At 48.8% G+C, this 57671-nt stretch carries 49 protein-coding genes and 1 tRNA gene (2 of these 50 only partly in view); 35 read left to right on the top strand and 15 right to left on the bottom strand.

The window, feature by feature from the left end; all coding sequences use genetic code 11:
• Positions 1-1895, bottom strand: partial view of a Tex family protein gene (locus J2X05_RS12540; RefSeq protein WP_310072930.1) — the 5' portion only. 436 nt of this gene lie to the left of the window's left edge; only the first 1895 of its 2331 coding nucleotides appear in the window; the start codon lies at positions 1893-1895; its stop codon lies beyond the left edge, outside the window.
• Positions 1896-2144: 249 nt separating this feature from the next.
• Here J2X05_RS12540 and J2X05_RS12535 point away from each other — a divergent pair, with 249 nt between their 5' ends.
• From J2X05_RS12535 to J2X05_RS12525, 3 genes are all read left to right on the top strand, one after another.
• A complete protein-coding gene (locus J2X05_RS12535; RefSeq protein ID WP_310072929.1) occupies positions 2145-2939 on the top strand; it encodes a DUF2884 family protein in 795 nt (264 codons plus the stop codon).
• 65 nt (positions 2940-3004) lie between these two features.
• Complete coding sequence (locus tag J2X05_RS12530) at positions 3005-3784, top strand: GIN domain-containing protein (protein WP_310072927.1); 780 nt, start codon at positions 3005-3007, stop codon at positions 3782-3784.
• A gap of 44 nt (positions 3785-3828) precedes the next feature.
• Complete coding sequence (locus tag J2X05_RS12525; RefSeq protein WP_310072925.1) at positions 3829-4230, top strand: nuclear transport factor 2 family protein; 402 nt, start codon at positions 3829-3831, stop codon at positions 4228-4230.
• A gap of 31 nt (positions 4231-4261) precedes the next feature.
• Here the strand turns inward: J2X05_RS12525 and J2X05_RS12520 are convergent, their stop codons facing one another.
• Positions 4262-5572: a diguanylate cyclase domain-containing protein gene (locus J2X05_RS12520; RefSeq protein WP_310072923.1), complete on the bottom strand. Its 1311-nt coding sequence runs from the start codon at positions 5570-5572 to the stop codon at positions 4262-4264.
• A gap of 200 nt (positions 5573-5772) precedes the next feature.
• On the opposite strand from J2X05_RS12520, the gene J2X05_RS12515 reads away from it, so the two are divergent.
• The 12 genes from J2X05_RS12515 to J2X05_RS12460 all read left to right on the top strand — a co-directional run bounded on the left by J2X05_RS12515 (position 5773) and on the right by J2X05_RS12460 (position 21826).
• Positions 5773-6135 (top strand): GntR family transcriptional regulator, encoded by a 363-nt coding sequence (locus J2X05_RS12515; RefSeq protein ID WP_331351182.1) that lies wholly within the window; start codon positions 5773-5775, stop codon positions 6133-6135.
• 1 nt (position 6136) lies between these two features.
• The gene (locus tag J2X05_RS12510) at positions 6137-7015 is read left to right on the top strand and encodes an ABC transporter ATP-binding protein (RefSeq protein ID WP_310072921.1); all 879 of its coding nucleotides are present in this window, start codon (positions 6137-6139) and stop codon (positions 7013-7015) included.
• Positions 7015-7950 (top strand): hypothetical protein, encoded by a 936-nt coding sequence (locus J2X05_RS12505; protein WP_310072919.1) that lies wholly within the window; start codon positions 7015-7017, stop codon positions 7948-7950. Before J2X05_RS12510 ends, J2X05_RS12505 begins: the two co-directional genes overlap by 1 nt.
• A gap of 5 nt (positions 7951-7955) precedes the next feature.
• Entirely contained in the window at positions 7956-8630 is a 675-nt protein-coding gene (locus tag J2X05_RS12500) for an ABC transporter ATP-binding protein (RefSeq protein ID WP_310072917.1), read from the top strand.
• Positions 8630-11113: an ABC transporter permease gene (locus J2X05_RS12495; RefSeq protein ID WP_310072915.1), complete on the top strand. Its 2484-nt coding sequence runs from the start codon at positions 8630-8632 to the stop codon at positions 11111-11113. The genes J2X05_RS12500 and J2X05_RS12495 overlap by 1 nt, the downstream gene beginning before the upstream one ends.
• 36 nt (positions 11114-11149) lie before the next feature.
• Complete coding sequence (locus J2X05_RS12490) at positions 11150-11929, top strand: hypothetical protein (protein ID WP_310072913.1); 780 nt, start codon at positions 11150-11152, stop codon at positions 11927-11929.
• Positions 11930-12136: 207 nt separating this feature from the next.
• Positions 12137-14980, top strand: coding sequence for an insulinase family protein (locus J2X05_RS12485; RefSeq protein ID WP_310072911.1), 2844 nt, complete (start codon positions 12137-12139; stop codon positions 14978-14980).
• Positions 14981-15099: 119 nt separating this feature from the next.
• Entirely contained in the window at positions 15100-15405 is a 306-nt protein-coding gene (locus J2X05_RS12480) for a DUF3144 domain-containing protein (protein ID WP_310072909.1), read from the top strand.
• A gap of 168 nt (positions 15406-15573) precedes the next feature.
• Positions 15574-17541, top strand: a complete 1968-nt coding sequence (locus J2X05_RS12475; RefSeq protein ID WP_310072908.1) for a sialate O-acetylesterase — start codon at positions 15574-15576, stop codon at positions 17539-17541.
• A gap of 201 nt (positions 17542-17742) precedes the next feature.
• Entirely contained in the window at positions 17743-19014 is a 1272-nt protein-coding gene (locus J2X05_RS12470; protein WP_310072906.1) for a TIGR03862 family flavoprotein, read from the top strand.
• Positions 19014-20309, top strand: a complete 1296-nt coding sequence (locus tag J2X05_RS12465) for a glycosyltransferase (protein WP_310073264.1) — start codon at positions 19014-19016, stop codon at positions 20307-20309. The genes J2X05_RS12470 and J2X05_RS12465 overlap by 1 nt, the downstream gene beginning before the upstream one ends.
• Positions 20310-20503: 194 nt before the next feature.
• Positions 20504-21826 (top strand): glycoside hydrolase family 19 protein, encoded by a 1323-nt coding sequence (locus J2X05_RS12460; protein ID WP_310072905.1) that lies wholly within the window; start codon positions 20504-20506, stop codon positions 21824-21826.
• Between the two features lie 104 nt (positions 21827-21930).
• Here the strand turns inward: J2X05_RS12460 and J2X05_RS12455 are convergent, their stop codons facing one another.
• Complete coding sequence (locus tag J2X05_RS12455) at positions 21931-23526, bottom strand: carboxylesterase family protein (protein ID WP_310072903.1); 1596 nt, start codon at positions 23524-23526, stop codon at positions 21931-21933.
• Between the two features lie 363 nt (positions 23527-23889).
• On the opposite strand from J2X05_RS12455, the gene J2X05_RS12450 reads away from it, so the two are divergent.
• Together J2X05_RS12450 and secD are read left to right on the top strand one after the other, a co-directional pair.
• A complete protein-coding gene (locus J2X05_RS12450; RefSeq protein ID WP_310072902.1) occupies positions 23890-24291 on the top strand; it encodes a hypothetical protein in 402 nt (133 codons plus the stop codon).
• Positions 24292-24400: 109 nt separating this feature from the next.
• Complete coding sequence (gene secD / locus J2X05_RS12445) at positions 24401-26707, top strand: protein translocase subunit SecD (protein ID WP_310072901.1); 2307 nt, start codon at positions 24401-24403, stop codon at positions 26705-26707.
• A 434-nt stretch (positions 26708-27141) separates the two neighbouring features.
• Here the strand turns inward: secD and ychF are convergent, their stop codons facing one another.
• The 9 genes from ychF to J2X05_RS12400 all read right to left on the bottom strand — a co-directional run bounded on the left by ychF (position 27142) and on the right by J2X05_RS12400 (position 34938).
• Complete coding sequence (ychF, locus tag J2X05_RS12440) at positions 27142-28233, bottom strand: redox-regulated ATPase YchF (RefSeq protein WP_310072899.1); 1092 nt, start codon at positions 28231-28233, stop codon at positions 27142-27144.
• A gap of 111 nt (positions 28234-28344) precedes the next feature.
• Positions 28345-28938 carry an aminoacyl-tRNA hydrolase gene (gene pth, locus J2X05_RS12435; RefSeq protein ID WP_310072897.1) on the bottom strand — a complete coding sequence of 198 codons (594 nt, stop codon included), beginning with the start codon at positions 28936-28938 and terminating at the stop codon, positions 28345-28347.
• A gap of 146 nt (positions 28939-29084) precedes the next feature.
• Positions 29085-29693, bottom strand: a complete 609-nt coding sequence (locus J2X05_RS12430; protein WP_310072895.1) for a 50S ribosomal protein L25/general stress protein Ctc — start codon at positions 29691-29693, stop codon at positions 29085-29087.
• Positions 29694-29823: 130 nt separating this feature from the next.
• Entirely contained in the window at positions 29824-30753 is a 930-nt protein-coding gene (locus tag J2X05_RS12425; RefSeq protein ID WP_331351345.1) for a ribose-phosphate pyrophosphokinase, read from the bottom strand.
• Positions 30754-31005: 252 nt separating this feature from the next.
• Positions 31006-31080, bottom strand: a tRNA-Gln gene (locus J2X05_RS12420).
• Between the two features lie 25 nt (positions 31081-31105).
• The gene (gene ispE, locus J2X05_RS12415) at positions 31106-31951 is read right to left on the bottom strand and encodes a 4-(cytidine 5'-diphospho)-2-C-methyl-D-erythritol kinase (protein WP_310072891.1); all 846 of its coding nucleotides are present in this window, start codon (positions 31949-31951) and stop codon (positions 31106-31108) included.
• Positions 31948-32559: a lipoprotein insertase outer membrane protein LolB gene (gene lolB / locus J2X05_RS12410; protein ID WP_310072889.1), complete on the bottom strand. Its 612-nt coding sequence runs from the start codon at positions 32557-32559 to the stop codon at positions 31948-31950. Before lolB ends, ispE begins: the two co-directional genes overlap by 4 nt.
• Complete coding sequence (locus J2X05_RS12405; RefSeq protein ID WP_310072887.1) at positions 32556-34274, bottom strand: tetratricopeptide repeat protein; 1719 nt, start codon at positions 34272-34274, stop codon at positions 32556-32558. The genes lolB and J2X05_RS12405 overlap by 4 nt, the downstream gene beginning before the upstream one ends.
• Before the next feature lie 130 nt (positions 34275-34404).
• Positions 34405-34938 (bottom strand): 3'-5' exonuclease, encoded by a 534-nt coding sequence (locus J2X05_RS12400; RefSeq protein ID WP_310072885.1) that lies wholly within the window; start codon positions 34936-34938, stop codon positions 34405-34407.
• 163 nt (positions 34939-35101) lie between these two features.
• Here J2X05_RS12400 and hemA point away from each other — a divergent pair, with 163 nt between their 5' ends.
• From hemA to J2X05_RS12375, 5 genes are all read left to right on the top strand, one after another.
• Entirely contained in the window at positions 35102-36391 is a 1290-nt protein-coding gene (gene hemA / locus J2X05_RS12395; RefSeq protein ID WP_310072883.1) for a glutamyl-tRNA reductase, read from the top strand.
• A complete protein-coding gene (prfA, locus tag J2X05_RS12390; RefSeq protein ID WP_310072880.1) occupies positions 36391-37473 on the top strand; it encodes a peptide chain release factor 1 in 1083 nt (360 codons plus the stop codon). The genes hemA and prfA overlap by 1 nt, the downstream gene beginning before the upstream one ends.
• Before the next feature lie 118 nt (positions 37474-37591).
• A complete protein-coding gene (prmC, locus tag J2X05_RS12385) occupies positions 37592-38452 on the top strand; it encodes a peptide chain release factor N(5)-glutamine methyltransferase (RefSeq protein WP_310072879.1) in 861 nt (286 codons plus the stop codon).
• Positions 38449-39198, top strand: coding sequence for a HesA/MoeB/ThiF family protein (locus tag J2X05_RS12380; RefSeq protein WP_310072877.1), 750 nt, complete (start codon positions 38449-38451; stop codon positions 39196-39198). The genes prmC and J2X05_RS12380 overlap by 4 nt, the downstream gene beginning before the upstream one ends.
• A gap of 88 nt (positions 39199-39286) precedes the next feature.
• Positions 39287-39847 (top strand): TIGR00645 family protein, encoded by a 561-nt coding sequence (locus J2X05_RS12375; RefSeq protein ID WP_310072875.1) that lies wholly within the window; start codon positions 39287-39289, stop codon positions 39845-39847.
• A gap of 49 nt (positions 39848-39896) precedes the next feature.
• On the opposite strand, the gene J2X05_RS12370 is transcribed toward J2X05_RS12375, so the two are convergent.
• Complete coding sequence (locus J2X05_RS12370) at positions 39897-42071, bottom strand: TonB-dependent siderophore receptor (RefSeq protein ID WP_310072873.1); 2175 nt, start codon at positions 42069-42071, stop codon at positions 39897-39899.
• Between the two features lie 286 nt (positions 42072-42357).
• On the opposite strand from J2X05_RS12370, the gene J2X05_RS12365 reads away from it, so the two are divergent.
• Positions 42358-42534 carry a PLDc N-terminal domain-containing protein gene (locus J2X05_RS12365; protein ID WP_310072872.1) on the top strand — a complete coding sequence of 59 codons (177 nt, stop codon included), beginning with the start codon at positions 42358-42360 and terminating at the stop codon, positions 42532-42534.
• A 68-nt stretch (positions 42535-42602) separates the two neighbouring features.
• On the opposite strand, the gene J2X05_RS12360 is transcribed toward J2X05_RS12365, so the two are convergent.
• Entirely contained in the window at positions 42603-43604 is a 1002-nt protein-coding gene (locus J2X05_RS12360) for an adenosine kinase (RefSeq protein WP_310072869.1), read from the bottom strand.
• Between the two features lie 227 nt (positions 43605-43831).
• Here J2X05_RS12360 and mrcB point away from each other — a divergent pair, with 227 nt between their 5' ends.
• From mrcB to J2X05_RS12300, 12 genes are all read left to right on the top strand, one after another.
• On the top strand, positions 43832-46177 hold the full coding sequence (gene mrcB / locus J2X05_RS12355; RefSeq protein ID WP_310072867.1) for a penicillin-binding protein 1B: 2346 nt from the start codon (positions 43832-43834) through the stop codon (positions 46175-46177).
• 152 nt (positions 46178-46329) lie between these two features.
• A complete protein-coding gene (locus J2X05_RS12350; RefSeq protein WP_310072866.1) occupies positions 46330-47109 on the top strand; it encodes a DUF6249 domain-containing protein in 780 nt (259 codons plus the stop codon).
• A gap of 6 nt (positions 47110-47115) precedes the next feature.
• Complete coding sequence (locus J2X05_RS12345) at positions 47116-47664, top strand: RNA polymerase sigma factor (RefSeq protein WP_310072865.1); 549 nt, start codon at positions 47116-47118, stop codon at positions 47662-47664.
• Positions 47665-47721: 57 nt separating this feature from the next.
• The gene (locus tag J2X05_RS12340; RefSeq protein ID WP_310072863.1) at positions 47722-48057 is read left to right on the top strand and encodes a hypothetical protein; all 336 of its coding nucleotides are present in this window, start codon (positions 47722-47724) and stop codon (positions 48055-48057) included.
• A 223-nt stretch (positions 48058-48280) separates the two neighbouring features.
• Positions 48281-49891: a methyl-accepting chemotaxis protein gene (locus tag J2X05_RS12335; protein WP_310072861.1), complete on the top strand. Its 1611-nt coding sequence runs from the start codon at positions 48281-48283 to the stop codon at positions 49889-49891.
• A gap of 132 nt (positions 49892-50023) precedes the next feature.
• A complete protein-coding gene (locus J2X05_RS12330; RefSeq protein WP_310072859.1) occupies positions 50024-51220 on the top strand; it encodes a DNA topoisomerase IV in 1197 nt (398 codons plus the stop codon).
• Between the two features lie 12 nt (positions 51221-51232).
• Positions 51233-51658 (top strand): type 2 periplasmic-binding domain-containing protein, encoded by a 426-nt coding sequence (locus J2X05_RS12325; RefSeq protein WP_310072857.1) that lies wholly within the window; start codon positions 51233-51235, stop codon positions 51656-51658.
• 383 nt (positions 51659-52041) lie between these two features.
• On the top strand, positions 52042-52989 hold the full coding sequence (locus J2X05_RS12320) for a tetratricopeptide repeat protein (RefSeq protein WP_310072855.1): 948 nt from the start codon (positions 52042-52044) through the stop codon (positions 52987-52989).
• Positions 52990-53130: 141 nt separating this feature from the next.
• A complete protein-coding gene (locus tag J2X05_RS12315) occupies positions 53131-54294 on the top strand; it encodes a DNA topoisomerase IV (RefSeq protein WP_310072854.1) in 1164 nt (387 codons plus the stop codon).
• Positions 54295-54308: 14 nt separating this feature from the next.
• The gene (locus tag J2X05_RS12310; RefSeq protein WP_310072853.1) at positions 54309-54734 is read left to right on the top strand and encodes a type 2 periplasmic-binding domain-containing protein; all 426 of its coding nucleotides are present in this window, start codon (positions 54309-54311) and stop codon (positions 54732-54734) included.
• A gap of 176 nt (positions 54735-54910) precedes the next feature.
• Entirely contained in the window at positions 54911-56500 is a 1590-nt protein-coding gene (locus tag J2X05_RS12305) for an ABC-F family ATPase (protein WP_310072852.1), read from the top strand.
• Positions 56501-56630: 130 nt separating this feature from the next.
• A complete protein-coding gene (locus J2X05_RS12300; RefSeq protein WP_310072850.1) occupies positions 56631-57224 on the top strand; it encodes a porin family protein in 594 nt (197 codons plus the stop codon).
• 117 nt (positions 57225-57341) lie between these two features.
• Here the strand turns inward: J2X05_RS12300 and J2X05_RS12295 are convergent, their stop codons facing one another.
• On the bottom strand, positions 57342-57671 hold the 3' portion of the coding sequence (locus tag J2X05_RS12295; protein WP_310072849.1) for a TMEM43 family protein. It continues 855 nt past the right edge of the window; 330 of the gene's 1185 nt are visible here — the last part of the coding sequence; its start codon lies beyond the right edge, outside the window; it ends in the stop codon at positions 57342-57344.

Genomic DNA, 57671 nt, shown 5'->3' with positions numbered 1-57671 from the left:
CGGCCGGGTTTATCCAATTCTTTGATGATGTCGGTGACGGTGGGAACACCGAATTTTTCATCGGTATAGTCTGCCGCTTTTAAACCGCGCAAGAAGGATGAATCACCAATCAGACCTTTAATTTCACGCGCATTTTTTTGCGCTATTTTTTCAACAATGGAATAGGATTCCGGATGCACAGCAGAGGCGTCGAGTGGATTTTCGCCACCGGCAACACGCAAAAATCCTGCGGCTTGTTCAAAGGTTTTTTCACCAAAGCGCGGTACTTTTTTCAATGCGGCACGCGAATTAAACGCGCCGTTCTGGTTGCGGAATTCAACGATGTTATTTGCCAATGTCGTGTTCAGACCGGATACACGCGCAAGCAGCGCCGCCGATGCGGTATTCACTTCCACACCCACCGCGTTCACACAGTCCTCAACTACCGCATCGAGCGAGCGCGCCAGTTGTGATTGCGAAACGTCGTGTTGGTACTGACCAACCCCGATGGATTTTGGATCGATTTTTACCAATTCAGCGAGTGGATCTTGCAAACGGCGTGCGATAGAAATTGCACCGCGAATCGTTACATCCAAATCCGGAAATTCTTTCGCTGCAAATTCAGAGGCAGAGTAAACCGATGCCCCGGCTTCACTCACAATCACCGTGCTGGCTTTAATGTCGGTGTGCTTTTTCAATACATCTTTAGCAAATTTTTCTGTCTCGCGCGACGCGGTGCCGTTACCAATCGCAATCAAACCGACATTGTGTTTGTTGCACAGGTGAACCAGAATCGCTTCTGATTCGGCAATTTTATTCAGCGGCGGAGTTGGGTACATCACGCAATGGTCGAGCACTTTACCGGTCGCATCAACTACAGCAACTTTTACACCGGTGCGCATGCCTGGGTCGAGGCCGATAGTGGCTTTTTGCCCGGCGGGTGCGGCGAGCAACAAATCTTTTAAATTGGATGCGAATACTTTAATCGCTTCTTCTTCCGCTTTTTCGCGCAGCTCGCCGAGCAAATCGGTTTCCAAATGCGTTAACAGTTTTACTCGCCAGGTCCAGCGCACCACTTCAGCGAGCCAGCCATCTGCAGCGCGACCTTTATCTTGCACCTGCCAGTGTTCGGCGATCATGGTTTCGCAGGGGTGGCCAACGCGTGCTTCTTCATCGCCCACTTTGACGCTTATGGTCAGCACGCCTTCGTTGCGGCCGCGGAACATGGCGAGTGCGCGATGCGATGGCACCGATTTAAGCGGTTCGTCGTGTTCAAAATAATCGCGGAATTTTTGCACTTCTTGCGATGTATCCGTTTCTTTGCCAGTGGCAACACGCGCAGAAAAGGTTGCTTCCTGGGTTAAGAAATGGCGCAGGCGGCCAAGCAATTCGGCATCTTCACTGAATTTTTCCATCAGTATGTATTTGGCACCGTCGAGCGCGGATTTCACATCATTAATGCTGTGCTCGGCATTGAAGTATTTTGCCGCTTCCACTTCCGGTGCGAGCGCCGGGTCGGCCAGCAGTGCTTCGGCCAGTGGTTCAAGGCCTGCCTCTTTGGCGATTTGGCCCTTGGTGCGGCGCTTGGGTTTGTAGGGCAGGTACAAGTCTTCCAGGCGGTTTTTGGTATCGGCGATCTGGATCTCGCGCTCCAATTCCGGCGTGAGCTTCTCTTGTTCGGCGATGGATTTGAGGATCGCCGCACGGCGCTCTTCCAATTCGCGCAGGTAGCGCAGGCGCTCTTCCAAGGTACGCATTTGCGTATCGTCCAGCCCGCCAGTCACTTCTTTACGGTAGCGGGAGATGAAGGGCACGGTCGCGCCTTCATCAAGCAACCCGACGGCGGCGCTAACTTGTTGTTCCTGAACGTTTAATTCATCGGCAATGCGTTTGGCAATACTGGGTAAGCTGGTCATAGAAGAAATGCTCGTGTTGCGGCTTGGATCGGAAAGGGCACCATTATCCCCATATTCAGGGCGCCTGCCAGACTTGTTTTTAGCCGGTGTTTATGAGCGGAAAAGAATATTTTGCAACGGGTGAATCCGATTCGGCACTGCCTGCGTCTCAATCAATAACCGCGCCGTGAGTTAACCGAAAGAAGCCTTGCTTTTTAACATCCACTGAACATCCATTGATCGATGTATGACAACCGAAAGGAGCTGGACATGAAAACACTTATTGCCTCGGTTTTACTGCTTGCCGCAGGCTCTGCTGCTGCGCACAACTCGTGCAATCTGGAATTGGATGCGGGTGTGCGCATCACTGATAACAGCATTGAGTTCTATAACGAGGATCAGCAGGCCTACAAAATTGTTGAGGACCAATATCTGGTGGTGAAAGGGCGTGTGCTCAAACTCAATCAGATGCAACAAGAGATGGTCGCAAGCTACGCCGCCAGTATCCGCGCCGCCGTGCCGGAAGTACGCAGCATGGCGCTGGATGGAATTGATCTGGCGATTGACGCTATCACTATTACTTTCGATGGTTTGCTCGGCGAAAAGAATCAGGTCTCAGCGCAATTACTTACAGAGTTAAACAATGTAAAAAGTGATGTGAACCGTTATTTTAGCGCGGGTAATCCCATCACCTTTAATCGCGGTAATGAAGACACCCCCGAATTTTTAGGTAAATATTTTGAAACCCGGATCGAGCGTATTGTGGAGACTTCAGTACAAAACTCTATTGGCAGCATCATGATTGCAATGGGTAAAGAGGTGTTGGCATCGGGTGGTGATATGGACGCCTTTGAAGCGCGTATGAATAAATTCGGCGAGCAAATGGAGGTGCAGATGAATGCTAAAGCAGTGCGTATGGAGGCGCGCGGCGAGCAGCTTTGCAAGACTATACGTGCTGTTGATGCAAGGGAAGAGCAGTTAAAGCACGCTGTGCCGGCGATTGAGTCGTTTAATATTCTTCGCATCAGTTTGCCGGAAACCGACATTGCCCAGCACAAAATATAATGGGTGATAATTGTTTGCTGATTAATAGTATTCAATATTATTTTGTATAAAGACAGGAGCTGATTATGTTTATTCGTGCCTTAATAATGACTGCGATGGTTGCATTGGTCGCGCCGATGGCATTTGCCGAAACCATTGCCAAAACTTACCCTGTAAAAGACTTTACTGAATTTGTCTCCGGCGGAAATACGGCGGTAGAAATTAGCCAGGATGGTACTGAGTACTTGCGCGTTGAAGCTGATGCTGAAGTGATGAAGCGAGTAAAGGTGGATCAAAGCGGTAAGCGTGTGAGTGTGTGGGTAAAAAGCGACGGAAATTTTTTTAATTGGTTCGGTCACAGCAATGACCCTGTGCGCATAGTCTTGCGTGTAAAAGAATTGGACTATTTGGAAATATCTGGCGGCGCGCGCGCCACAGTTGGCGATTTGCAAGGTGAAAAATTCCAGCTCAATGTCAGTGGTGCGGGCAATGTTAATTTTGCGGAATTAAATGCAAAACTGTTGCGCATGGAATTATCCGGTGCCGCCAATGTGCGTATTAACAGTGTCAATAGCCAGGAACAGGATTATGATTTATCGGGAGCATCAAACGCCGAAATTCAATCCGCAAGCAATACCCAGGAGTTGGATGTAGGCGCGAGCGGTGCGAGTAACTTTCGCGCAAAAAATCTCATCGCTAAAAGAGCTCATTTGGAAGCAAGCGGCGCATCACACATAGAAGCATCCGTGACGGAAATGCTGGATGCCAATGCCAGTGGTGCGTCAAGTGTTGATTACTACGGCAGCCCCAAAGCGAAGACCGATGCAAGTGGCGCAAGCCATGTCAATTCGCATGCAGTTGAATAAACATCTGTAGATATAAGTGCTTTAATAAAATAAGGAGAGTAATTGTGAAACCAATATTGTATGGAGTTCTGTTGATGGTTGCTTTTGCTCAGTCAATCAGTGCAAGTGAGGCAGATTTGTCGCCACTGGCAGTAGTCAACAAACGCATGGATGCTTACAACCAACACAATCTGAACGCTTTTTTGGCCACCTATGCTGAGACTGTTCAAGTGTATACATACCCCGACAAACAGCTCGCCGGCGGCAAGGCGCATTTACAATCGATTTTTGAACCCATGTTTAAAGAGGGGAATGTTGCCGTAAAAATACATCAGCAAATCGAAAAGGACAGCTATGTGATTAATCATGAGACAGTGATCCACGCGGATAAAAAAACGGATTATGTCTCGATTTATAAAGTTGTTGATGGTTTGATAACTGAGGTGCGTTTTGTGCGGGATATGTAAAAACTCACGCCTCGGTTGGTAATCAAGAACATCATGTAAACGATGACTGGTTTTTCTTGCGGTACATTTCCGCGTCTGCATGGCGCAACAGGTCTTTCTCGTTGTCGCCGTGCTGCGGAAAATGCGCCAAGCCAATACTCGGTAAAATGGTGATGGTGTGTTCGGCAAGTGCAAAGGGTAGGCTAAGCGCCGCATAAATTTTTTCGGCAACCGCTGTACTCTGTTCGGGTCGCTCAATGTTTTCCAATAGGATCACAAATTCATCACCACCAAAACGTGCGATGGTATCGCACTCGCGCACGCAGTGTTCAAGGCGGCGCGATGCCTGCTCTAATAATAAATCACCGATATTGTGGCCGTAGTTATCGTTCACGGCTTTGAATTTATCCATATCCAGGTACAAGAGTGAAAAAATGCCGTGGTTGCGTTTTGCGCGTGCCATCGCAGAGTGAATGCGATCATAAAATAAGGTGCGATTAGGCAGGCGAGTTAATTGATCATAAAGTGCGAGGTGCTCAAGGCGCGCCATCATCTGTTTGCGTTCTACCGCCGCTGCAATTTGCGTAGAAACAAATTGCAATAACTCCATATTTTTTTCACTGTAATGGTGCTCGGGTGAAAAACTTTTTAATACCAATGCGCCCAATACCCCCGAATGGGATTTCAGTGGAACGCCCAGCCAACTTTGCAGCGCCTGCCGTTCATAGGAAGCGTTGTAGAGCTGCGCTTTATTGGTATCCAGCACCTGCGCCAATAATTGATTGGCGATCTCGGTCCCGTCATTGCTAAACGAAAGCACTACCTGCTCATGTGAGTAAGGAAAGCTGGTTAATGCGGAATTACTATCGCGCAGTGCCACCGAAAAATTTTCAGCGGCTAACAACTCGCTAATAATTCGATGGATTTGCGCGAAGAGGGCATGTAGATCCTGTGTATTGTGTGAGGCTTCAGCAATCGCAAAAACGGCCTGCTGAATGCTCTCAGCCTGTTTGCGCCGGGTGATATCGCGTGCAACCGCCACGCGGCATTGGTCCACTTCCGACCAGCGCGCCGACCACATAATGTGGACCGTCTCGCCATTTTTGCGGATATAGCGATTCTCGAAATGTGGCTGGGGTTCACCGGCAACAATCCTATCCACAGTTTGCAATGTGAGCTGGCGGTCATCCGGATGCACCAGCTCCAGCATTTGTCTACCCATCATCTCGGCTTGGGTGTAGCCAAAAATCTGCTCTGCACTGGGGCTGACATAAAGAAAGTGCCCGTTTTTATCCACTACGCACACGGCATCGACTAACAGGTCAATATATTTGCCCAGCGCAGGGAAGGTGAGGGAGTTCATAGCGTATATCCGTCTCTAATCGCCATCACTCAAGGCGTTGGCGTTGTTGTCTTCATAGCATAGTCAGATCGGAGGGGGCTTGTAAAACCTTTGCTAGCGATTTGTGCGTAGGGGGCTTGTCTAAAATTGTTATGCTGTTATAGTTATGTATAACACTGTGTTGGTGTGTGAAATGAAATCGCTAAGCCGGAATAGAAGATATGAATTGGAATGATGATCAGCCCATATATCGACAGCTGCGCGAAAAAATTGTGGCGTTGGTTTTATCGGGTGTATTCAAAGAGGGTGACGCATTGCCGTCGGTGCGGCAGGTCGCCAGTGACTATCAAATTAATCACATTACCGTGAGTAAGGCCTATCAGGAGCTAGTGGATATGGGGCTGGTGGAAGCGCGGCGCGGCATGGGTATGTATGTGGTGCAGGGGGCACAACAAAAACTGCATGACATCGAAAAAGAAAAATTTATCTCTACCGAGGTGCCTGCACTTTTGCTGCGTATGCGGCAATTGGGTGTAAGTAAAAAAGAATTGATCGCCGCGCTGCAAGCCGCGCAAGGGGAATAGTATGAGTCCGGTAATTAGTGCCCGGGGGGTACACAAACATTACGGTAAAAAAATGGCGTTGGATAATATTAATGTGCAAATCGACGCGGGAAAAGTTGTGGGCTTAATTGGCCCTAATGGTGCGGGTAAGACCAGCTTGTTAAAAGGGATTTTAGGTCTGGCCCCGGTAGCAGGCGAATTGACAGTGTTGGGAATGAATCCGCAGCGCGAGCGAGTGAAATTATTGGAGCAGGTTTCCTTTATTGCGGATACCGCCACTTTACCGCGCTGGATCAAGGTGCGTGAATTAATCGCTTACACCGAAGTCGTGCATCCGCGTTTTAGCCGCGCGCAGTGCATGGTTTTTTTAGCGAATACGGATATCCAATTAAACGATAAGGTGCAGCAACTTTCCAAAGGGATGGTGACGCAATTGCATCTGGCACTGATTATGGCGATTGATAGCAAGTTGTTGGTGCTGGATGAGCCGACCTTGGGGCTGGATATTCTTTATCGCAAACAATTTTATGAGCGGTTGTTGAATGATTATTACGATGCGCAAAAAACCATTGTGATCACTACCCATCAAGTCGAAGAAATTGAAGCTATCTTGACCGATTTGATTTTTATCAATCAAGGCAAGCTAGTACTGAATAGCAGCATGGACGAGATTGCCAACACTTATGTGGAGTTGCACGTGGATGCGCACTACAAGGAGCATGCGCTGGCACACAATCCGATTCATGTGCGCAATCTGCTCGGTGGTTTCGGTATGTTATATGAGGGCGCACATCACCAGCGCGATTCGCTGGCAGCCTTGGGGCGTTTGGCCACACCCAGCCTGAGTGATTTATTTGTCGCCAAGGTAAAACCACAAATGTTTGTCCAGGGAGGTGTGTGATGATCGCAACTATTGCGGCGCAAATGAAGCGTGAATTTTGGGAGCAGCGAGTCAGTTTTTTATGGGCGCCGCTGATTTTTATTTTTCTGGTTGAAGCGCTCTCTATTGGGGTAATGGTCAGTCCACAGAATCTTCACTTTCCCGAGAATGTGCCTATAACGCTGGATACGCTGACTGTTAAATCCTATTCATCACTTGATCGTGCTACCGGCAAAATACATTTGGATTTCAATACGCCTGACGCACTGGCATTAATTGCCTGCTTGCATCAAATCGTTGCCTGGGGGATTTTTGCGTTGATGTTTGCGGCGGCTATTGCGAACTACGTCCATAGCACCTTAATCGCCGACAGAAAAAGCCGGGAGATTTTATTTTGGCGCTCCATGCCGGTAAGCGAGACCACCAATGTAATGGCGAAATTATTAATGGTGTGTTTGGTTGTACCACTGTTGATCCTGCTCTGCAATTTATTGAGTTTTGCTTTGTTTATGATAACTGCACTATTCATGGGGCAAGATTTTTCACAGTGGTGGCCAGCGCTAAAAATGGGAGTGCTCAGCTTCAAAATATTAGGCAGTAGTTTTGTAGTTGTGCTGCTGATACTGCCTTTTATCTGCTGGGGATTATTTGCCTCTGCATTTGCAAAGCGTTCACCGGTCACTATCAGCATCGCAATTCCGGCAGGCTTATGGTTGGCCGATGTATTGCTGCAAAAATATGCTGAGATTAGTCTAGGAGTTAAGGCGTTGTTAGGCGGCTATTGGCAATTTGCATCCACCTCTTTTCGTAAGTTGTGGGGCTCTGAGGGCTATAGAATATTGGATATTAATCTGGCGTCTGCGGTAGATCCAAAAATCTCCTCAATCGCGATAATTATTTCTGTGCTTTTGGTTGCAGCCACTATTTGGCTGCGCAATAACCGTTACGAGATTTAATCGATATGATTAAGGTTCAAGGAATTACCAAAAAAGTTGCAACCCAGGAAGGCGATTTGATTATCTTGCGGGATATTTCATTGGCTGTCGCGCAGGGAGAATCACTTGCGATAACCGGAGCATCGGGTTCAGGCAAATCAACCCTCTTGGGCATTTTGGCAGGATTGGATGTGCCAACCACAGGTAGCGTCAGCTTAAATAATCATTCGCTTACCTGTCTTGATGAAGAGGGGCGTGCGCAAGTCAGGGCAGACAATGTGGGTTTTATTTTTCAATCTTTCCAGCTATTGCCTGGGCTCTCGGCGCTGGAAAATGTCATGCTACCGCTGGAATTGCGCGGCAATAAAAAAGCAAAATCCCTCGCGCTGGATTTTTTAGCGCAGGTGGGATTGGATAAGCGTATGAGCCATTACCCGCAACAGCTCTCTGGTGGTGAGCAGCAACGGGTTGCGGTCGCACGCGCCTTTGCCAGTCAACCTAAAATTCTTTTCGCCGATGAGCCGACCGGCAATTTAGATTCTGCGACAGGCGCACGCATTATTGATTTGCTCTTTGAGTTAAATGCTGAACAGGGCGCAACACTGGTTCTGATCACCCATGAAGATCGGCTTGCAGCGCGTTGCCAAACACGTATTGAATTATCGGCAGGCGAAATGATGCCATCGCAGGGTAAACAATAATGTTGGCATTAAAATTATTGCTGCGTAATTGGCGCAGTGGCGAGTTAAAGCTGTTGGCTGTTTCCCTTATTCTTGCGGTGGCTGTCTTAAGTGGCATCTCTATTTTTTCGGCAAGACTTGAATCAATCCTGTTGTTACAAAGTAATAGCATCTTGGGTGCAGATGCTGTTGTAAGTGGTTCTGTGCCGATAAGTCAGGAATGGATTGACCGCGCCACAGAAGACAAATTCCAGCAATCATTTTCCACTATGTTTATGTCAGTTGTTTATGCCGGCGATGAGATGCAAATGGCATCGATTAAGGCCGTAGATTCGTATTACCCATTGCGCGGGCAATTGGACATTAGCCATGTGGCTTATGCGGAAAATGCAGTTGATATTAGAACGGCCAGTGTAGCTCCTGCCGCCGGTGAGGTGTGGGTAGACTCACGATTGTTCTCCGCATTAAAAGTAGCCATGGGTGACAGGGTTTCCGTAGGCGATGTGGATTTGACGCTAACTAACATACTTATTGATGAGCCGGTCGGCGTGAATCCGTTTTTTAACTTTGGCGCGCGCTTGATAATGAATATTGCTGATCTGCCAAAAACCAATATTCCGCAAGAGAATTATCAATGGCTGCTTGCTGCGAGCAATAGCAAAAATTTGACTGGCTTTCTTGAAAAAATAAAACCTAAGCTTAATCAACATCAAAGTATTGCAACCATTGAGTCATCGCAGGAACAGTTAACGGCCAATTTAAAAACCGCCAAAAACTTCCTGATAATTGCATCGGTGATGGCGGTGCTCCTGGCTGGTGTCGCAATTGCTATTGCGGCACGCCAGTTCTCAATGCGCCACACTAATCAGGTTGCGCTTATGAAAAGCTTGGGCGCTAGTGCTGTGCGTGTCCGGTTATTATATTTCGGACAGTTATTGATGTTGGGTGTGGCGGCGGCTTTGTTTGGTTTGGTGATAGGTTACGGGATTCAGGAAATTGTCGCAGTCAACATCAAGCAGTGGTACCACATTACGCTTGCGTCATCGGGTGCTTATCCCTATGTGCTGAGTTTTATCGGAGGTTTGGTTTGTGTGTTGTGTTTTGCATTGCCTGCGCTTTGGTTTTTGCCTGGTGTTCCCCCACTAAAAATTTTACGCAGGGAATTAGCGGTGAATATGCCGCAGGTGTGGTTGCAAATAGGCTTGGCAGTGTTTGCGATGGTGACGTTGGTGGGGCTATTTAGTCGCAATATAAAAATCACCTTAAGTTCAACTCTGGGATTACTGGTTGTTTTAGTGGTGGCCTGTGTTGTGTCCTGGTTGTTGTTGAAAATCAGTAAGCTATTTATTAGCAATTTAGGTGGGGTCTGGCGGCTTGCATTTGCGGGAATGCAAAAACGTAGGGGGCAAAGTGTTGTACAGGTGGCCATTTTTGCCGTGGCTTTGATGCTATTGCTAACCATGACGATTATTCGTACCTCATTTATTGCGGAATGGCAGAGGCAAATTCCCGCTGATTCACCGAATCATTTTATTGGCAATATGAATGCTGCTGACGTGGCAGATTTCAAGCAGTTTTTGCTCGATAGACGTATTAATGTGAACCCCATTTATCCTGTCGTAAGAGTCCGAATCGCAAAAATCAATACGGTCGAACCGAGTGCGGAATTGAGTAACCGCCATCCTGCATTTAAACAGGAGTTAAATGTCACTGATTTCGATTCATTGGCAAGTGATCATGAGATTGTGGAGGGGCAATGGTGGGATTTATGGCAAAAAACTGCACCCAATAGCGTGGGGGTTTCAGTCGATGCTGAATTCGCAAAACTTATTGGACTACATATCGGCGATCAACTGGCTTTCTCTGTTGGGGGCTTAGCCTTGAATGCAGAAGTGGCCAGCTTTAGGCGTATTGACTGGGAGTCGTTAAATCAAAATTTCTTATTTATATTTGAGCCAACTGCACTTGACCGTTTTTCACCGATTTATGGCACCAGTGCGTTTATTCCAACAGGCGATACGCAATACTTTAACCATTTTGCTCGCGAACATCCCAATTTATTGGTATTGAATTTCGGGAGCATGATTGAAAATATCCAAAAAATTATCAGTCAGGTTAGTAACGGTATTGGCTTGGTGCTTTGGTTGACCCTGAGCGCCGGGTGTCTGGTGTTGTTTGCGGCGGTAATGGGCAGTATTGAAAGCCGCAAACAAGAAGCAGGCCTGCTGCGTGCGTTGGGAAGTTCGCGCCGCTTAATGTTGGGCAGCGTGCTGGTCGAGTTTGCCATTCTGGGCTTTTTATCGGGTTTAATTGCTATCGCTGGTGCCGAATCATTTTTGTTCGCTTTGCAACATCTTGTGTTTAAGAATGAAATGCAACCTCACTACGCGTATTGGTTGGCATCGCCACTTATTGGAATGGTATTTATTGCAACCTTGGGTGTTGTTTGTTGTCGCACTGTCGTTGTTACACCTCCTGCAGTGGTGCTGCGCGAGGCCACTTAATCATTGGTGTAGTTTTATAATAGAAAGGAAATTTTAATGATCAAACGTTTTTTTTGGTATGGCTACTCGCCTATATTCGTCATGTTTTGTGCGATGAGCCTTTCTGCTACGGTAATGGCCGATGGCCTTACTGATTTTCGCAGCGCCTTAACACAGCTAAAGTCTACTGACCCCATTGCCGTCAATGCGCAGTTCAAGTTATTTGGCCGCAGCGGCGAGCACGACGAATTAATTGAACGTGAAGGCGTAATTAATATGCGTTTGGAGGATGGCGCGAATGGGTTGCAAGCGGTTTATTCCCCAGCACTGATTGGGCAATTACACGCAGAAGAGCTGGCAAAAATTGAGGATGAAAATGTAAAGAATTCAGCACTCAATGCGGTTGGGCAGTTTCAATATTGGGAATGGCGCGAACTTTTGTATCCTGCAGCACAAATGGAGCTGATGCTCGGACGCTGCCGCTTTGTTAGCGAAAAAATGGATGTATTCAACGGCAGTCCAACCAGATTGCTCACCTTTAGTATGCCTAAAGAAAAAATCGATAAAAGCTTTCGGCAATATGTAAAGAAATACAAAAACCATTTGCAGATATGGATTGACGATAAAGGCGTCCCGCTCGCTAGCCAGTTAACTGAAAAGGGTTCTGGGCGCATATTTATCGTGATTGGTTTTACCTTCAAGAATGAAATCTACACCGAATATCGTCAGCAGAACGGGCGGTTAATCGCCGTAAAACGCGAAGTAAAAGATGAAAGCTCGGGTGCAACTATGCAAAGCCAACGGCATTTTATCGCCACTGTGAATCTAGTTAACTAAGCGGCAAGAGGAACCTAAGGCCAGCCAATATGGTCATATTGGCTGGGCATAGCAGTCTGCTGCAAAAACTCTTCATCGCCCGTACTCCACCTTGTGCAATGGCTCTGTGCTAGCGCCCCTGTGCGAGCACCACTGTGCGTGCCACCCCAAACTCTGCTAGGCTTTGCCCGCCAATTGAACCAACTCTAACCCTAAAGGAACTACGCTATGTTAAAGCGCTACTCGGCCTATGCCTTCAGTTTGCTGTTGCTGGGCGGAATCAGTTTGGTGGGCTGCCAATCCACCAGCAGCTCCAAGCCTGCAGTACAAAACCTTGAACAAGTCACCATCATTAAGAGCCCTAATGATGATCGCCAGTATTCGGCGCTTTTGTTGCCTAATGGTTTGCAGGTGGTTTTGGTCTCTGACCCGACATTGGAAAATTCTGCGGCGTCGATTGCCGTGGGCGTGGGCAGTGCACATGACCCTAAAACGCAATTGGGTTTGGCGCACTATCTTGAGCATATGTTGTTTTTGGGAACGGAGAAATTTCCTGAGCCCGACGGCTTTATGAAGTACACCCAGGCTAATGGTGGTATGACCAACGCCTTTACTGCGTATGATAAAACCAATTATTTATTCCAGATTAATGCCGGAAAGTTTGATGAGGCTTTGGATCGTTTTAGCGACTATTTTAAGAAGCCGACCTTTGATCCGCATTTCAGTGATAAAGAGCGCAATGCGGTTAACAACGAGTGGTCGCTGCAAAAAGCGCAAGACGGCTGGAATTTATTTGCGCTGCAAGGTTTTACCGCCAATCCAGAAAGTCCTGCCGCTAAATTTAACATTGGCAATTTGGATACATTGAAAGATAAACCGGGTTCAACTTTGCAAGATGAAATGAAAAAATTTTATAACAGCTATTACTCCGCCAATATCATGAAGTTGACTTTGGTGGGTAAACAATCCCTGCCTGAATTAAAAGCCCTCGCTGAAAAACATTTTTCGTCAATTCCCAATAAAAATGTGACCTTGCCTGAAGTTACTGTGCCGGGTTTAACCAAAACCGAAATGGGCAAGAGCATTCACTATAAGCCGATTAAAGAATTGAAAGCACTCTATGTGGATTTTCCAGTGAAATCTAACAAACACCAGTGGCGTTTGAAGCCCAATGAGTATGTGCGCAATTTAATTACTTCGGAAGAGCAGGGCACCTTGGGTGAGCAGTTGCGCAGTAAAGGTTTGGTAAAAATGATTACCGCCTATATCGACGCAGAGGGTTATGGCCCCGATGGCTTCTTGCGCGTGCAAGCAGAGTTAACCGATGCGGGGCTGCAACAGCAGGATGAAATCATCGCGGCGATTTTTTCCTATATCGATCTGATCAAGCGCGATGGTTTGAATCCCAATTACTACCGCGAATTGCAAGCCATGCGCAGCAAAGATTTTGCCAATGCCTCCAAGTCCGAGCCGCTCGACCAAGCGGTGGAATTGACTATGTTGCAGTTTGATTTGCCGGTAGAAAATTTATTAAATGCCGATTACATCTACGACCGTTACGACGCCAAATCAATTAAAAATCTGCTAGCGCAATTGGACGAGCGCAACGCCCGGGTGTGGTACATCAATCCCACTGAAAAAGCTGAAACCCCTGTACCCTTCTTTGATGGAAAATATGCAATCCGCTCTATTAGTGCCGAAGAATTTGCGCGTTGGGATTCATTGGCTGCTAAACATAAATTTAATTTGCCACCGCTGAATGATTTATTTACCGATAAACCTGCGCCGATTGTTGATAACCTTCACCTCAAGCCTCATCAGGTTGTTAGCCAAGCGGGCGTAGAAGCTTATCTGACTCACGCTGAGCATTATCGTGAAGACAAGGGCCAGGTATCAGTGCAAATCAATGTCGATTTTTCACTAAAGTCGCCCAAAGAGATTGTTCTCTCTTCGTTGATTAATGATATTTACAACAAACAAACCATGACCCTGGCTGATCGCGCCGGGCGCGCATCCTTGGGGGTTTCGGCGACCGTGATGGATGCCAATAGTCAGGGTATTTTCATTTCCGGTTACACCACTAAACATCCATTGCTGTTAACGCAAATGCTGAAAGAATTTTCCACGTTGGATATTAGCGATAAAGCGTTTAATGAAGCGCTGGATAGCTTTCAGCAAAATGTTGCCAACAAAGAAAAGAACCATGTGTTCCGCCAGTTGTTTGGCCACGGCCAGCGTTTGACCAGTAAAGTGCAATGGACCGATGAGCAGCTGCTTACCGCCGCAAAAACAATTAGCAAAGCCGATGTAGTTGCTTATCATGCCGCCATTAAACGCGATCCACTGTTGCGCATTTTTGCGGTGGGCAATTACACCGACGCGCAAATAAAAGAAATGGCTTTGGCAGCGGCTGCGATTCTTCCCGGCACTCGTACACCGGCGCAGCGTGTAGTCAATCAATATGTGACTCCTGCACCCGGCAAGGCTATTAACTTCAGCGATGATGTTGAGCTGGCTGATAGCGCGGTTTTGCAAGCCTGGTTTGGCAGTGAAAAATCCGATGATGAACAGGCGCAATTGGCGGTATTAAATTCGCTGTTCAGCAATGACTTTTTTATGCAGTTGCGTACTCATGAACAATTGGGTTATGTGGTCACCAGCTTTAATTATCCGGTCGATGACATTCCCGGCTTTGTGATGTTGGTACAAAGTTCCAATACGGATTTGCCTGGCATTAAAGCGCGTATGGATAAATTCCGCACCGAATATCTGGCCAAATTAAAAGCCACTGATGCAGCGGAAATCGAACAGGCCAAACAGGCAATGATTGCTAATGTGCTGCAAAAGCCAACGGATTTTTATGCTGAAGCCGGTCTCTACACAGGCGAATTCTGGCATGGTAAATATCAATTTGACGCTCGCGATCGTTATTTGGCCTCGCTGCGAAAAGTCACTAAAGACGATTTGGTTAAAATCTACGAACAATTATTGCTCAGCGATAAAGTGGGCAAAGCGCTCCTGCAATTGCGCGGTACCAACTTCAAAGCAAAACCTTTTGCACTGGCAAAATAATCCTGCCAGAGCATTTGTTATAACTCTGACATAGTCCCTGCAATGTATTTGCAGGGACTATTGGATTCGGGGATTATTGGATTAAAATAGAAATCTTATTTAATTTTAGCGAGTGAACCATGAGCGACAAAAACGACGACGATCTCTTCTGGGAGTTGGTTGAAAAATTTATCGAGCAGGCCAATGACGCCTGCGAAGATGCTGACCCCGGTATTGTCAGCGCCGCGCTTATGAATGCGGCAGCGCGCTTTAATGCCTTCGTCGTCGCCCAAAGCTCGCTCGATAAAAATGAGTTTGCTGAAGACGTGGAAGGCACAACGAATTATTTGTCTGGCCGTTACCGCGATTTCCTTAAAGAACATATGGAAGATTACCGGGAGAATTACACCGCCTTAATTGGCAACAGGGAGTTGCCGGAAGAATAGATCGGTTTGGTATTGAAAAAGCAGCTTCGGCTGCTTTTTTGTTATTTGTCCAAATAAATATGTGTAAAACTGGTGCATGCGGAAATAATGTGTGTTTATCTTTTTCTTGTATACAAGTATATTGACTGTTTTCTGATTATCCTCCAATAACCATAAAAGCCACTACTTATGAGAAACCCACGAGCCGTTTATTTGCAGCTGATTTGCCTTTCTTTACTCTCTATTTCCAATGCTTTTGCCGATGTCACTTTGCCGCGCCTGTTAAATGACGGTGCGATTCTCCAGCGCGATAAACCTTTAACGATTTGGGGTTGGGCGGCCGAAGGCGAGAAGGTGACCGTGAGTTTTGCAGGTAAGCAAAAATCAACCCAGGCCGTTGATGGTAAATGGCAAGTGACGTTTCCCTCGCGCAAAGCGGGTGGGCCTTATGAGTTAGTGGTTACGGGTGAGAAGAGTCAGCTTAAGCGCAGCAATATTTTATTGGGGGATCTCTGGGTTGCATCGGGGCAGTCCAATATGGAATTACCCTTGCGCCGTGTGAGATACCAATATCCGGGGCTGATTGAAACTACACGGCAGCCCAACATCCGCGAATTTAATGTGCCTGTTACTTATGCCTTTAAAGGTCCCTTGAGCGATTTCACCCAAGGCGATTGGAAAACGGCGACGCCGGAAAATTTGGAAAATTTTTCTGCGGTAGGATTTTTCTTCGCACAAAAATTATTGGCGGAAAATCAAGTACCGGTGGGTATCATCACGCTTCCTGTTGGCGGTTCACCGGCAGAGGCTTGGGTGAGCGAATCCGTGTTACAAAAATATCCGCAATATTTGCAGAAGCTGCAACCGTTTAAAGATGATGCCCATGTGCAGGCGACTATCGCTAAAGACAAAGCCAATAGCGACAAATGGTATGGTGATTTGGGAGCTGCTGATATTGGATTGAAAAATAATTGGTCGCAAGAAAAGCTCGATACCAGCGCGTGGAAAACATTGCAAGTGCCGGGATTTTTAAAAGAGCAGGGCATCGATTTTACTAATGGTGCATTCTGGGTGCGTAAAACCGTCGAGCTGACGCAAGCTCAAGTCGCGAAAAAAGCGGTGCTCTGGTTGGGTTGTATTGTCGATGGCGACCAGGTCTTCGTGAATGGGCAAGCGGTTGGGCAAACGGGGTATCAATATCCTCCACGTATTTATGCGGTGCCTGCGGGACTGTTAAAAGCCGGTAAAAATAGCATCGCTATTCGTGTAACCAGTTATTCCGCTAATGCCGGTTTTGTAAAAGATAAACGCTACGCGCTGATGTTCGGCGAAAGTAAATTTGGTGCGGCTTATTCAGGTGATGAAGAAGTTTCATTGCGCGGTGAGTGGCAGTATCAGATCGCCGCTACTGCGGGCGCTATGCAACCGGGTACGACTTTGCATTATCTTCCAACGTCATTGTTTAACGCAAAACTGGCGCCTGCATTGCCGCTAAAAATAAAAGGCGTAATTTGGTATCAGGGCGAATCCAACGTAGATCGCGCAGCGGAATATCACCAATTAATGACGGATTTAATTGGCGATTGGCGCAAACAATTCCAACAATCCGATTTGCCTTTTATCTATGCCCAATTGGCCAATTTCCTTCCCGCTGCGAGTCAACCGGGCGAGAGTGGATGGGCTGAATTGCGTGAGGCGCAGCGTAAAACACTCGCGGTAAAAAATACGGCGATGGCGGTGGCGATTGATGCGGGTGAATGGAACGATATACATCCGCTGGATAAACAAAAAGTGGGTGAACGTTTGGCGTTGGGCGCGTTGAAAGTGGCTTATGGTAAAAAATCGCTGCTTGCATCCGGGCCATCGCTGAAAAAAGTGAAGGCGAAGGGCAATAAAGTAGAGTTAACGTTTGCGGATGTGGATAAGGGGCTGCACGCGGTTGGTGGCGAGTTAAAGCATATTGCGCTTGCGGGCGCGGATAAAAAGTTTGTGTGGGCCAAGGCGGAGGTGAAGGGTAACAAGCTGATGGTGTGGGCGGATGTTGTTGCTGAGCCTAAATGGGTGCGTTATGCATGGGCCGATAACCCAGAGGGGGCAAATCTGTATAATAGCGCCGGTCTGCCTGCATCGCCGTTTGAGGCTCGTGTTTTGGATTAGTTTTTGCTGTGCCCCCGCCGCATGGATTCCGGAGTCTTTTCAGAGACTCGCCGTGAACCCATCCATGGGGGCTCATTGCCCGCATCCCTGCGGGCAACGGCCTCTGAAAAGACTCCGGAATCCATGCTGCTACCTATGCATTTCAAATAGGAAAAAACAGCAAACGCCGATGCAGAAATCATTTTCTCATCGGCGTTTTTTATGGTGAAACAATTCGATATTTTTGATACATCCCCAACCAAAACGGTTGCGATTATTGGCGGTGGCCCTGCAGGTTTAATGGCGGCTGAAGAAATTGCGTCTGCAGGTCATCGTGTATCGGTTTACGATGCAATGCCTTCGGTTGGACGAAAATTTTTATTGGCCGGTGTGGGCGGGATGAATATCACCCATGCGGAGCCAGCTGAGGATTTTCGTGCACGCTATTCAGCGAATTCACAGTTTATCAATACGCTCAAGCAATTCGATTCCGTTGCGTTGCGCCATTGGGTGCATGGCTTGGGTATTGAAACCTTTGTGGGTACATCTGGCCGCGTGTTTCCTGGGGATATGAAAGCGGCGCCGCTGTTACGCGCCTGGTTGCATCGTCTGCGTGGCTTGGGTGTAACATTTTATCCGCGCCATCGTTGGTTGGGTTTTGAAAATAATAAAGAGTTAATTTTTTCTACATCGGAAGACGGAAATGTCATCTCCAAAACGATAACTGCAGATGCGGTGGTCTTGGCCTTGGGCGGTGCCAGTTGGCAGCGTTTGGGTTCCGACGGTGCTTGGGTGCCTTTGCTGCGCGAGCGCAATATCAACGTGAATGAATTGGTGCCGAGCAATTGCGGGTTTGATGTTTCTTGGAGCGAAATGTTGCGCGAGCAGCATGCAGGTGCGCCTTTGCATGGTGTTGGATTAAGCTGTATTGATGCGCAGAACATGCCGCGCAGTATTTTATCCGAGGCAATTATCAGTGCTTATGGTATAGAGGGTACTGGTATTTATGCTTTATCAAAATATTTGCGCGAGCAGTTGGAGCAAAATGGTACTGCCTTGTTGAATATTGATCTGCTGCCGGATTTATCGTTGGATAAAGTTGTGCAGCGGTTAAATAAACCGCGCGAGAAAAATTCACTCAGTAATTTTTTACGCAAGCAATTAAATTTGTCGCCTGCCAAGCTTGCCCTGCTGCGTGAACTCACCACAAAGCAGACGTTTGAAAATACTGATCTGCTTGCTATGGCAATTAAAAAGCTCTCGCTAACTTTAACCGCAACTCGCCCCATCGATGAGGCGATTAGCAGTGCCGGTGGTATTGCTGCAAAAGAATTGGATGTCGCCTTTATGCTCAAGAAAATTCCCGGTGTGTTTTGTGCGGGCGAAATGCTGGATTGGGATGCGCCTACCGGCGGGTATCTGCTTACCGGCTGTTTTGCCAGCGGGCGAGCCGCTGGTTTAGGTGTGGTGAAATATTTGCGGGACATTACGTGATGCGCGCATTGGTAGTAGGTTATGTCTGGCCGGAACCTGCTTCATCTGCTGCGGGCACGCGCATGTTGGAGTTAGTACAGCTGCTTGTGCGAATGGATTATCAGGTGACATTTGCATCGGCTGCGGCTTTATCCGAACATCGGTTTGATTTAAACAGTTTGGGTGTTACCGAAAAAGCGATTGCATTGAACTGCAGTAGCTTTGATGAGTTTGTACGTGAGTTAAATCCCAATCTGGTATTGTTTGATCGCTTTTTTACTGAAGAGCAATTTGGCTGGCGGGTCGAACAAGCTTGTCCAGATGCTGTACGTGTGCTCGATACCGAAGATCTTCACAGTCTGCGCCACGCGCGCCAACAATTATTAAAATCTGCGCAGAAACTCTGTGGCAATGAAAAAGAAAAACAATCGGTTGCCCCCATCACCGCCGACAGCGAACTGCTCTATCGGCAGATGTGTAAGGGCGATATGGCAGTGCGCGAAGTTGCAGCGATTTTTCGTTGTGATTTATCGCTGATGATTTCTGAGTTTGAAATCGATTTGCTGCAACGTTATTTTTCTGTTCCATCCCAGCTGCTTTTTTACTGCCCATTTCTATCGCAGCAGAAAGTTGATGTTGCATCGCTACCCGATTTTTCGGCGCGGCAACATTTTATTGCTATCGGCAATTTTCGTCATGAACCCAATTGGGATTCGGTACTTTGGTTAAAACATCAATTGTGGCCGATAATCCGCGCGCAACTTTCTGCGGTGGGAATGGCGCAGGCAGAGTTACATATCTATGGCGCTTATCCACCGCCCAAGGCAACCCAATTACATAACACCAAAGAAGGCTTTCATATCAAAGGTTGGGCGGCAGATGCACAGGCAGTAATGCAGTCCGCGCGTGTTTGCCTTGCGCCGCTGAGGTTTGGTGCGGGCATTAAAGGTAAGTTGATGGATGCTATGCGCTGTGGCACACCGAGCATCACCACCAGCATTGGCGTTGAATCCATGAGTGGCGGATTGCTATGGGGCGGGGCTGTTGCAGATGACGCTGAAACATTTGTTGCAGCGGCAGTTGCGCATTATCAAGATGAAACCTTGTGGCAACAAAAACAGCAACAGGGCTTTGCAATTCTGCGCGATTATTTTCATCGCACAGATCACTCCCTCTCGTTACAAACGCGTTTGACGGAACTGCTTCACAATCTTCAACGCGAGCGTGGCGATAACTTTATCGGCCAAATGCTCCGCCATCACTCCCACAAAAGCACCCAATATATGGGGCAGTGGATTGAAGCGAAAAATAAGTAATTCTTTTTCTTTTTCGCTGAATAAATCCGCACTTCTCCTTCCCACTTTGATCTTTTAAAAGTGCCACGTTCGAGTTTCCTCCAATCCTTTGACAACGTTGTCCATTGCGCATAGCCTGCTTTTCGGTAGATGAACCCTTTTTAATAATCAAATATTTCCTCTTGGGAAATAACAACCGGACGGGTGATTGCAAAATGAACCTCAGAAAAATAGTCGGAGTTGCTTCCGCATTTCTATTATCGACACAGGCTTATGCCTACAACTGCAATGGCGTAGCCCAATATGTTGATGGCCGCTCATACAGTAACAATGCGATTGTGCAAAACGTGGGTAGTGCTTTTAGCTGTAAAGTGGGCGGCTGGTGTACGGTTGGTGGCCCTTACGCGCCCGGCACAGGTTGGGCAGCGGGCGATGCCTGGACTAACCTTGGCTCTTGCGGCACTACAACAACCAGTTCAACGCCTCGCTCAAGCACTCCTTCTAACACAACATCCAGTACTCCGAGCACCGGCGGCAACTGCCCTAACTGGGCTGCTGGTACCAACTACACCGTTGGTGTGGTGGTGAGATATAACAACGCTTTCTATCGTGCGAAGAATGAAAACCCTGGCTATGATCCGGTGATCAGTACCTGGTTCTGGGAACCAGTTGCTTCTTGCCCGGGGGGCACTAATTCATCAAGCAGTTCGGGTAATAACGGCACTTGCGCCGCCTGGGTTGCTGGAAGAATGTATTACGCAGGCAATACCGTTAGTTACAACGGTGGCGCCTTCCGCGCGAAGTATGACAACCCGGGTTACGATCCGTTGGTCAGCACTTGGTATTGGGAGCCAACCAGTGGTTGTAATGGCACCGGCGCCAGTTCAAGTGTGTCATCGACCACCAATCCCGGAACCGGTTTTGCGGCAGTAGTGAGCGAGGCACAATTTAATCAAATGTTCCCGGGCCGCAATCTTTTCTACTCCTATGCTGGGTTAGTGGCTGCTACCAAAACCTATCCAACCTTTGCAGGTACTGGCGATCTCCAATTGAAAAAACGCGAAGCAGCTGCGGCACTCGCTAACTTCTCGCATGAGACTGGCAGCTTTGTGCACGTCACTGAAATTGCGCGCGGCTTGTACTGCAGTGATTGGGGTAATTTGGCAACCTGCCCCTGTGAACCGGGCAAACAATATTACGGTCGCGGTCCTATTCAGTTGAGTCACAACGGTAACTACTGTGCTGCTGGTGCTGCGCTAGGTTTGGATTTGCGTCGCAATCCTGAGATTGTTGAGCAGAACGCGACAGTGGCTTGGCAAACAGCACTTTGGTTCTGGATGACCCAGAGCGGATCAGGTTATCGCCCGGCGCATGACAATATTGTTAACAATTACGGCTTTGGTGAAACCATCCGCACTATCAACGGTGCAATCGAGTGTAACGGTGGAAACCCTGCACAAGTACAAAGCCGGATCAATGAGTTCAACCGTATCCTGCAAATTATTGGCGGAACGGCGGGTAATAATTTAGGTTGTTAATTTTAATGGTGTAACAAAAAACGCCGCATTTTTGCGGCGTTTTTTTATTGGCGATATAAAAATAAAATAGAGTAAAGATAACTTATCCGTTAGTAAGCTATTCCTTAATAACCCATCAGTTTTACCTCGTTCATATTCGCTGCATTGAATTTTTTAACACGCAAGTAGCGGGTGGTTATATTGACTGGATAGCTGGTAAATTTTAAGTAGCGCGTCAGTGAGTCAGATACTATCACCGTTTGTGAGTGTGATAAGTCGCCATCAGAAAATTCCACTAAACCTGTGCCATTTGCATCGTAAATTGTTATTTCAGTCAGCGTGTATTCGCGGCCTAGATCAATAATTGCTTCAACAGGATAAATCGCTGTTGACCAACCTGCGAACCAGAATGTTGTGGGTGCAGTTGAATTCTGTTCGTCCACCAATGCGGAAGCATTAGCTATTGCACCGGGTAGAATCATTGCGGGTGATAATAAAATAGGTGCGGGTGTACCGCCGTGTGCCGCGCTAGAATTTGCCGATGACATAATTGAACTCGACGCGGTTGAGCTGGTACTTGATGCAACCGAGCTGGCAATCGATGATGCTGTACTTGCTATCGATGAACTCGAACTTGAAGTGGGAACAGATGATGGCGTTGATGACAGGGCAGTGGACGATGCCGCGCTGCTGCTTGATACAGTGTCATAGTCAAGCGGAAATAAAGGTTTTCCCTGATCGGAATTTTTTTGCGACAACATCCAGTTGTAAATATTTTTTTCCGTTGTTGGCAGCGCGCTGTGAGTGCCGTTGTAAACTTCTCGCCAACCGCTGTGGCCATTACTGGGCATAAAGGTCGCGCGTAAATTATTCGGGCGCAATGCAGACAACAATGTGCAGCTTTTGTTGTTGTAACGGCATGTATAGGCAGGATTTGTATATTCAATGGTCGCTTCGGGGCAGCTGGTATTACCGTTAATAATGGTGCGTAAGTTTCCCGCTCCCATATTGCCCGATGCGCCGCCTGCAAATCCCCACAGCGATACATTATTCGCGCGCACTAAACAGGGATCAATTCCACCGGCCGCTTCTATCGCAACTGCTGCGGAAAAATGGGTGGGGTTTGCGGCGATATAGTTAAAGACACTGCCACCGCCCATGCTCAATCCTGTGAGATAAATGCGGTCTGCATCCAGCTCAATCCCTTTTGCTGCCAGTTGCACGGTGGTATCGGAGATTACTCGGCGAATCACATCCGTAGAAAATCCTCCGCGTTGCATTGACTGTGGAATAATCACCACCATATTTTCTTGCGGAATAAATTGGCCGTTAAGAATGGCTGCTCCCGGGCCGCCAGCCTGGTTTTCTACTTTTATTAAATTAGTGGCGATGCTGGCGTAATAAGCATCATCACGTGTGTAACACATATTCAGTACAGATGACCCTTGTTCACCCATACCGTGTAAAAAAATAACGGCAGCATATTTTCCCGTTTTTATTTGCGTAGTACCGGTAGCGGGTGCGTACACATAATAGGGTACACGCGATATCAGTTTTGTGTTGATGCCAGTCGTGCATTGGGCGCCCTCATGGGACATGTATTGAAAGCGAATCATGTTCGCTTTTGACATATAGGTGGGCGATTCAGGAAAGCGAGTGTCAATGAGTGCGAGCGCAGAGCAACTTATCAAGCTCAGAAGTGCAACTATAAATGTTTGCATAGCATGTTACCTTTATAAAACCGAAGTGGAGTTTGCAGGGAATAACTTACCGCAAGCCTACATGTTGGAGGTAGATTTGAGCTTCCAAGCTTAGAGGGAGTCGGAATTCTTTGCAGATGTTTACTTGATAGTTTTTCTAGCGTGAGACTTTTGCACGTATAAAAAAATCAGCTTAAATTAAAAAATGTATAAGGCATGGATTTTGATGCCAGTTTGGCTGTGCGCTTACTACTGATACTGATACTGAGTTGCGAGTTAAGGTTTCATAAGTGAAAATTTATTTTTTAAAGTTTGCAGGAGTAAGGGCTTGAAAATACCCGGTATTGCTCCATCTATATTGAACTCCTTCGGTCAGTAATGCGTATGCTAGTCAAAACTTACCTGCAGCAATCTACTCTTCGGCTCTTATTGAGCGGGATTTTTGTTGTCGGTATTTTGTGTTTGCTGGCAGCCTGGAACTATGCCAATAAGACGGAATATTTTGCGGATAATACCGGCAGCAATGGCTTTACGATTGCAGTGGATATGCCGTTGCATGCTAACGGTGAAGTTTCACTTGCGCTCAAGCGATTTATTTATCGCTATAAAAACCAGCCCAAACCTGTCGAACCCATCGATCCTATCTGGGCTTTATCCTCGGGTGAATTTATTGTTGTGCTGCCCTGTGTAGCGGCGAGTCAACATACTGCAACACTTCTCTCTCCATACTTGAGTCTGTATCAATTGCAGACCCTCAATATATCCCGCGCCCCTCCACTCGTTTAATCACTCCTGTTAAAAACAACTTAATTATTTTTTGCTTTCGTTTTCTTTCCTTTCGTCTCTGTGTCAAGAGTTGAAAGTAAAAAATTGAAGGCATGGTGGAGTATTGGCGATGAAAACACGTTTTTCGCGGGCGCTCGTTTATGGCCTGATTATTTTGTTTGGGCTGCCGAGTGCGTTGCCCAATGTATTACCGGATTCTGTTTTGCAAAAATTGCCTGAGTGGTATACGCAAAACCAATTAGCGCTTGGCTTGGATTTGCGCGGTGGTTCGCACTTGTTATTGGAAGTGGATACCAGCGAATTAACTGCCAATAAAAACCCCGCGTTGCATGAGCAGATAGTGCGCGATGCGGTTGAACAAAGTTTGGAAGTGGTGCGCCGCCGTCTGGATGAAACCGGCATGGTGGAGCCAATGATTACGCGGCAGGGCAGCGACAGTATTTTAGTGCAACTGCCGGGCGTAAATGATCCGCAACATATCCGCGAATTGTTGGGCACTACGGCGCGTATGACTTTTCATTGGGCGGCGAATGAAAAATCGGCGCTGCTTGGGAAAATTATTTCAGTGCAAGGCGATACTCCAAGCGAGCGCTATCAACTTGAAGAGCGCGTAGCGCTGGAGGGAAAACATATCAGCGATGCGCGTTTGGCATTTAATCAAGAAACCGGCGAACCTGTTGTTAATTTTAAATTGGACAACGAAGGCGCACGTCGCTTTGGCGATATGACCAAACACAATATCGGCCGCCCACTGGCAATTGTATTGGATGATCGTGTAGTCACCGCGCCGGTAATTCGCAGTGCAATTCAAGGCGGCAGTGGTGAAATCAGCGGTTCGTTTACCAGTGCGAGTGCAAATGATCTTGCGCTGCTGTTGCGTGCCGGTGCTTTACCTGCGCCGCTAAAAGTCATTGAAGAGCGAACCGTGGGGCCGGATCTGGGCAGCGATGCGATTTCTATGGGCATCAGCACCGGCATTGTCGGTGCGTTATTAGTGCTCGCCTTTATGGTGGGCATTTATGGTCGCTGGGGTTTTATTGCCTGTGTTGGTTTGGCAGTGAATATCGGTTTGAGTTTTGGTGTGCTGAGTTTATTGGGTGCGACATTGACGCTGCCGGGCATTGCCGGTTTTATTTTAAGTATCGGCATGGCGGTGGATGCGAATATTTTAATCAACGAGCGTATCCGCGAAGAGACGCGGCGCGGTGAACCTGCCATGGCAGCATTGCGCGCAGGTTTTCAGCGCGCCTACAGTACCATTCTCGATTCCAATGTCACGTCGTTAATTGCAATTAGCTTATTGTTTTTATTTGGCAGCGGCCCGGTGCGCGGCTTTGCGGTGACCATGGCAGTAGGTTTATTAATCTCTATGTTTACTGCGATATCGTTTACCCGTTTGGTGATGGAGTGGCGCGTTGAAAAATTGGGTAAGCAACCATTGATTATCTCCGGCATCAAGATGCTGGATCGGATCAGTGAAAATACGATTCCGTTTTTGCGCGCACGCTTTTTTGGTTTGGTAGCATCAGCGGTATTATCGCTTGCATCGGTATTTTTATTTTTCAGTCCGGGGTTGGATTACGGTGTCGATTTTAGTGGTGGCACTGTAATTGAAGTGAGCGCACCGGATGTGGGTGTGGCGGATCTACGTAAAAGCTTGCAGCAGCAAAGCACTGCGCAGCTGGCGATCCAGGAGTTTGGTGCGCAAGGCCATTATCTTGTGCGCATGCCAGCGCAGTCGGCAGAGGATGTGGCGAACGGCACCAGTGTGCAAGCCGTTAAAACAGCTGTGTTAGCTATCTCGCCGGATGCGAAATTTCCGCGCGTAGAAATGGTCGGCCCACGTGTGAGTGGCGATTTTGGTGATGCGACTATTCTCGCGATTATTTTGGCTGGCTTGGGTATGCTCGGTTATTTATGGATTCGTTTTGAATCGCATTTTGCCCTGGCAGCAACACTCACACTCGCGTTGGATCTCACCAAAACCATCGGTTTTTTTGCGTTGGCCGGTGTGGAATTTAATCTCACTGCGGTAGCGGCATTGCTGGCATTAATTGGTTATTCGGTAAATGACAAAGTGGTGGTGTTTGATCGCATCCGCGAAAATTTGCGCCTTACGCCCAATAAACCCTTGGTACAATTGCTCAATGAAAGTATTACTTCAACGTTAACGCGCACGGTATTTACTTCAGTTACAACTTTTCTTGCGCTTTTACCTATGGCGATGGGCGGGGGCAATGCGGTTGCGAGTTTTTCGTTGCCGATGTTGTTTGGTATTGTGATCGGCACCAGCTCATCGATATTAATTGCCGCACCGATTTTATTGTTGCTGGGGGAGCGACGGATACGGAAGGGGAAAACACAGCTGCGCGATAGTGCAGAGGTAGCACAGCGTGAGTTAGATCTATTGCCGTAGTGTTTTTGTATGGCTATCACTTCGAGAGTGATAGCTGCTTTTCAATGTGTTTTCAGAAATGAATGGTATTTCCGTCGTGTCTTTTTTAATTATTGTCGTTACGAGAGTTTCTAATATTAGTTCATCCTGCTCATCGACTTTATTTTTTCACAAATAACGCGATAATTTACACTGAATTCTACTTTAGCTACCGTAGCTGGGGAGAAAACTTATCAAAAAGAGCTAGCATTGAGTTTGAACTGGTATATACCGGGCTCGAAATAAAAGTCGAACACTGTATAGTCACTATAAGAATAAGCCATAATTTTATTTTTAGAATTTCTTAATGCATAAAGCAATGCTCTATAATTTGATTATCCCTCCTATGAAAATTAAAGGGGGGATAATCAAAACTAAGAGCAAAGAATACGGATATTTACTTCTTTCGACTGGGATTAGACGTTAAACAAGAAATGCAGCACATCCCCATCTTTTACCACATATTCCTTACCTTCTTTGCGCGACTTACCGGCATTTTTCGCACCTTGCTCACCTTTGTATTGCACAAAGTCTTCGTAAGAAATTGTTTCAGCACGGATAAACCCTTTTTCAAAATCGGTGTGGATCACGCCAGCCGCTTGCGGTGCAGTTGCGCCTACGGGAATTGTCCAGGCGCGCACTTCTTTTACACCGGCGGTGAAATAAGTCTGTAGGCCGAGTAGTTGGTAGCCAGCGCGAATGACGCGGTTCAGGCCTGGTTCTTCCATGCCCATCTCGTCGAGGAATTCTTTTTTGTCATCGCCTTCTAGTTCGGCGATATCGGCTTCCAATTTATTGCAAATTGGTACGACGATAGATTTTTCTTCTTCAGCAATTTTGCGCACAACATCCAGATGCGGATTATTTTCAAAACCATCTTCCGCAACGTTGGCGATATACATGGTCGGCTTGAGCGTGAGCAAGTTGATCTCTTTCAGCATTGCCACTTCTTCTTTGTCCAAACCGAACGAGCGCAGTGGTTTGGCTTCGTTCAAGTGAGGCTGAACTTTTTCCAGCAGGGCTTTGATTGCTATAGCGTGCTTGTCGCCGCCTTTGGCGGATTTGGCGTAACGGTTGATGGCTTTGTCTACCGCTTCCAGATCGGCGAGCGCGAGTTCGGTATTGATCACTTCGATATCGGCCGCGGGATTTACACCGTTGGCAACGTGGATCACGTTGTCGTCGTCAAAGCAGCGCACTACGTGGGCGATGGCATCAGTCTCGCGGATGTTGGCGAGGAATTTGTTGCCCAAGCCTTCGCCGCGCGATGCACCGGCAACAATACCGGCGATATCGATAAATTCCATAGTGGTGGCGACAACGCGCTCGGGTTTAACTATTTCCGCGAGCTTGTCCTGGCGTGGATCGGGTACGGTCACGATACCGGCATTGGGTTCAATGGTGCAGAAGGGAAAGTTTTCGGCACTGATACCCGCGTTGGTCAGGGCGTTGAACAGTGTTGATTTGCCGACGTTGGGCAGGCCGACGATACCGCAATTGAAACCCATGATGCTATTCCGCCAATGAGAGGTATGAAAAATAAGGGGTGAAAATCGAGAGGGCGCGATTATACATGCTCGGCGCCCATTAGACGAAGTTTGCGCTGCATTCCCTTGCTGCTACTTTTTGGGATCGGTATGCAGGTTTTTCATCGCCGTATTCCAATCGCCTTTGAGCGCGTCAGGAGTGCATTTGATGGCGCGGGCGATGGCATCATCAATCAGTTCCTGTTCGCTGGCGGGTGCGCGTTTGAGCACAAAGTTGGCGACCATCGCCGCGACACCCGGGTGGCCAATACCCAAGCGCAGGCGCGGGAAATTGGGATTGTTGCCGAGTGCGGCAATGATATCGCGCAGGCCGTTGTGGCCGCCGTGGCCGCCACCTTGTTTAAAGCGGGCGATGCCAGGTGCTAAATCCAGTTCGTCGTGGGCGACCAGAATCGCGGCTGGTTCGATCTTGAAAAAATTCGCCATAGCGCCGACCGATTGCCCGCTGCGGTTCATATAAGTGGTGGGGATCAGTAGGCGTAAGTCGCGCCCTTGGTAATTCACTCGTGCGGTGAGGCCGAAATATTTGCTGTCATTCACCAAAGATACGCCGAGCGAGCGGGCGAACTCCTCGACAAAATCGGCTCCGGCATTGTGGCGGGTGCGCTCATATTCACTGCCGGGGTTGCCCAAGCCGACAATCAATTGAATTTCAGTGTTGGCCATGAATCTATCTCATGCTTGAATGGGTGATAGTTATTGCGGCGCGCATTGTACTTGGGAATTGAGCTTGGGAATTGTCCTTTTATCATCGCCATAAAAAAAGGGCTGGCTCCGAAGAGTCAGCCCTTTTTTGAAAGGTGAGGAAGAAATTACGCTTCTTCGCCTTCTGCAGCGCCTTTCGGCTTAACCAGAGTGGCAACTGCCAAATCGTGATCTGCACCTTTTTGCAAGTCAGCAGAAACAACACCGCTTGGCAATTTCAGGTCAGAAATGTGAATGATGGTGCCGGTTTCTGCGTTTGCCAAATCCACTTCAATGAATTCTGGCAATTGGTGTGGGAAGCAGATGATGTCCAATTGGGTAAGGTTGTGAACCACTTTACCGCCCTGGATTTTCACGCCTTTGGAGATTGCTTCATTGATGAAGTGCAGAGGTACGTGAGTGTGTACCTTGGTTGACTTATCAATACGCAAGAAGTCCAAGTGCAAAACCACTGGCTTGGACGGGTGACGTTGTACGTCTTTCAGGATCACGTCCTGAGCAGTGCCGTCCACGTTCAAGCTAATGATGTGCGAGTAGAAAGCTTCGTGTTCCAAGTGCTTCATCAGTTCATTGTGAGAAACAGAAACGCTAGCAGGTGCTACGTTGCCGCCGTAAATTACAGCAGGAACTTGATTTGCCAAACGACGCAGGCGGCGGCTCGCACCTTTCCCTAAATCGTTACGGGCTGTTGCATCTAATTTAAAGTCTTCAGACATTTTATCGTCCTCAATTTTCCATTCAGATCCGCGACCAGAACCTGATGGGTTTCAGTAACCAGAGTACAGAATGTATTCCGGTGGTTTACCGAGAGTAATGCTCCGACTAGCGGAACCTTTTAAAGGGTTCCTAGCGGAACATCGCGCTCAGGGATTCTTCATTGCTCAGGCGGCGCATGGCTTCGGCGAGCATTTTCGACAGCGTGAGGCTGCGGATGCGTGGGCAGTCTTTGGCGGCCTGGCTGAGCGGGATTGAGTCGGCAACGACCAGTTGATCCAGCTCGGAGTTGTTCAGGTTTTCAATCGCCTTGCCCGATAGCACCGGGTGAGTACAGTAGGCGACGACTTTCTTGGCGCCCTGCGCTTTCAGTGCTTTGGCGGCGCTGCACAGGGTGCCGGCGGTGTCGATAATGTCATCCACCAACAGGCAGGTGCGGCCTTCAATTTCACCGATAATATGCATCACTTCCGCAACATTTGCGCGCGGGCGGCGTTTATCGATAATCGCCAGATCTATGCCCAATTGTTTAGCTACCGCACGGGCGCGCACTACGCCGCCGATATCGGGTGACACTACAATCAGGTCTTCAAATTTTTGCGCTTCTATATCTTCCAGTAACACGGGTGAGCCGTAGACGTTATCTACTGGTACATCAAAGAAACCCTGGATCTGCTCCGCGTGCAGGTCAACAGTGAGCACGCGGTCAACACCTACGCCAACCATCATGTCGGCGACTACTTTTGCGGTGATGGGTACACGCGCTGAACGTACGCGGCGATCCTGGCGGGCGTAGCCGAAGTAGGGCACCACGGCGGTGATACGGCCAGCGGAGGCGCGACGCAGGGCGTCCACCATCACAATCAATTCCATCAGGTTGTCGTTAGTCGGTGCGCAAGTTGACTGGACTACAAACACATCGCGGCCGCGCACGTTATCGTGCAGCTCGACGGCGATTTCGCCATCGGAAAATTGCGACACGGAAACATTGCCAAGTGGCATGCCTAAGTGATCCACAATCTTTTTAGCGAGATCGGGGTTTGCGTTGCCGGTAAAGACCATTAAGTCAGTCACGTCAGATACCTTTTGGTGATGGCTGGGGTGATTGCTGGTGGTTAAATGCCAGAGCCGATATTTTCTCTCTGTAAAAAGTCTGTCTGCGCAAAGCAGCGTTTTTTACCCTAGGAAATTTTAGGATGTTGCGCGGATTGAGCTGTATCAAAAGGGAATTAATCAGAATAGTCATCGTTTAGGATTCGTGTTAGTGGTGCGATTTAAATTGTGAACACACCTGAAACAATGACTGAAAATAGATGGCAGGGGCGGAAGGACTCGAACCTACGAATGGCGGGATCAAAACCCGCTGCCTTACCACTTGGCGACGCCCCTATTGTGTTAAAAACACAGTTCTTGATTAGCGTGACGGAAGCAGTTTGTAGAGAGGCGATTGATTTACACCTTGGGCTACAAAACCGGGCAGATATTTGGGCAATTGTGCCTGCACGTTAAGTGCTTCTTCTGCCGACGCGAAACTTGCAAATACGCAGGCTCCGGTTCCCGTCATTCGCGCGTTGCGATCAAAATTTTGGAGCCAGATGAGTGCGTTATCGACTTGCGGATAGAGCTTTCTCACCAAGGCTTCGCAGTCGTTTTGACCACCCCGCTCAAGGAAGGCCGCCACTTTAATGGCCGAAGTATCTCTTGTCAAATCTTTGTGAGAAAAAATTTCAGCAGTGGATACATGGCAATCAGGTTGTATAACCAGAAACCATTTTGGCTGCATTTCAATAGCTTGTAACTCTTCGCCCACACCCTCCGCCCAGGCAGTTTGGGCATTGATAAACACCGGGACATCGGCTCCGAGCTGTAAACCAATTGTTTGCAGCTGGCTTTTGCTCAGGCCACAACCCCATAAATGGTTGAGTGCAACTAATGTGGTGGCCGCATTACTACTGCCGCCACCAATACCACCGCCCATCGGCAGGCGTTTTTCAAGGTAGATATCAATACCGGCGTGGGCGGATTTGTAGGGTTCAAGCGCACGCGCTGCTTTGATGATTAGGTTGTGCTCAAAAGTGACCCCGGGCAATTCCGGTGCAAGTGTGATTTCACCATCGATGCGGGTGTGAAATGACAAAGTGTCGCCGTAATCGAGCAGTTGAAACAGGGTTTGCAGGTTGTGGTAGCCATCGGGACGGCGGCCAGTAATGTGCAAAAACAAATTGAGTTTGGCGGGCGATAGGAGCGTCAGACTGGTCATTGCGCGGCTCCCAAGCGCCAATCCCGGATCACCAATACCAAGCGCACATCTTTATATTCGGCGGTGATTTTTCCTGGCAGCGGTAAATTAATGCCGTTGAAGGTTTGATCGCGGTAGTTGCTGTAATAAATGCTCCAGCCACCTTGAATCAATTGAGCGATTAATCCAGTTTCATTTTGTTGTAGTTGGGTAATACGTAACTTGGGCGCCGGCACGCCGCGCACCCAGTAGGCGAGCTGTGCAACGGGTAGGGTCCAACCGGCAGATTTTTTGATCAGCGCCTCGGCAGTTTTGGCTTCTTGCACTGGTTCACCGGTTTGTTCGAGGCGCACTTTCTCGGGCGTGCCGGTGATGATCATGCTTTTTTGCCCCAGCGGACCGCTGAGGTTGATTTGGTAGCTGGCGAGTTGTTGTGCCCATTTGACGCTCGCACTGCCGCTGTCGGCGCTGGTACGAATACCCAATTTCCCGGTCAGTTGCCAATCACCAATCGCCTGCACCTGCCGCTGGTGCTCCAAGACATCTTGTGGGGGTGTTAGCGAACCTCGGTGCACGCATCCACTGATAAACAGCAGTGACACTATGATAAGAAAACGGTATTGCATCATAAATCGGCCTTGAGGCGGTTGAGGGTTTCCTGGATTACCGGGTCATTGGGGGTCAGTTTTATCCCTGCTTGCCACACCCGGCGCGCCTCCTCTTTATTGCCCAGCAGCCACAAAATTTCACCCAGATGGGCGCTGATTTCAGCATTGGGGCTGGCAGCAAATGCCCTTTGCAACAGCTCCAGTGCCTCGGGGTATTTACCGGTGCGATACTGCAGCCAGCCCATGGAATCCATGATGGCTGCATCGTCCGGTTTGAGTTTGAGTGCTTTTTCCAGCAATACCCGCGCTTCATCAAAACGCTGTGTGCGATCAGCCAGTATGTAACCAAGCGAGTTGAGCGCGGCGATATTATCCGGCTGCTGTTTCAATATCTGGCGCAGATCGCGCTCAGCGGCGGCGATGCGTTTGCGCTGGTTATTGAGCATGGCGCGCGCAAACAACAGGCGAGTGCTGGTGGTGAAACTGTTCAGGCCTTCGCTGAATACAACGTCGGCTTCCAGTAGGTAATTGTGTTTTACCAGCGTCTGGCCGTGCAGTACATAGAGTGCTTCGCTTTGGTCGGGGAAGCGCAAACGCAGGCGATTCATATGCTGTTGAGCACTGAGGAAATCTTCCTGGCGCACAAATATATCCAGCAGATTGATGGTAGCAGAGAGAAAGTCGTTACCGCTTTCCACTTGTAGATAATGAATGATGGCCTCGGGCAGGTCGTTGCGCGCGTCGGCCATGCGCCCTAAATAATAGTGGGCGGTAGAGATGTGCAGGTCGCGATCCAATAGCTCTTCAAAGGTTTTGCGGGCGGTTTCGGTATCTTTGCGCTCCAGCGCGATAATCCCCAGTGACAGCAACATATCGCCATTGCCCGGCAACTGCTTGGTGAGAATCGTAAATTGCTCCTGCGCCAATTCCATATCGTGATGGGTAAGAATGCGCGCGTACTGCTGGCGCAGGCTGGTGTTGTCCGGATAAAACTCCAGTAGTGCGGCCATTTTGGCAATCGCTTCCTGGTCGCGTTTTAACTGATGCAACAAATTGGCTTCCAGTATGGCAGCGGGAATACTGCGCGGATGTATTTTAAGCGCCTGATGGGTGAGGTTCATGGCCTCATCATATTTGCCCTGTTGCTGGAGCAGTATGCCCGTGCCGACCATCAGCTGCTCATCCTCTGGATGGCTTTGCAGCTCGGTGACAAAATCGTTTAGTAACAGTGCGCGTTGAATATCGTCCAGGCTCGCAGCATTGGCGGCAATATTCTGGAACAGGGGTTCACCGCCTTCATCTTGCAGGCGGCGCGAAAACTCAAAGGCCTCGCGCAACTGGCCAGCTTGCATATAGGCCATGGAGGTGTTGGCGAGCGCATCTTTATTGTGTGGGGCGGCTTTGACCCAGATCTGTACCATTTCCAACGCCACCGAATTGTTGCCCAGGTAGCGCGCGATCATAGTGGCGCGCTCGGCGATCTGCGGGTCGCGCGTCTCGCGTGCCTGCTGTACATAATTGCTCAGTGCCAGGTCATATTGCGCGCGGCTGCCGGCGATTTCAGCGGTGAGCAGCGAATAGAGTGTCTCGGTGGGAAAGGGCTTAGCCGGTGTCTGGATAAGGATTTCCGGCTGGGGTTCAGGTGCCGCCACTGTGCGCGCCGATTGCAAGCTGCAACCGCTCAGTACCCAGTAAAGGGTCATGCTCGACAGGATAATAGGGCGGAGTTTGATCATGCGCGACCGGTAACGGAACAGAAGGGTGGGCGCAAACTAGGCTGCGCGGCCTGCCATCATAAACGTGAAGGAGGATGATAAAAAGGGCGTTCTGGTATTGATGTGAAAAGATCCCGCCCGCGCCTTTCGGCTATAGCCCGGTACGCCGTGCCAGAGCGGGTTGCGTATCGATGAGCCGGCGTGTCTCAAGAAAGGTTTGCTGGATCAAATAGGCATCGCCACTCGCCCGGTGGCGCTTGATGTCGAGGTGCTTTTCCAGCCGCTTTTTGGTTTTGTCCCACACTAGCAGCTGTGCCTCGGTGGCAATCATTTCAATTGGGCTCAGGTGAAAGCTGGGGTTGATACGCGCGGCAAAAAATAACCGGTTGAGCCATGGACTGTCGTGGATCCAGGCATCACTGTAAGCGGTGATATCACCCAAAAACTCGTTGAGTTCTCCGCAGATGTCGCGTGGTTTGCGCCCGCGGTTTTCAATCAGTTTGCGGGTGATCCCATGTACGGCTTGTGCGCTCTCGCTCCAGTGATCCCATTCAGGTTGCGGTTCGATCAACGCGCAGTAGCGCTCGCCGTTGGTTTTGACTACGCCGATTTCAATCGGGTAGCTGCGCGAGCCAAAACCGGAGGCTTCGATGTCGATAATGGTCGGGTTGGGCAGTCGGCGCATAAAAATTCCTTGGGCTGCGGCTGTGGTTGAGTATAGATGCAGATGTAACTGGGCGATGAATCGGCGTAATAGCACCTGTTTATGGCAGGATTAAGAACTTGCCTCTTGTCACGCCCTCTCTGTGACCGGACAATACCGGCCTTTATAACGATTAGCCTGATCCATGACCCTGTTAGCCTTTGGCATCAACCATACTACCGCTCCTCTTGCCTTGCGCGAGCGGGTTGCGTTCGCGCCGGAGAATTTGCAGGGCGCGATGCAAGAGGCCTGCGCCCACGCGGGGTTGACCGAGGTCGCCATTCTCTCCACTTGCAATCGCACTGAAATCTATGCGGCGAGTGAAAGTGATGCGACTGCGATCCAGCAGTGGTTGGTCGACCACACCGCGATTGAGGCGGCAGATCTCGCCAATAGCTATTACTGCTATCAGGATCATGAAGCCGTGCGCCATATGATGAAGGTTGCCGGCGGCTTGGATTCACTCGTGCTGGGTGAACCGCAAATTCTAGGCCAAATGAAGTCAGCTTTTGCTGTTGCCAAAGAAGCGGGCACTTTAGGTGCGGAATTGCACGCAACTTTCCAGCAGGTTTTTAATATCGCCAAGCGTGTGCGTACGGAAACAGCGATTGGTGAGAACCCTGTCTCAGTGGCATACGCGGCGGTGAGCCTCGCTCAGCAAATTTTCTCCAACCTCAAACAGGATACTGCGCTCCTGATTGGTGCAGGTGAAACTATTGAACTGGTCGCACGCCATTTGGCGGAGCAGGGTATCAAACACATTATTGTGGCCAACCGCACCCTTGACCGCGCCCAGCGCCTCGCGCGCGAATTTAACGGCGAAGCCATTTTGCTGGCTGATATTCCCGAGCAGTTGCATCGCGCCGATATTGTTATTTCATCGACAGCGAGCCAGCTGCCATTGCTTGGCAAAGGTGCAGTGGAATCGGCGCTGAAAAAACGCAAACATAAACCCATGTTTATGCTCGATATCGCCGTACCGCGCGATATCGAGGAGCAAGTGGGTGAACTGGATGATGTGTATCTCTACACCGTGGATGATTTGCACGCGGTAATTGATGAAAACAAAAAATCCCGCGTCGCTGCTGCCGATCAAGCCGAAGAAATTATTAACGAAGGTGTCGAATTATTTTTACGTCACCAGCGCGCACTCAGTGCGGTTGAAACCGTAAAAGCCTATCGCAACAAAGCGGAACAAATGCGCGATCTGGAATTGCAAAAAGCGCTGCGCAGTTTGCAAACCGGTGTTAATCCCGAGCAAGTATTGCAGCAATTTGCGCGCAACCTCACCAACAAATTAATCCACTCGCCCACTGCTGTATTAAAAGAGGCGAGTGCCAGTTCGCGTCACCATGTTATCCAGGTGGCGCAAGAACTGTTTGAGCTGTCTGTTAACCCTGCTGCTGATATAAGCAGCGATGCAAGTGAGCAATAATGAAAGCGTCTATTTTAGAAAAACTGGATCGTCTTAAAGAGCGCTACGAAGAAGTGAGCGCGATGCTGTCGGAAGCCGACATCATCAATAACCAAAACCGATTCCGCGATCTCTCCAAAGAGTACGCCGAGTTAGAACCGGTGGTGCAGGGTTATCAAAACTATTTGAACCTGCTCGCCAATATCGAAGAAGCCAAACACCTATTGGTGGATGGTGATGCCGATATGAAAGAAATGGCCGAAGAAGAGTTGAAAGACTGCGAAGCGCAACTCGAACCTATGCAGTTGGAATTGCAAAAACTCTTGCTGCCAAAAGATCCTAACGACGAGAAAAACTGCTATCTCGAAATTCGTGCCGGTACCGGTGGCGACGAAGCCGCCATTTTCTCCGGCGATTTATTCCGTATGTATTCGCGCTACGCCGAGACCCAGGGCTGGCGAGTCGAAGTTTTGAGTCAGAACGAAGGCGAGCACGGCGGCTTTAAAGAAATTATCAGTTTAGTTAGCGGCCAGGGCGTATATTCCAAATTAAAGTTTGAATCAGGCGCGCACCGTGTGCAGCGCGTACCGGAAACCGAAGCGCAAGGGCGCATCCACACTTCCGCGTGCACGGTGGCGGTGATGCCTGAAGCGGATGAAATGGAAGAGATCAATATCAACAAAGCTGATTTGCGGATCGATACCTTTCGCGCGTCCGGCGCTGGTGGTCAGCACGTTAACAAAACCGATTCGGCTGTCCGCATTGTGCACTTGCCCACCGGTTTGGTAATTGAATGTCAGGACGAGCGCTCACAACATAAAAACCGCGCGCGCGCGATGAGTTTGCTCGCCACCAAATTAAAACAGGCGCAGGAAGATGCCGCGCATAAGTCGCTGTCTGATGAGCGCCGTAGTTTGGTTGGCTCAGGCGACCGTTCCGAGCGCATCCGCACCTACAATTATCCGCAGGGCCGTGTGACTGATCATCGCATCAACCTCACGCTCTATTCCTTGGATGCAATTATGCAAGGTGATTTAAATCCGGTGGTGCAACCGCTGGCACACGAATACCAAGCGGATCTGTTGGCGGCTATTGCGGATTAATTTGGTAAACGACTTCGTAGGTTGCTGGTGAGCTTGCGAACCGCAACACTCTGAACGGGATTGATATGTTGCGGTTCGTTCCTCAGCCTACGCGGCCCGCCACAACCTACGGGAACACATGAATACACTCTCCATCGCACAATGCCTACAACTCGCACACGAACTTGAATCCCTAAGTGATTCTGCGCGTTTGGACATCGAATTAATTCTGTGCCATGTTCTGCAAAAAAATCGCACCTATCTTTTCACTTGGCCAGATAAAACTTTATCGCCTGAGCAGGCAGAAATGTTCCAGATTTTTTTCAATCGCCGCAAATCCGGAGAACCCATTGCCCATATTCTCGGCAAGCGCGAATTCTGGTCGCTGCCGCTCGCGGTCAATAATTCCACCTTGATTCCACGTCCGGATACCGAATTGCTGGTCGAAATAGTATTGGAATTGTTTGCTGGTGATGTGCCGCAACAAACGCGCAGTTGTTTGGATTTGGGAGCAGGAACTGGCGCGATTGTGTTAGCCATCGCCAGTGAAAAACCGGATTGGCAATTAGTGGGGGTGGATAAGTCTGCTGATGCGGTTGCCCTCGCCGAACAAAATCGCGACCAATTACATTTTAGTCATGTACAGATTAAACAGAGCGATTGGTTCTCTGCCATTACCGCGCAACAATTTGATGTTATTGTCAGCAACCCGCCCTATATAGATCCGCAAGATCCGCATCTGGAGCAGGGTGATGTCCGTTTTGAACCGCGCTCCGCGTTGATTGCGGACAATAAAGGTTTGGCGGATATCGAGCTGATCATTCAACAAAGTTGGAATTATCTGTGCGAGCAAGCTTGGTTGTTGCTTGAGCATGGCTACGATCAAGGTCAGGCGGTGCGAGAATTATTTGCTGCGCGCGGCTTTGTACAAGTAGAAACCCGCACTGATTTGGGTGGTAACGAGCGAGTCACATTGGGCAGAAAAGGGGAGTCAGCGTGAACGACGAACAACTGCTGCGTTACTCACGCCAAATTATGCTGCCCGATGTGGATATTGACGGGCAGGAAAAATTATTGGCTGCACGCGTATTAATTATCGGCCTTGGCGGTTTGGGGTCGCCAGTCGCTATGTATTTGGCGGCTGCAGGAGTTGGTCACTTAACGTTGGTGGATTACGATGCGGTAGATCTCAGCAATCTGCAGCGGCAAATTGCACACACCAGCGCGCGTATTGGCGACAACAAAGCGGCATCGGCGGCGCATAGCCTGCATGAATTAAATCCTGAGGTTACGATTACTTGCATCGAAAAATTATTAGATGCAGACCAGTTGCTCGAACAAGTGAAATTGGCAACTGTAGTGGTTGATTGCACCGATAATTTCCAAACCCGTTTTGCTATCAATGCGGCTTGTGTTGCGGCAAAAGTACCGCTGGTATCGGGTGCGGCAATTCGCTTGGAAGGGCAAATTGCAGTATTTGATTCGCGTGACGAAAACAGCCCTTGCTATCGCTGCTTATACGAAGAAGACAGCGATGATTTAACCTGTGCTGCTAACGGTGTATTGGCGCCGCTGGTGGGAATTATCGGGTCAATGCAGGCGCTGGAAACGATTAAATTAATTTGCGGCTTCGGCACTAATCTCGCCGGGCGTTTGTTACTGCTGGATGCGCGCCACAGCCAATGGCGCGAATTGAGATTGCCCAAAGATCACAATTGTCCGGTATGCCAAACTGCCTCGGTATAAAGGGTAAGGCTGTGTAAAGGGCTTGTTTTTTATCATCACGTCTTTATATTGACGCTAACAAAAAATCTACTGAGAGAAAGGTGTAACCATGAGTGATGTCCCTACTGTATATAAAAGCGGTTTTTTACCCGCATTAATTTTTAGCTCGCGCTGGCTGCAACTGCCGCTCTATTTGGGCTTGATAATTGCGCAATGTGCATACGTATTTCTATTTTTGAAAGAACTTCTCCATTTGGTCACTGATGTTACCTCCATGAACGAACAACAAATTATGTTGATCGTGCTGGGCTTAATCGATGTGGTGATGATTTCCAACTTGTTAGTGATGGTGATCGTCGGTGGCTACGAAACGTTTGTTTCCCGCTTGCGTTTGGATGGTCACCCGGATCAGCCGGAGTGGCTCAGTCACGTTAATGCGACTGTGTTGAAAGTAAAACTGGCAATGGCAATTATTGGCATATCTTCAATCCATCTGTTAAAGACCTTTATCGAGGCTGGCAATATCGGTATGCCTGGTGCAAAATTTACTGAAGCAGGCGTAATGTGGCAGACCATTATTCATATGGCCTTTATTGCTTCCGCGATCGGTATTGCTTACACCGATTTGTTGATGCAACGAGTGAGTTCGGCGAATAAAGCGGGTCATTAATTCATAAGATGGAAAAAATAGGCGGCCATATGGCCGCCTATTTTTTTGGTTAGAACTTGTAGTTCAAACTCAGCGTGTAGTTGCGTGGTGTGCCGTAGCGGTATGAACTGAAATATCCCACTTGTGAGTAGTATTTTTCATTCGTTACGTTGGCCGCGTTGAACTGAATATTCAGGTCGTCGGTAATGGCGTAGCGAGCCATCAGGCTGACCAAGGCATAGGCATCTTGGGTGAGTCTGTCAGGTTTATTTGCGGGGTTAATGCCTTCTGAGTAAGTTTCGTTTTGCCAGTTAACACCGCCACCTACCATCAACTTATCTAGTGCTCCTCCGAATTGGTAAGACGTAAAAAGCTTAATGGATTTGGTCGCGTTGTCGGTGTTTAGATCGTTGCCGTTAGCATCTTCGATGGTGAATTGTGAGTAGCCTGCGCTAATGTTCCAGCCATCGATTGGTTGGCCAACCACTTCAATCTCAAAGCCTTTGCTCTGTGCGCCTTCGGCACCAATATAGGCATACATTTGCTCTGGAGTGCCGACAAAAGCGGTGTCGAGCTGCGCCAGATTGTCTTGTTGGATATCAAAGTAGGCAATGGTGGTTTGCAGGCGGTCATCGAGGAAGCGGCTCTTCAAACCTATCTCCGCGCTTTCTCCCACCAGCGGGTCAATAAAATTCCCATCGGCATCGCGATTGTTCTGCGGTTTGAATATTTCGGTGTAGCTGGCGTAGACACGGTGCGCATCGGTCAGGTCGTAGAGTGCACCCGCATAGGGGATAAATTCATCTTCATTGCCGTAATCAACTACACCGCTCCAGTCAAAACCGTTGCGTTCCCAGGTTGCCACACGTCCACCCAAAATAAATTTGAGCTTATCGGTAGCCGAAAGACGGGTAGCTGCATAGTAGCCGCGCTGCTCGGTTTCAATATCCTGGGATTGGGTGCGCTCCTCTGACCACTCGGGTTCATGCAGGTCGCCCCACGCATAAAAATTCTCCACTGGAACACAGTCGTAACCCCAGCATAAGCCGCCACCCAAGGGCAGTTGGGTAAAGGTTTCTGCTGCCTGGTCGGCACGCAGGGCACCCACGACCAGATCGTGGGTTTGGTTAAAGAGGGTGAAATCCCCTTTTAGCTGGATATCGAAGCTATCTTGTTTGGATTCACCATCACTGCGGTAGCGTTGGGCGTTCAGGCCGGCACCGGTTGTTTTATCCAGCGAGCCGTACACGTATAACAGGCGCGCCTCTGTTTCGTAGTGCAATTTGTTGTAGTTAGCGAGCAACTCCCAGCCATTCGAGAAAGAGTGGTTGATGCTGGCGAAGAAATTGGTGTTGGTTGATTCCCAGCGGTTCCAGTCCATCGCGGTGGTTTTGGATACGTCCCAATCGGGTCTGGTGCCGTCGGAGAAGAAGCCGGGCAATACGCCCCATACGGTGGAGGTAGGGTCATTGTTCTGATAGCTCGCGCCCACACGCACCAAGGTCGCGTCGGTCAGGTCAGCTTCGAGTACACCGTAGAAAGTGCTTTTGTTGTCTTCGTAATAATCAACGAAAGACTCTCCGCCCAAATAGCGGCCCACTACACGCCCACGGACGCTACCGGTTTCGTTTAATCCACTGGATACGTCAGCTGCAAGGGTTCTTTTTTCCCAGCTGCCGGTACCTACATCCACAAACCCGGTTAAATCCTTGCTGCTGGCGTGTTTACGCACCAGATTGATAGAAGCCGATGGGTCGCCTACAGCGGTCATTAAACCCGTTGCTCCACGTACAAATTCAATGCGCTCGTAAATGACGGTATCAGCGACGGTTTCGCCCGAATCGCCGCCCAAACTCCAGGAGGTAGGCACGCCGTCGATTTGGTAGCTGTCAATCTGGAAGCCGCGCGAATAAAAGCTGTTGCGCACGTTGTCCACTTCTTCGGAGGTAACGCCCACAGCATTATTCACTGCCTCTAAAACAGAAGTGATGTTCTGGTCCTGCATCCGCTCAAAGGTCAAAATTGATACTGACTGTGGTGTTTCTCCTATGGTCAGTCCCAGGCCAGTTGCAGTATCCAACGTCTTGGTTTGCCCAACACTGTACTTGCCGGTCACGATGACTTCTTCGAGCGAACTTTGGTTTTTCTGGGTTGATGCATCCTCGGCGACACCCTGAGCCAGGCCCGATTGCGAGTGAAAACCCAGCAAAATGGCAGCAGAGAGGGGTAATAGCGTAAATTTCATGAGGCACTCCATATAGTGGACAAGACTAGAAAGAGGCGCATTCTGTCACAAATAACAATAATTATCATTAGCGAAAGGTATAAATTCTTAAGTGATATTATTTGACGTGAAGAGGTTGTCACCGGTTGGATATGGTAATGGTGTGGTTGTTGCAGCGTAATAAATCAGCCACAAAATGTAGCAATACCTATTTGCCGGTTGTTTTAGTTAGTAGTATCCGAGGGGATAAGTGTTAGTCTGCTCGAATCCGGTTTTTATAATGAATTCATACAACTAGGAGCAAAACATGAATGTTGAAGTGGGTGGTGTCTTAGGTTTTATTTTGCTGATTTGCGTTGTTTACGCGATTGTAAAAACAGCACAAAGCGGTGCAAGCACGGGAAATAAAGTGATCTGGATTGTGGTGCTTTTGTTGCTGCCATTTCTTGGTTTTATTTTATGGTTCTTGTTTGGCCCCAAGTAAAGAAATGGTTTTGTGGCATGAGTGGAGCTTAGTCTTGAGCTCCACTCATGCTGCGATTTGAAATGCGCTTAGTTAAAAAATCCTTTCTTTAATTCCTCATGCTGTTCGGCTTTTAAGCGTGGACCAAACTGACTCACTACTTTTGCTGCAGCGAAATTGGCAAATTCAGCGGCCGTTTTAAAGTTTTTGCCTTGGCTGAGTGCGTACAAAAATGCTCCGGCAAACATATCGCCTGCGCCATTGGTATCGAGTGGTTTGATCGGTTGTGCGGCCACTTGTGTTAAATGTTCGCCATCAAATACCAACGCACCATCGCCACCACAGGTGATGGCAAATTGTGTGCAATATTTTTTCAGTGCTTCAACAGCTTCTTCAATGGAATGGGTTTGAGTAAAACCGATGGCTTCGTCGCGGTTGCAGAAAATTAAATCCACACCATCGCCAATCATTTCCACTAAACCATCGCGGAAAAACTGCACCATCGCCGGGTCTGATAAGCTCAGTGCAGTTTTGGTGTTGTTCGCTTCGGCGTGTTTGCGCAATTCAATCGCAGCGGCGCGGCCGGTAGTAGAGGTGACTAAATAACCTTCGATATACACGTAATGCGATTGCGCAATTGCCGCTATATCCAGCTCATTGACGGAAAGCGTTTCGCTGATGCCGAGAAATGTGTTCATGGTGCGTTCGGCATCGGGCGTGATCATCACCAAACATTTTCCGGTAATGCCTGCCGGTGGAGTGATATGCGCAGGTGTTGCAACACCGGCGGCGTGAATATCGTTTAAATAAAATGCGCCGTTTTCATCGTTGGCGACTTTGCACGAATAAAAATTATTGCAGCCAAAATAACTGGCGGCGATGATGCTGTTCGCTGCCGAGCCACCGCTTGCGCGATGCGAGGCAACCAGATGGTTTTGCAAGTAATCGATCAGCGCATTTTGGCGCTCTTCATCCACCAGGGTCATCACACCCTTGGCAACGGCCATGGTAGTGAGGTCAGTATCGGTGAGGGTGATTTCGGTATCGACCAAGGCCGCGCCTATGCCATAAATGTGATATTGCTTGCTCATAAGCCGGTATGCCTTTTGATTGGGGGTGATAGTCGGATAACAGGGGGAGTGTGAACTCGCGCGGCATTATGCAAAATTCGCCTCGCCCGATAAAGCAGAAGTGCGTAGATCGCATCCATTCGCATGGATTTTGCCTCGCATTCACCGGGTGTGGCGGTTAAACTGGCGCCCGAATTTTTGCACCTGGTGCATCCCTTCCTTTGCTTCACTCATCACTAAGATTGCCTATGACTAAACGCCGCTCTACTACCCGTCGCACTAAATCATCCGGTTCTGCCCCCCGTCGCGGCTGGGCGTTGGCGCGTATCTGGATTTTTTATAGTCTGCTTTTGGTGGTGGCGTTGATGGGCATCTGGACGCTGTATCTGGATTCAGTAGTGCGCAGCAAATTTGAGGGCAAAAAATGGTCGCTGCCCGCGCGCGTTTATGCGCGGCCGCTGGAGTTGTATCAAGGCCAATCGCTGACACCAGCGCTGTTTGAGCAGGAATTGCGTGCGCTGGGTTATCGTTTTGAAGGCAATGCGAATACACCCGGCCAGGTGTTGAAAAAAGTTAGCGCGGGTTCCAATGAGGTGGTGTACCACATCCACAGTCGCGGCTTTGATTTTTGGGATAAAAAAGAAGTTGCGCGCAAATTTATGCTGCGTGTTAACAACGGTAGCGTGCAGGGCCTGATCGATTTAGCCGGTGCCGATTTGCCGCTGGTGCGTTTGGAACCCGAAGAGATCGGCGGTTTTTATCCGGCCGATAAAGAGGATCGCCTGCTGGTGCGCCTTGCAGATTTGCCACCCTTACTTGGTGAAACTTTATTGGCGGTGGAAGACAAGCATTTTCTTGATCACCACGGCGTATCGCCGCTGGCGATTTTGCGTGCAGCTTGGGTGAACGCCAGCAGTGGTGGTGTAAGGCAGGGCGGCAGCACAATTACGCAGCAGCTGGTGAAGAATTTTTATCTCACCAACGAGCAGAGCATTTTCCGGCGCAAAATTCCGGAAGCGATCATGGCGGTACTGCTGGAGGTGCATTACAGCAAATCGGAAATTCTGGAAACCTACATCAATGAAGTATTTTTAGGTCAGAGCGGCTCGCGTTCGATCAACGGTTTTGCGCTGGGTGCGCAGCATTATTTCCGCCAACCCCTGCGTGAACTGGATACCCATGAATTAGCCTTGCTGGTAGGTTTGGTAAAAGGTGCATCTTATTACAATCCCTGGCGCAATCCTGAACGCGCGAAAGAGCGACGCAATGTGGTATTGGGCGTGATGAAGCAGGAAGGGTTGATTGATGATGCGCAACTCAAGCGTGCACAGGCGGCACCGCTCGGTATTGTGGCCGAAGGTGAATCGCGCTCAACAACCTATCCAGCATTCATGGATTTGGTGAAGCGCCAGTTAAATCAGGATTACAAAGAGAATGATCTGCGCAGCGAAGGCTTGCGCATTTTCACCACGCTCTCGCCCATGGTGCAGCGCCAGGTGGAAAAATCGATGAAGTTCCGTGTAGAGCAGTTGGAGAAACAATTCAAAACCAAAAACGTGCAGGGCAGTATGGTGGTCACCTCAGTGGGCGGCGGTGAAATTCTCGCACTGCTGGGCGACCGCGATCCACGCTTCACCGGATTTAATCGCGCGCTCGATGCAAAACGTCCTATCGGCTCACTATTGAAGCCCTTTGTGTATTTAACCGCACTGGAAATCCCACAGAAATATAATCTTGGGACCATCATCAGCGATGCGCCAGTAAGTTATAAATCCGGCGGCAAATGGTGGGCGCCGCAAAATGCCGACAAAAAAGATCACGGCGATATTCCGCTCTACAAAGGCCTCGCCTATTCCTACAACCAATCCACTGCACGCTTGGGTATGACACTCGGTTTAGGTGCGGTTGCCAAAACCGTAAAGCGCGCGGGCTATCAAGGCGATGTACCGGAACTGCCGGCGATGTTGCTGGGTTCGATCGATATGTCGCCGCTGGAAGTCGCGGGTATGTACCACACCATCGCCGCTGAAGGGGTGTACACACCATTGCATGCGATCCGGGAAGTGCTCACCGCTGATGGCAAACCGCTCAAGCGTTATCCACTTGAGTTGGAGCAGCGCTTCTCCAATGAATCTACCTTTCAGTTGCAATACGCGATGCAGCGCACCTTGCGTGAGGGCACTGGGCGCAGCGCCTACAACCAGATCCCATCGCACATTGACTTGGCCGGCAAAACCGGTACTACCAACGACCAGCGTGATAGCTGGTTCGCCGGGTTCAGCGGTGAACATTTGGCGATTGTGTGGCTCGGGCGCGATGACAACAGCGCAACGCCATTAAGTGGCGCGGGCGGCGCCTTGCAAGTCTGGACGGATTTTATGAAGCAGTTGCCAACCCGCAGTTTGGAGCAGGAACCACCCGCTGGTGTCAGTTTTGACTGGGTCGACGACAAAACCGGCAAGCTCGGCGCCGAGACCTGCGAAGGCTCCGTTTGGTTGCCACTACGTGACGATTTCCGCCCACTCGAATCTGCGGATTGCGATATGGCAGGCAAAAATCCGATCAAGAACCTCTGGCAGAAGCTGGTGAACTGATCTGCGTAAGCCGGTGATCTGGCCGGCTTTCTGTGCGTCAAAAAAATAAACCTCTCAGGTGAATCTGAAGCTCACTAGACTGTGTCTTAGCTTGTGAGTTGGGGGCAATATTGATGTAATCCTGCCCGGATTTTTCCTGAGAGGCTTTTCCCATGACATTATTCCTAAGCTTGCCGCGTCGCTTGATGAGTGCCTTCGGCCTCGCGCTGGTCTGTGCTTTTCCCGTTGCCTACAGTCTGGCCGCTTCTGCGGCAGAACTTGAGGGCACAGTAGTAACCGTCGATGGCTCAGCGCCCGTCCAGGTTCAAGTGGACGCTCCCCAGCCGGCATCCGCTCCGGCCAGCCCTGATGCCATTGCACCTGAACAACCCCCTCAGCCGCCCAGTGCCGAAGATCACGAGCGCTGGAAGCAGGACAATGAACGCTGGAAACGAGACAACGAGCGTTGGGTGCGCGACAACCAAAATTGGGAGCGCGACTGGGAAAAAAACCTTAGTCAAGCCTTTGGTGGCGATCACGAAGATGATGGAGATTTTCACCCGGCGCTATTGATTCCCCTGTTTGCCATCCTGTTTATTTTTGGCGGCCCCATTCTTTTATTAATCTTGATCCTGGTGTTTTTCTTTGGCGCCAAGCGCCGCCGCCAGCAGGATATCAATATGAATATCGACAAGTTGCTTGCTGCGGGACGCGATATTCCCGTCGAATTGTTGCGCGGTGATGAGCCACGGCGCGATGAGCCGGTGGGCAGCCGCGACAAGGGGATTCGCAATATCTTCCTCGGTACTGGCTGGTTGGTTTTCCTGACGATCATGGTGGGTTTTGATATAGGGTCAGCCGGTTTTATCTGGATCGCTCTTGGGGCATCCCAAGTAGTCATCTGGTATCTGAACCGACCTAATGCGAGTGAACAGGCTGGGCAGCAGGACTAACCAGCAATGTCCCTTTCCGATCAGGAATTGATTGCGCGGGTGGTTAGCCGCAAGGATCAGCACGCCTTCGCGCAGCTGGTCTTGCGCTATCAGTCGCCGTTGCGCATCTGGGCAAGACGCCTGTGCAACGGCGACACGCACCTCGCGGACGATCTGGCGCAGGAGGCTTTTATGAAGGCCTATGCTGCGCTGGGCGCGTTTCGTGCAGAAGCCAAGTTTTCCACTTGGCTTTATCGCATTGCATTTAATATCGCCGCCAACCGCTGGCGCGCGAAAAAAATCGAATGGTGTGAACTCGATGAAAATGAAGAGATCGAAGCTGAGCAGTGCAGCGTAAAGCAATATCATGCACAAAAAGATGTTGAGGCCGCTATGCAAACCCTGAGTCCAGGCCAGCAGCTGGCGATTCGGCTATGCTATGAAGATGGTTTCTCCCATGAAGAAGCGGCGACGATTATGGGTATACCGCTCGGAACTGTGAAAACACATATAGCGCGCGGCAAACAAAAACTGCAAACTTTATTGGCATCCTGGCAGGATGCGTTACCCCAGTGAAACTTTTGTTAAATAACACTTTTGTTAAATGAAACTGTGGTTAAACGAGGTCGCTCTATGAACGACAAGAATTTTGATGATTTCCTGCGGCTGCAGCTGCAAGGCTCCAGCCCTTATCTCGATGATGGCGATTTCAGCGCGCGCGTATTGGCAAGCTTACCCGCGCCCAAACGCTTGAATCCCTGGTTGGAAAAACTGATTGTGCTTTTGCCGGTCACTCTGATTGCGGTGTTAGTGCTGCGCCAATTTTCCGTGCGCGAGCTGGTCCAGCCTGCCTATGGTTGGGTGCTCACGCTGGACATGCACAGCCTTGTGATACTTGGTGTGGTCATGGCCGCACTCCTGTTAATTGCGCCGGTGCTATTGATCTTCAAACCAAAGTCCCTGTTTTAGCGGTATCGCGCACAGTTATTTGCACATTCAGAAAAATGTTTGCATAAAAAAACGCCTAATTACCATTGGTAATTAGGCGTTTTTTTTTAAGCGTCATAAGTGCTGATAAGTAAATTCACTCAGGCGTTTAAGGCGCTAAATTCCTTATCGCGTTTGCGCATTCTATGAGCGACTGCTATACCAAAATGACTATTAAAACACTGCGTTTATTGAGGCAAGGCTAATGCTCCGCTTGACCATCGCTAAAAAATTAATGCTGCTGGTAACCATTGCGCTCTTGGGATTTGTGATTAGCCAGGGTTATTCCATGTGGGTTGAACGCGCTAACAGCGGGCGATTGGCAGATGTTGAACAGCGTATTTATCCAACCCTGGAATTAACCACGATCAATTTAGGTTCGCTCTTGCTGATGGAACAGCAAATTAACAGTTCGGTAACCACGGGAGATGAACAAGTACTGGCTGATGCCGATAAACACTATCAGGAAATCCGCAAAAATCTGGAAAAGTTATCCAGCCTCAGCGCTGATCTTTCAGTGCAAGTAAAAGATATAGATGCACAGTTGCAAGATTGGTACACCACGGCAATACGCATCGCCAAAAGTTTTATTGCGGGCACTGTGGATCTTAATCAAATCGGCGCAGAGGCGGCAGCCAATGCCGATAAATTAAAAGCGTTGCGAAAATCTTTATCCAGCATGAAAACCGAAACCGCTAAGCGGTTCAACGAATCAATTAGTGAAACGGTGGATTCTTCCAAAAGTGCAGCGCGTATTATTTTAATTATTTCAATTTGTTCGGTAGTGGCGCTGTTAGTGGTGAGTTCGATTATCAGCCGCTCAATTACCTCCAGTATTAATGAAGTGACTGAATCGTTAAAAGAAATGGCCTCAGGTGCGGGCGATTTAACCAAGCGAATTCATTACCCTGGGCACGATGAAATTCGTTATCTGGTGAAATATTTCAATGCGTTTGTTGAAAAATTACATGGGTCTTTTGCCAATGTCAGCCAGGATGTGGGTGGTCTCACCAAAGTAGCAGCGCGTTTAACGAACTCCAGCAGTCAAAATTTAGGCCGCATCAATGAGCAGGCCACCGCAATTTCCAGTATGCGTACATCAATTGAAGACTTGATGAAAATGGTGAGTGAGATTGCCGAGTTTGCAGGCAATGCATCGCACCAGGCGCAGGATGCCAGCAGTGCTGCCGCACGTGGAAAAGAAACTCTCGCAGCCAATGTATCCACTATCAGCACTCTGGCAGAAGAGGTGCGCAGTGCGGCGGGTGTAGTGAATCGCTTTGAAGAATTTTCATCCGATGTGGGGCAATTGCTTAACACCATTCAAAATGTTGCAGAGCAAACCAATTTGCTTGCACTCAATGCAGCGATTGAAGCAGCGCGCGCGGGGGAGCATGGGCGTGGTTTTGCAGTAGTCGCTGATGAGGTGCGCGGCCTTGCGGTGCGCACTCGCCAAGCCACAGAAGAAATCCATAAAGTGATTAGCGAGTTGCGCTCAGTATCAGCGAGTGCAGTGACTGCAATGCAGGGCAGTGTTGAGCGTGCAAATCGCGGGGTTGAAGCAACGGTCGCATCGGGCGAAGTGCTCAATTCTATTTTGAATAATGTGGAAACCATCAGCAGTATTAATGAGCGTATCGCTGCGGCCACACACGAGCAAACGGTGACATTTTCGCATGTGTCTGAACACGTGAACGGAATTTATAAGAGCACACAATTGGTTACCAGTAGCACCAATGAGCTGAATGAAATCAGCCACGATATTGGTCACATCAGTCAGGAGCTGCGCAAAGTCGCCAGCCAATTCCGTGTTTAGTTTCTTTGGTTAATCGTCGTATTTAATCGTTGCGTTTAATTTTTCAGTCGTTTTAGCGCCGCATGGCAGCGTTAACTATGTATTCAGGGAGTTCAAGCACAGGCAGTGCTAAACATTAGGAGTGACACGCACATGAAAAAAATGAATTCAATACGCAAAAAACACAGTCTTGCTTTGATCATTGCACTTTGTATGGCGGCGCCGTTAACACAGGCGGGCGATCTTAACTTATCGGGATTTTTATCGGTTGGCGGCGGCATGATCGATGACGAAGACAGCTCCGGTTATGGTGGTTACGATGAAGAGGATCTAACGTTTGATAAAAACCTTTTAGGCTTGCAGGTGACCGGGCAAGTCAGTGAAAAAATAACCGCGACTGCACAGCTGATTGCGCGCAGTGAAACAGATTATGAAGTGAACGCAGAATGGGCATATTTGACGTGGCAGGCATCTGATTCCATCAAGGTGCGTGCAGGTCGGTTGCGCACTCCATTTTATATGTACTCTGATTTTCTTGATGTGGGTTATGCCTATTCCTGGATTACTCCGCCGCGTGAAGTTTATTACTTACCCTTTAATAATGTGGATGGCATTGATTTTTATGTGACCCAAACCTTGGGAATATTTGATACCAGCTTCCAGGCTTACTTCGGTAGTTTTGATGATGAGCTGACATTGGGTGGTGCACCTTCCGAAGCCAAAACGCGCAATCAAATGGGGGTGGCGGGCACCTTGGGTAAAGATTGGTGGACCTTGCGTGCGGCCTATCACCAAGCGGAATTAACTGTTGATGTGAGCGGTATTCCCATTAGCCCCACAACTACCATGGGAGGATTTGCAACGGCCTTGACTGCACTTGGCTATCCCGACAATGCAGCGCGTTTGTTAGTGGAAGAGGATGATGCTGTCTTCACTGAATTTGGGCTCAATATTGATACAGGGCGATTTGTTGCCGCGGCAGAATATGTGGAATTTGATCCGGGCGATGCGGTGTTCTCCAAAAATATTCGCCAATATGTGATGGCGGGTGTGCGTGCAGGAAGCTGGCTGGTTCATGTGACCGGCTCGCAGGCGAAAGACGAAGCGACCCACCCTGAAGCCGGCATTCCCGCAAATCAGACGATTCCGGTGTTTGGTAACACGAATGTGGTGATTGGGACATTGCAGGCAATCGCGCAATCACAAGTCACCGAACGCGATGTGCTATCACTCGGGGTTCGTTGGGATGTTGCATCCAGTACCGCTCTCAAGTTTCAGGTCGATGACGTTGATAACAAAACGGCAGGTGATCAAAAGGTTTTCTCTGTCGCCTTGCAAACCGTGTTTTAGGGGGATGCCATCATGAAAAAAAGTATTCGTTCGCTGGCAGCAACCTTAACACTCGGTATTGCCAGTTTTGCCTGGGCTGAAGTAGCAGTAATTGTGCATCCGTCGGCCGGTTTTGATTCGCTCACTGAAGACGATGTCGCGCGCTTATTTCTCGGTAAAAGTAAAAGCTTCCCCGCTGGTGCGCAGGCGGTACCGGTCAACCAAAATGAAGGTTCAGCCGCGCGCGATAAATTCAACGAATCTATTTGTAAGAAAAATGCCAGCCAGTACAAGGCCTATTGGTCGCAACTGGTGTTTACCGGTAAAGGCACTCCACCCAAAGATGCTGGTGATGATGCCGCAGTGAAAACCTTGATCGCCGCCAATCCCAATATGATTGGCTATGTCGATGCCGGAGCGGTAGATGCGACTGTAAAGGTGGTATTCAAAATACCTTGACTGTGGGCTGGTGAACGGTTGATAACGATGATATTCACCACTGGTTAACAAGACCCCGTATCAAGCGGGGCCTTGTTAGTCGTCTAAAATGTATACCCAAACACATTTTTGGCACTGAAATATGCATGCGAGAACCAGTTGTGCGACAATTTAGATTGCATATGAAAATATGATATATGCGACAAGACTATATCTAAGTCGGTCAAATAGTTAACGCCTGCGCTTTTCCCCATTTTAATAATAACTTCAATCCTCCATGCCCTCATCGCCGCGCTATGAACCTCGCTGTGGCTGAGTTTGCGTGGAAACTATTTGTACCTTGGATAAGAGGTTGCACGCAGTTGCACCCTATAAAACCACTACAGCACTCTGGATGTTTGAACATGAAATGGTTTCTGATCTTCGTTGGTTGTGTATTTAGCATGGCAGCCTCCGCCACCTTAACTGACGGTATTAAAGCGTTTAAGAAACAAAAATACGATATCGCGCTGGCAGAGTTCCGCCAGTTGGCATCGGTGGGAAATGCGGAGGCGAGATACTATCTGGGGCTTATGCAAAAGGACGGTTTGGGGATGCCCAAGGATGCCGGTCGGGCAATGGCCTGGTTTAAAAAATCTGCCAGCCAGGGCTACATCGATTCGAGTTACCAGATTGGCAAGATGTACCTTGCGGGTGAAGGCGTTGAGCAGGATACAGACGCTGCCATCGAGTGGTTGAGCAAAGCGGCTGAACAGGGCTCATTCGCAGCGCAATATGAATTGGCTCTCGTGTACTACCAGGGCAAGCTGCACGAAAAAGACATCACCAAAGCTGTTGAATGGTTTAAGGCTGCCGCCGCTAATGGCAATCTCGATGCGCAATATGAACTCGCCAATATTTTGTACAAAGGTGATGGTGTTCAACAGGACATTGATGCCGCGTTAGGATGGTATCGCAAAGCAGCGGATGCAGGTCACCTCGATGCTAAATACACCCTTGCGTATTTTTATCTGAATGGCCAGATATTAGCGCAGAATTATCCCCTCTCTTTTTCCCTGTTTAATGAAGTCGCCCAAACGGGCAATCGCAACGCGCAATACATGTTGGGTTACATGTATGACCAGGGCATGGGTGTTGATAAAAATATTTCAGCGGCATTCGAGTGGTATCTAAAGGCGGCTAACCAGGGTTATGACGAGGCCCAATTAATTGTTGGTTACATGTATTTCACTGGCAAAGGCGCAAAAAAAGACTCCGCTGTAGCAGAAGACTGGCTACAAAAAGCGGTCGCCCAAGGTAATGCCAAAGCAAAAAAAATGCTCGATGAAATGCGTGCAACTATAAAGCAGTGAGAGTGAAGTGAAGGTTCGATAAAAAACCATCGCATAAAAATTCATAAGCGAATCCTGAAAGCGGTTTATTTTCGATTGGCTGATTGATGTTGTTTGAAATGTGTTGTGGAAAATTGTGGCTAACTTTAGGAGAGGTTATTGATGAGTTTAATTAACAAAATACACAAAAAACATGGCATCGCGCTTGCCATGGCGAGCGTGATGTTTGCGCCTCTTGCGCAAGCGTCCGATGTGGGCATCTCCGGCTTTTTGTCGGTTGGTGGTGGCATGGTCGATGATGAAACCAGCGTTAGCTACGATGGTTATAGCGAAGAGGATTTAACCTTTGATCGCAACCTGTTGGGTTTGCAGGTGACCGGCAAGGTGAGTGAGCGAATTACCGCAACTGCCCAGTTGCTCGCACGCAGTGAAAATGACTACCAGGTGGATGCCGAATGGGCTTACCTCACCTGGCAGGCATCTGACAACGGCAAGGTGCGCGCTGGCCGTCTGCGCACCCCGTTGTACATGTATTCAGACTTCCTGGATGTGGGCTATTCCTATCCCTGGATTAGTGCACCCAACGAGGTGTACTACTTGCCGTTTAATAGTGTTGATGGCATCGACTATTACCTGACGGCAGCCCTGGGGAGTTTCGATACCAGCTTCCAGGCCTATTTCGGCAGCTTTGATTCCGATTTCAGTTTTGAAGATGGTACCCAGGGCAACGCCAGCCTGCGCAACCAAATGGGTGTTGCTGTTACTTTTGGCAAAGATTGGTGGAACTTCCGTGCCGCTTATCACCAGTCTGATCTGACCGTGGACGTATTTAGCCCGACATTGGATGGTTTTGTAGCGCAACTGGAGGCTGATACAAATTTCGCCTATCTGGCACCCCGCATCACTATCGATGACGATCAGGGCACCTTTGCACAGATAGGTCTCAATATCGACACGGGTATGTTTGTTGCGGCAGCAGAGCACGTAGAGTTTGAAGTCAAGGAAACCATGTTGGCTAAAAACGTGCGCGACTACGTAATGGTTGGCCTGCGCTTTGGGGATTTCCTGTTCCATGTGACTGGCTCCAAAGCGGATGATGAAATTGCCGCGCTTTCGGCTGGTATACCCGCCAGTGCCCAAACAGCACAGTTGATTGGCACTCTCGATGCCATCGCCGCTGCGCGCAATGTTGAGCGTGACGTTATCAGTCTTGGTACCCGCTGGGATGTTGCCTCAGGTACTGCGCTCAAGTTGCAGCTCGATGATGTTGATGATGTAAGAGGCGAGCAGAAAGTGTTGTCTGTTGCCTTACAAGCCGTGTTTTAAGGAGAGTTGCTACTATGAAAACTGTATTCAAATCATTGGCAGCCAGCCTTGTACTTAGCTTATCCAGCTTCTGCTTTGCCGAAGTCGCCGTTATTGTGCACCCATCAGCAGGTTTTGATTCCCTAACTGAAGATGATGTATCACGCTTGTTCCTTGGCAAAAGCAAAAGCTTCCCCTCGGGTGGCCAAGCTGTGCCGGTGAATCAAAATGAAGGCTCGGCGGCGCGCGATAAATTCAATGAAGCTGTATGCAAGAAAAACGCTAGCCAGTACAAAGCGTACTGGTCGCAGTTAGTCTTCACCGGCAAGGGTACGCCACCCAAAGACGCGGGTGACGATGCCGCAGTAAAAGCACTGGTTGCTGCTAACCCCAATATGATCGGGTATGTGGACGCCAGTGCAGTTGATGCCAGCGTGAAAGTGGTCTTCAAGCTGCCTTAATCTTTACTGGTAAACCCGTTGTACATAATGCCCGCCGCGTGCGGGCATTTTTTATCCGTCACAAAAATCCCTTAAGCTGATGTAATTAGGCTAAAATGCGCGCCTTTTTTACCCACTTATCCTTATTGCTCTTTAATCTATCCCTTTTTAGTCGCACAGTCGCAGAGAAAATACCCGTGATCTCCACCGCCAACATCACCATGCAATTTGGTGCAAAACCGCTTTTTGAAAACGTTTCGGTCAAATTCAACAACAGCAACCGCTATGGTTTGATCGGCGCTAACGGCTGCGGTAAATCCACCTTTATGAAAATCCTCGGTGGCGATCTCGAACCCTCTGCCGGCCAGGTGATGCTCGAACCCAACGTTCGTTTGGGTAAATTGAAGCAGGATCAATTCGCCTACGAAGAGTTTTCCGTAGTCGATACCGTGATCATGGGCCATACCGAACTCTGGGCGGTGAAGGCTGAGCGCGACCGCATTTATGCCTTGCCGGATATGAGCGAAGACGACGGCATGCGCGTCGCCGAATTGGAAGTGGCGTTTGCGGAGATGGATGGTTATACCGCTGAATCCCGTGCGGGCGAATTATTACTCGGCTTGGATATTCCTATCGAACAACATTTTGGCCCGATGAGCGCCGTTGCTCCAGGTTGGAAATTGCGTGTGTTATTGGCGCAAGCATTGTTTGCTGATCCCGATGTGTTGCTACTCGACGAACCAACCAACAACCTCGATATCAACACCATTCGCTGGTTGGAAGGCATGCTCACCCAGCGCAACAGCACCATCATTATCATCTCGCATGACCGCCACTTTTTGAATTCCGTGTGCACCCACATGGCGGACCTGGATTACGGCGAGCTGCGCGTTTATCCGGGCAACTACGACGACTATATGATGGCGTCTGAGCAGGCGCGCGAAAAATTATTAAACGAAAATGCGAAAAAGAAAGCGCAAATTGCCGAGCTACAAACGTTCGTAAGCCGCTTCTCTGCTAACGCCTCCAAAGCCAAGCAGGCCACCTCGCGCGCAAAACAAATTGATAAAATCCAGTTGGATGACATCAAGCCATCGAGCCGCGTCAGCCCCTACATTCGCTTCACCCAAAACAAAAAATTGCACCGTCAAGCGGTAACCCTGGATGGTGTCAGCAAGGGTTACGACCGTCCACTATTCACTGATTTAAATATGCAGGTAGAAGCGGGTGAGCGTATCGCGATTATCGGCCCGAACGGCGCCGGTAAAACCACATTACTGCGCTGTTTGTATGGCGACTTACAACCTGACGCGGGCACAGTGAAATGGGCGGAGCAGGCGGAAATAGGTTATTTCGCGCAAGATCATGCTGCTGATTTTGCCGATAATGCAATTGTGTTTGATTGGATGAAACAGTGGACCAAAGGCGACGAGCAATTAGTGCGCAGTGCCTTGGGTCGCATGCTTTTTTCCAACGATGAAGTAAAGAAAAATGTAAAAGTATTATCCGGCGGTGAAAAAGGCCGCATGTTGTTTGGCAAACTCAGCCTGATAAACCCCAACGTATTGTTGATGGATGAACCCACCAACCACTTGGATATGGAATCGATTGAGGCCTTAAACCTCGCGCTGGAAAATTATCCCGGCACGTTGATTTTCGTCAGCCATGACCGCGAATTTGTTTCGTCACTGGCCACCAGAATTATTGATATGCAACCGACAGGCTTGATCGATTTCCACGGTAACTATGAAGATTATTTGCGCAGCCAAGGTATTTACACTATGTAATATTTGCTCGCGCAATGGTTCGATTAAAGCCCGCAACATGCGGGCTTTTTTTTGAGTGCGTTAACGTACAGACGAAAAAAATAGTTTTTTATATTGTGATGACGTCTTTTAAATTAATGGAGTTATCACTATGAACAAAAATTTATTAGCCATTTTATGTGTCAGTGCATTGTCAACCGCTGCTGTTGCGCAAGAAGACAGGGCGTCAGGCAATGGCTGGCAATATAGTCCCGAGTTTTCCATTGGTGGCGGTTACGGTTTGACCAAGTTGAAAGATGGCGATTTTGATGAAGAGGAAGCGGCGAAAAAAGCCTTCGCCGTTTTTAAAATAAACGAATTTATTGGTATTGAAGCAGCCTACATCGATTTTGACGAATCCGGTAATGAAGCGTTTGATATTGATATCAAAGGTAAAACGCTAGATTTGATTCTTGAGTTGCCGATTTCGCAAAGCTTTTCAATCTATGCGAAAGGCGGGCAAATGTGGTGGGATGCAGACACGAATATCGATACATCCGAATTCATTACCAGTAGCGATTCAGATGGTGATGAGACATTCTGGGGGGTCGGCACCAAGTTTCGTCTAGCCGAACATTTGGATTTGCGTGTTGAGTATGAGCGTTTTAATTTCGAAATCTCACGTGATGAAATCAACGTTCTGCAGCCGGATGATATTGATATGGATGTTGACTATGCCAGTGTGAGTTTGCAGTTCACGTTCTAATCTGTGCACGTAGAAAACTGAATGGATGATGTTCAGTTAGAAAAATCCCGCATTTATGGAAATAAATGCGGGATTTTTTTGGCGCTTATAATCCTAAGCGTTGCCGCTATTGTTATATCAATTTCCCGCAGCGCGTATGGGTTCGTCGATGGAGTGTTGACGCAGTGATTGTTTCGCTACTTGATTTGATTTGTGTTTCAGCAAATAAACCAATCCGGCTGCAACAACTAAAAGCACGAGCCCCACGAGCGGGCGATAAAAAATCCACGCAATACTGATCGTAGTTAACGCCGAAATAATTCCCAATAAAAAACTGACAATGCCTGTGCCTATCGCAACGATATTGCCAAATAGCGTAGCAATATCTGCCAGTACCGATAAGGGTTTGAAAATCATATTGAATGCAATTATCAGCAATAGGCTGCCTGCCAATCTAATCATCCAGGT

The sequence above is a fragment of the Cellvibrio fibrivorans genome (assembly GCF_031457055.1).
GTDB classification, from domain to species: domain Bacteria; phylum Pseudomonadota; class Gammaproteobacteria; order Pseudomonadales; family Cellvibrionaceae; genus Cellvibrio; species Cellvibrio fibrivorans.
Note: the sequence above shows the minus strand (reverse complement) of the source record. Positions and strands in the feature narration are given on the sequence as shown.

Bases quoted from the DNA above. Each gene is read 5' to 3' on its own strand.
- J2X05_RS12535 (WP_310072929.1), top strand. From the start codon at position 2,145: ATGAAAACACTTATTGCCTCGGTTTTACTGCTTGCCGCAGGCTCTGCT.
- J2X05_RS12530 (WP_310072927.1), top strand. From the start codon at position 3,005: ATGTTTATTCGTGCCTTAATAATGACTGCGATGGTTGCATTGGTCGCG.
- J2X05_RS12520 (WP_310072923.1), bottom strand. From the start codon at position 5,572: ATGAACTCCCTCACCTTCCCTGCGCTGGGCAAATATATTGACCTGTTA.
- J2X05_RS12515 (WP_331351182.1), top strand. From the start codon at position 5,773: ATGAATTGGAATGATGATCAGCCCATATATCGACAGCTGCGCGAAAAA.
- J2X05_RS12510 (WP_310072921.1), top strand. From the start codon at position 6,137: ATGAGTCCGGTAATTAGTGCCCGGGGGGTACACAAACATTACGGTAAA.
- J2X05_RS12505 (WP_310072919.1), top strand. From the start codon at position 7,015: ATGATCGCAACTATTGCGGCGCAAATGAAGCGTGAATTTTGGGAGCAG.
- J2X05_RS12500 (WP_310072917.1), top strand. From the start codon at position 7,956: ATGATTAAGGTTCAAGGAATTACCAAAAAAGTTGCAACCCAGGAAGGC.
- J2X05_RS12495 (WP_310072915.1), top strand. From the start codon at position 8,630: ATGTTGGCATTAAAATTATTGCTGCGTAATTGGCGCAGTGGCGAGTTA.
- J2X05_RS12490 (WP_310072913.1), top strand. From the start codon at position 11,150: ATGATCAAACGTTTTTTTTGGTATGGCTACTCGCCTATATTCGTCATG.
- J2X05_RS12485 (WP_310072911.1), top strand. From the start codon at position 12,137: ATGTTAAAGCGCTACTCGGCCTATGCCTTCAGTTTGCTGTTGCTGGGC.
- J2X05_RS12480 (WP_310072909.1), top strand. From the start codon at position 15,100: ATGAGCGACAAAAACGACGACGATCTCTTCTGGGAGTTGGTTGAAAAA.
- J2X05_RS12475 (WP_310072908.1), top strand. From the start codon at position 15,574: ATGAGAAACCCACGAGCCGTTTATTTGCAGCTGATTTGCCTTTCTTTA.
- J2X05_RS12470 (WP_310072906.1), top strand. From the start codon at position 17,743: ATGGTGAAACAATTCGATATTTTTGATACATCCCCAACCAAAACGGTT.
- J2X05_RS12465 (WP_310073264.1), top strand. From the start codon at position 19,014: ATGCGCGCATTGGTAGTAGGTTATGTCTGGCCGGAACCTGCTTCATCT.
- J2X05_RS12460 (WP_310072905.1), top strand. From the start codon at position 20,504: ATGAACCTCAGAAAAATAGTCGGAGTTGCTTCCGCATTTCTATTATCG.
- J2X05_RS12455 (WP_310072903.1), bottom strand. From the start codon at position 23,526: ATGCAAACATTTATAGTTGCACTTCTGAGCTTGATAAGTTGCTCTGCG.
- J2X05_RS12450 (WP_310072902.1), top strand. From the start codon at position 23,890: ATGCTAGTCAAAACTTACCTGCAGCAATCTACTCTTCGGCTCTTATTG.
- secD (WP_310072901.1), top strand. From the start codon at position 24,401: ATGAAAACACGTTTTTCGCGGGCGCTCGTTTATGGCCTGATTATTTTG.
- ychF (WP_310072899.1), bottom strand. From the start codon at position 28,233: ATGGGTTTCAATTGCGGTATCGTCGGCCTGCCCAACGTCGGCAAATCA.
- pth (WP_310072897.1), bottom strand. From the start codon at position 28,938: ATGGCCAACACTGAAATTCAATTGATTGTCGGCTTGGGCAACCCCGGC.
- J2X05_RS12430 (WP_310072895.1), bottom strand. From the start codon at position 29,693: ATGTCTGAAGACTTTAAATTAGATGCAACAGCCCGTAACGATTTAGGG.
- J2X05_RS12425 (WP_331351345.1), bottom strand. From the start codon at position 30,753: ATGGTCTTTACCGGCAACGCAAACCCCGATCTCGCTAAAAAGATTGTG.
- ispE (WP_310072891.1), bottom strand. From the start codon at position 31,951: ATGACCAGTCTGACGCTCCTATCGCCCGCCAAACTCAATTTGTTTTTG.
- lolB (WP_310072889.1), bottom strand. From the start codon at position 32,559: ATGATGCAATACCGTTTTCTTATCATAGTGTCACTGCTGTTTATCAGT.
- J2X05_RS12405 (WP_310072887.1), bottom strand. From the start codon at position 34,274: ATGATCAAACTCCGCCCTATTATCCTGTCGAGCATGACCCTTTACTGG.
- J2X05_RS12400 (WP_310072885.1), bottom strand. From the start codon at position 34,938: ATGCGCCGACTGCCCAACCCGACCATTATCGACATCGAAGCCTCCGGT.
- hemA (WP_310072883.1), top strand. From the start codon at position 35,102: ATGACCCTGTTAGCCTTTGGCATCAACCATACTACCGCTCCTCTTGCC.
- prfA (WP_310072880.1), top strand. From the start codon at position 36,391: ATGAAAGCGTCTATTTTAGAAAAACTGGATCGTCTTAAAGAGCGCTAC.
- prmC (WP_310072879.1), top strand. From the start codon at position 37,592: ATGAATACACTCTCCATCGCACAATGCCTACAACTCGCACACGAACTT.
- J2X05_RS12375 (WP_310072875.1), top strand. From the start codon at position 39,287: ATGAGTGATGTCCCTACTGTATATAAAAGCGGTTTTTTACCCGCATTA.
- J2X05_RS12370 (WP_310072873.1), bottom strand. From the start codon at position 42,071: ATGAAATTTACGCTATTACCCCTCTCTGCTGCCATTTTGCTGGGTTTT.
- J2X05_RS12365 (WP_310072872.1), top strand. From the start codon at position 42,358: ATGAATGTTGAAGTGGGTGGTGTCTTAGGTTTTATTTTGCTGATTTGC.
- J2X05_RS12360 (WP_310072869.1), bottom strand. From the start codon at position 43,604: ATGAGCAAGCAATATCACATTTATGGCATAGGCGCGGCCTTGGTCGAT.
- mrcB (WP_310072867.1), top strand. From the start codon at position 43,832: ATGACTAAACGCCGCTCTACTACCCGTCGCACTAAATCATCCGGTTCT.
- J2X05_RS12350 (WP_310072866.1), top strand. From the start codon at position 46,330: ATGACATTATTCCTAAGCTTGCCGCGTCGCTTGATGAGTGCCTTCGGC.
- J2X05_RS12345 (WP_310072865.1), top strand. From the start codon at position 47,116: ATGTCCCTTTCCGATCAGGAATTGATTGCGCGGGTGGTTAGCCGCAAG.
- J2X05_RS12340 (WP_310072863.1), top strand. From the start codon at position 47,722: ATGAACGACAAGAATTTTGATGATTTCCTGCGGCTGCAGCTGCAAGGC.
- J2X05_RS12335 (WP_310072861.1), top strand. From the start codon at position 48,281: ATGCTCCGCTTGACCATCGCTAAAAAATTAATGCTGCTGGTAACCATT.
- J2X05_RS12330 (WP_310072859.1), top strand. From the start codon at position 50,024: ATGAAAAAAATGAATTCAATACGCAAAAAACACAGTCTTGCTTTGATC.
- J2X05_RS12325 (WP_310072857.1), top strand. From the start codon at position 51,233: ATGAAAAAAAGTATTCGTTCGCTGGCAGCAACCTTAACACTCGGTATT.
- J2X05_RS12320 (WP_310072855.1), top strand. From the start codon at position 52,042: ATGAAATGGTTTCTGATCTTCGTTGGTTGTGTATTTAGCATGGCAGCC.
- J2X05_RS12315 (WP_310072854.1), top strand. From the start codon at position 53,131: ATGAGTTTAATTAACAAAATACACAAAAAACATGGCATCGCGCTTGCC.
- J2X05_RS12310 (WP_310072853.1), top strand. From the start codon at position 54,309: ATGAAAACTGTATTCAAATCATTGGCAGCCAGCCTTGTACTTAGCTTA.
- J2X05_RS12300 (WP_310072850.1), top strand. From the start codon at position 56,631: ATGAACAAAAATTTATTAGCCATTTTATGTGTCAGTGCATTGTCAACC.